This window comes from Nostoc sp. NMS9, from assembly GCF_017114995.1.
Taxonomy (GTDB): domain Bacteria; phylum Cyanobacteriota; class Cyanobacteriia; order Cyanobacteriales; family Nostocaceae; genus Nostoc.
This window is the reverse complement of record NZ_JABXKL010000091.1, coordinates 115,343-173,013: the sequence shown is the minus strand read 5'-3', so window position 1 is coordinate 173,013 and position 57,671 is coordinate 115,343. Positions and strand designations below refer to the sequence as shown.

Annotated in this window: 54 protein-coding genes (2 of these 54 running past the window's edge); 31 read left to right on the top strand and 23 right to left on the bottom strand. The window is 41.8% G+C overall.

The genetic code is table 11. The annotated features are described in order from the left end of the window. The 4 genes from HWQ40_RS29965 to fabI form a co-directional block, all read right to left on the bottom strand. Window positions 1-1,151, bottom strand: the 5' portion of a protein-coding gene (locus tag HWQ40_RS29965) for an SLBB domain-containing protein (protein ID WP_292785361.1). The gene continues 319 nt to the left of window position 1, outside the view; only the first 1,151 of its 1,470 coding nucleotides appear in the window; the start codon lies at window positions 1,149-1,151; the stop codon falls past the left edge of the window. Between the two features lie 499 nt (window positions 1,152-1,650). Further along, entirely contained in the window at window positions 1,651-2,634 is a 984-nt protein-coding gene (locus HWQ40_RS29960) for an ABC transporter ATP-binding protein (protein ID WP_292785359.1), read from the bottom strand. A gap of 171 nt (window positions 2,635-2,805) precedes the next feature. Continuing rightward, complete coding sequence (hisB, locus tag HWQ40_RS29955; RefSeq protein ID WP_292785527.1) at window positions 2,806-3,441, bottom strand: imidazoleglycerol-phosphate dehydratase HisB; 636 nt, start codon at window positions 3,439-3,441, stop codon at window positions 2,806-2,808. 122 nt (window positions 3,442-3,563) lie between these two features. After that, window positions 3,564-4,340 (bottom strand): enoyl-ACP reductase FabI, encoded by a 777-nt coding sequence (gene fabI, locus HWQ40_RS29950; RefSeq protein ID WP_292785357.1) that lies wholly within the window; start codon window positions 4,338-4,340, stop codon window positions 3,564-3,566. A gap of 378 nt (window positions 4,341-4,718) precedes the next feature. On the opposite strand from fabI, the gene ntcA reads away from it, so the two are divergent. The 4 genes from ntcA to HWQ40_RS29930 all read left to right on the top strand — a co-directional run bounded on the left by ntcA (window position 4,719) and on the right by HWQ40_RS29930 (window position 8,162). After that, window positions 4,719-5,390, top strand: a complete 672-nt coding sequence (ntcA, locus tag HWQ40_RS29945; RefSeq protein WP_010998529.1) for a global nitrogen regulator NtcA — start codon at window positions 4,719-4,721, stop codon at window positions 5,388-5,390. A gap of 168 nt (window positions 5,391-5,558) precedes the next feature. Next, entirely contained in the window at window positions 5,559-7,049 is a 1,491-nt protein-coding gene (locus tag HWQ40_RS29940) for a DUF3084 domain-containing protein (protein WP_292785355.1), read from the top strand. Between the two features lie 150 nt (window positions 7,050-7,199). Continuing rightward, window positions 7,200-7,655 (top strand): Holliday junction resolvase RuvX, encoded by a 456-nt coding sequence (locus HWQ40_RS29935; RefSeq protein WP_292785353.1) that lies wholly within the window; start codon window positions 7,200-7,202, stop codon window positions 7,653-7,655. A 90-nt stretch (window positions 7,656-7,745) separates the two neighbouring features. Continuing rightward, a complete protein-coding gene (locus HWQ40_RS29930) occupies window positions 7,746-8,162 on the top strand; it encodes a VOC family protein (protein ID WP_292785351.1) in 417 nt (138 codons plus the stop codon). Between the two features lie 60 nt (window positions 8,163-8,222). Here HWQ40_RS29930 and HWQ40_RS29925 read toward each other — a convergent pair whose 3' ends face one another. Continuing rightward, window positions 8,223-8,486 carry a DUF3146 family protein gene (locus HWQ40_RS29925; RefSeq protein WP_069070640.1) on the bottom strand — a complete coding sequence of 88 codons (264 nt, stop codon included), beginning with the start codon at window positions 8,484-8,486 and terminating at the stop codon, window positions 8,223-8,225. A 911-nt stretch (window positions 8,487-9,397) separates the two neighbouring features. Between HWQ40_RS29925 and HWQ40_RS29920 the strand changes: the two genes are divergently transcribed. The 4 genes from HWQ40_RS29920 to HWQ40_RS29905 all read left to right on the top strand — a co-directional run bounded on the left by HWQ40_RS29920 (window position 9,398) and on the right by HWQ40_RS29905 (window position 11,815). After that, a complete protein-coding gene (locus HWQ40_RS29920) occupies window positions 9,398-9,598 on the top strand; it encodes a heavy-metal-associated domain-containing protein (protein ID WP_292785349.1) in 201 nt (66 codons plus the stop codon). Between the two features lie 439 nt (window positions 9,599-10,037). Then, window positions 10,038-10,904 (top strand): aldo/keto reductase, encoded by an 867-nt coding sequence (locus HWQ40_RS29915; protein ID WP_292785347.1) that lies wholly within the window; start codon window positions 10,038-10,040, stop codon window positions 10,902-10,904. A 144-nt stretch (window positions 10,905-11,048) separates the two neighbouring features. Beyond that, window positions 11,049-11,375, top strand: coding sequence for a DUF433 domain-containing protein (locus HWQ40_RS29910; RefSeq protein ID WP_292785345.1), 327 nt, complete (start codon window positions 11,049-11,051; stop codon window positions 11,373-11,375). Next, a complete protein-coding gene (locus HWQ40_RS29905) occupies window positions 11,375-11,815 on the top strand; it encodes a DUF5615 family PIN-like protein (protein ID WP_366934035.1) in 441 nt (146 codons plus the stop codon). Before HWQ40_RS29910 ends, HWQ40_RS29905 begins: the two co-directional genes overlap by 1 nt. A gap of 115 nt (window positions 11,816-11,930) precedes the next feature. Here the strand turns inward: HWQ40_RS29905 and HWQ40_RS29900 are convergent, their stop codons facing one another. Further along, a complete protein-coding gene (locus HWQ40_RS29900; RefSeq protein ID WP_292785343.1) occupies window positions 11,931-13,334 on the bottom strand; it encodes an amidase in 1,404 nt (467 codons plus the stop codon). 208 nt (window positions 13,335-13,542) lie between these two features. Here HWQ40_RS29900 and HWQ40_RS29895 point away from each other — a divergent pair, with 208 nt between their 5' ends. After that, the gene (locus HWQ40_RS29895; protein WP_292785341.1) at window positions 13,543-15,000 is read left to right on the top strand and encodes a hypothetical protein; all 1,458 of its coding nucleotides are present in this window, start codon (window positions 13,543-13,545) and stop codon (window positions 14,998-15,000) included. A gap of 270 nt (window positions 15,001-15,270) precedes the next feature. Here the strand turns inward: HWQ40_RS29895 and map are convergent, their stop codons facing one another. From map to HWQ40_RS29870, 5 genes are all read right to left on the bottom strand, one after another. Beyond that, window positions 15,271-16,098: a type I methionyl aminopeptidase gene (map, locus tag HWQ40_RS29890; protein WP_292785339.1), complete on the bottom strand. Its 828-nt coding sequence runs from the start codon at window positions 16,096-16,098 to the stop codon at window positions 15,271-15,273. Window positions 16,099-16,448: 350 nt separating this feature from the next. Continuing rightward, window positions 16,449-16,973 carry a plastocyanin/azurin family copper-binding protein gene (locus HWQ40_RS29885; RefSeq protein WP_292785525.1) on the bottom strand — a complete coding sequence of 175 codons (525 nt, stop codon included), beginning with the start codon at window positions 16,971-16,973 and terminating at the stop codon, window positions 16,449-16,451. A gap of 103 nt (window positions 16,974-17,076) precedes the next feature. Beyond that, window positions 17,077-19,989, bottom strand: a complete 2,913-nt coding sequence (locus tag HWQ40_RS29880; RefSeq protein WP_292785337.1) for a pitrilysin family protein — start codon at window positions 19,987-19,989, stop codon at window positions 17,077-17,079. A gap of 142 nt (window positions 19,990-20,131) precedes the next feature. After that, on the bottom strand, window positions 20,132-20,575 hold the full coding sequence (locus HWQ40_RS29875; RefSeq protein WP_292785335.1) for a VOC family protein: 444 nt from the start codon (window positions 20,573-20,575) through the stop codon (window positions 20,132-20,134). Window positions 20,576-20,653: 78 nt separating this feature from the next. After that, window positions 20,654-21,166 carry a TIGR02652 family protein gene (locus HWQ40_RS29870; protein WP_292785333.1) on the bottom strand — a complete coding sequence of 171 codons (513 nt, stop codon included), beginning with the start codon at window positions 21,164-21,166 and terminating at the stop codon, window positions 20,654-20,656. 239 nt (window positions 21,167-21,405) lie between these two features. On the opposite strand from HWQ40_RS29870, the gene HWQ40_RS29865 reads away from it, so the two are divergent. The 3 genes from HWQ40_RS29865 (at window position 21,406) to HWQ40_RS29855 (ending at window position 23,673) form a co-directional block, all read left to right on the top strand. Further along, window positions 21,406-21,933: a gamma carbonic anhydrase family protein gene (locus HWQ40_RS29865; RefSeq protein ID WP_292785331.1), complete on the top strand. Its 528-nt coding sequence runs from the start codon at window positions 21,406-21,408 to the stop codon at window positions 21,931-21,933. 211 nt (window positions 21,934-22,144) lie between these two features. Beyond that, on the top strand, window positions 22,145-22,270 hold the full coding sequence (locus HWQ40_RS29860) for a photosystem II protein Y (protein ID WP_099101230.1): 126 nt from the start codon (window positions 22,145-22,147) through the stop codon (window positions 22,268-22,270). Window positions 22,271-22,362: 92 nt separating this feature from the next. After that, a complete protein-coding gene (locus HWQ40_RS29855) occupies window positions 22,363-23,673 on the top strand; it encodes a folylpolyglutamate synthase/dihydrofolate synthase family protein (protein ID WP_292785329.1) in 1,311 nt (436 codons plus the stop codon). Window positions 23,674-23,815: 142 nt separating this feature from the next. Here HWQ40_RS29855 and HWQ40_RS29850 read toward each other — a convergent pair whose 3' ends face one another. Further along, a complete protein-coding gene (locus HWQ40_RS29850; protein WP_292785327.1) occupies window positions 23,816-25,114 on the bottom strand; it encodes a sugar ABC transporter substrate-binding protein in 1,299 nt (432 codons plus the stop codon). Window positions 25,115-25,266: 152 nt separating this feature from the next. Between HWQ40_RS29850 and HWQ40_RS29845 the strand changes: the two genes are divergently transcribed. The 6 genes from HWQ40_RS29845 to HWQ40_RS29820 all read left to right on the top strand — a co-directional run bounded on the left by HWQ40_RS29845 (window position 25,267) and on the right by HWQ40_RS29820 (window position 31,464). Next, window positions 25,267-26,373 (top strand): type IV pilus assembly protein PilM, encoded by a 1,107-nt coding sequence (locus HWQ40_RS29845; protein ID WP_292785325.1) that lies wholly within the window; start codon window positions 25,267-25,269, stop codon window positions 26,371-26,373. A gap of 4 nt (window positions 26,374-26,377) precedes the next feature. Then, complete coding sequence (locus HWQ40_RS29840; protein ID WP_292785323.1) at window positions 26,378-27,154, top strand: PilN domain-containing protein; 777 nt, start codon at window positions 26,378-26,380, stop codon at window positions 27,152-27,154. Beyond that, window positions 27,151-27,915, top strand: coding sequence for a pilus assembly protein PilO (locus HWQ40_RS29835; RefSeq protein WP_292785321.1), 765 nt, complete (start codon window positions 27,151-27,153; stop codon window positions 27,913-27,915). Before HWQ40_RS29840 ends, HWQ40_RS29835 begins: the two co-directional genes overlap by 4 nt. 278 nt (window positions 27,916-28,193) lie before the next feature. Continuing rightward, a complete protein-coding gene (locus HWQ40_RS29830) occupies window positions 28,194-30,365 on the top strand; it encodes a type IV pilus secretin family protein (protein ID WP_292785319.1) in 2,172 nt (723 codons plus the stop codon). A 162-nt stretch (window positions 30,366-30,527) separates the two neighbouring features. Further along, window positions 30,528-30,746 (top strand): hypothetical protein, encoded by a 219-nt coding sequence (locus HWQ40_RS29825; protein WP_292785317.1) that lies wholly within the window; start codon window positions 30,528-30,530, stop codon window positions 30,744-30,746. A gap of 142 nt (window positions 30,747-30,888) precedes the next feature. Continuing rightward, window positions 30,889-31,464, top strand: coding sequence for a Uma2 family endonuclease (locus HWQ40_RS29820; protein WP_292785315.1), 576 nt, complete (start codon window positions 30,889-30,891; stop codon window positions 31,462-31,464). An 88-nt stretch (window positions 31,465-31,552) separates the two neighbouring features. Here HWQ40_RS29820 and HWQ40_RS29815 read toward each other — a convergent pair whose 3' ends face one another. Next, window positions 31,553-31,843, bottom strand: a complete 291-nt coding sequence (locus HWQ40_RS29815) for a DUF2281 domain-containing protein (RefSeq protein WP_292785313.1) — start codon at window positions 31,841-31,843, stop codon at window positions 31,553-31,555. A 58-nt stretch (window positions 31,844-31,901) separates the two neighbouring features. Further along, window positions 31,902-32,522 carry a Uma2 family endonuclease gene (locus HWQ40_RS29810; protein WP_292785311.1) on the bottom strand — a complete coding sequence of 207 codons (621 nt, stop codon included), beginning with the start codon at window positions 32,520-32,522 and terminating at the stop codon, window positions 31,902-31,904. 126 nt (window positions 32,523-32,648) lie between these two features. Here HWQ40_RS29810 and HWQ40_RS29805 point away from each other — a divergent pair, with 126 nt between their 5' ends. From HWQ40_RS29805 to HWQ40_RS29785, 5 genes are all read left to right on the top strand, one after another. Next, the gene (locus tag HWQ40_RS29805) at window positions 32,649-33,290 is read left to right on the top strand and encodes a Uma2 family endonuclease (RefSeq protein ID WP_292785309.1); all 642 of its coding nucleotides are present in this window, start codon (window positions 32,649-32,651) and stop codon (window positions 33,288-33,290) included. 57 nt (window positions 33,291-33,347) lie between these two features. Next, window positions 33,348-33,596, top strand: a complete 249-nt coding sequence (locus HWQ40_RS29800) for a hypothetical protein (RefSeq protein WP_292785307.1) — start codon at window positions 33,348-33,350, stop codon at window positions 33,594-33,596. Between the two features lie 393 nt (window positions 33,597-33,989). After that, window positions 33,990-34,274, top strand: coding sequence for an HU family DNA-binding protein (locus HWQ40_RS29795; protein WP_010998076.1), 285 nt, complete (start codon window positions 33,990-33,992; stop codon window positions 34,272-34,274). Between the two features lie 26 nt (window positions 34,275-34,300). Beyond that, window positions 34,301-35,404, top strand: coding sequence for a threonine-phosphate decarboxylase CobD (gene cobD / locus HWQ40_RS29790; RefSeq protein ID WP_292785305.1), 1,104 nt, complete (start codon window positions 34,301-34,303; stop codon window positions 35,402-35,404). A gap of 121 nt (window positions 35,405-35,525) precedes the next feature. Beyond that, window positions 35,526-36,977 (top strand): NAD(P)/FAD-dependent oxidoreductase, encoded by a 1,452-nt coding sequence (locus tag HWQ40_RS29785; protein ID WP_292785304.1) that lies wholly within the window; start codon window positions 35,526-35,528, stop codon window positions 36,975-36,977. A gap of 305 nt (window positions 36,978-37,282) precedes the next feature. On the opposite strand, the gene HWQ40_RS29780 is transcribed toward HWQ40_RS29785, so the two are convergent. The 4 genes from HWQ40_RS29780 to HWQ40_RS29765 form a co-directional block, all read right to left on the bottom strand. Continuing rightward, on the bottom strand, window positions 37,283-37,804 hold the full coding sequence (locus HWQ40_RS29780; protein ID WP_292785302.1) for a hypothetical protein: 522 nt from the start codon (window positions 37,802-37,804) through the stop codon (window positions 37,283-37,285). A gap of 158 nt (window positions 37,805-37,962) precedes the next feature. Then, window positions 37,963-38,562, bottom strand: a complete 600-nt coding sequence (locus tag HWQ40_RS29775) for a DUF4360 domain-containing protein (RefSeq protein ID WP_292785301.1) — start codon at window positions 38,560-38,562, stop codon at window positions 37,963-37,965. 680 nt (window positions 38,563-39,242) lie between these two features. Next, window positions 39,243-39,950 carry a phosphatidate cytidylyltransferase gene (locus tag HWQ40_RS29770; RefSeq protein WP_292785300.1) on the bottom strand — a complete coding sequence of 236 codons (708 nt, stop codon included), beginning with the start codon at window positions 39,948-39,950 and terminating at the stop codon, window positions 39,243-39,245. 77 nt (window positions 39,951-40,027) lie between these two features. Further along, window positions 40,028-41,779 carry a DUF3685 domain-containing protein gene (locus tag HWQ40_RS29765; RefSeq protein ID WP_292785298.1) on the bottom strand — a complete coding sequence of 584 codons (1,752 nt, stop codon included), beginning with the start codon at window positions 41,777-41,779 and terminating at the stop codon, window positions 40,028-40,030. 143 nt (window positions 41,780-41,922) lie between these two features. On the opposite strand from HWQ40_RS29765, the gene HWQ40_RS29760 reads away from it, so the two are divergent. Further along, window positions 41,923-44,940: a pentapeptide repeat-containing protein gene (locus HWQ40_RS29760; protein WP_292785296.1), complete on the top strand. Its 3,018-nt coding sequence runs from the start codon at window positions 41,923-41,925 to the stop codon at window positions 44,938-44,940. A 126-nt stretch (window positions 44,941-45,066) separates the two neighbouring features. Here HWQ40_RS29760 and HWQ40_RS29755 read toward each other — a convergent pair whose 3' ends face one another. Then, the gene (locus HWQ40_RS29755; protein WP_292785294.1) at window positions 45,067-45,513 is read right to left on the bottom strand and encodes a Fur family transcriptional regulator; all 447 of its coding nucleotides are present in this window, start codon (window positions 45,511-45,513) and stop codon (window positions 45,067-45,069) included. A gap of 662 nt (window positions 45,514-46,175) precedes the next feature. On the opposite strand from HWQ40_RS29755, the gene HWQ40_RS29750 reads away from it, so the two are divergent. Both HWQ40_RS29750 and HWQ40_RS29745 read left to right on the top strand, forming a co-directional pair. Then, window positions 46,176-46,646: a CRR6 family NdhI maturation factor gene (locus HWQ40_RS29750; protein WP_292785523.1), complete on the top strand. Its 471-nt coding sequence runs from the start codon at window positions 46,176-46,178 to the stop codon at window positions 46,644-46,646. 438 nt (window positions 46,647-47,084) lie between these two features. Then, window positions 47,085-47,813, top strand: a complete 729-nt coding sequence (locus tag HWQ40_RS29745; RefSeq protein WP_292785292.1) for a bifunctional 2-polyprenyl-6-hydroxyphenol methylase/3-demethylubiquinol 3-O-methyltransferase UbiG — start codon at window positions 47,085-47,087, stop codon at window positions 47,811-47,813. 867 nt (window positions 47,814-48,680) lie between these two features. Here HWQ40_RS29745 and HWQ40_RS29740 read toward each other — a convergent pair. Beyond that, a complete protein-coding gene (locus HWQ40_RS29740; RefSeq protein ID WP_292785290.1) occupies window positions 48,681-49,640 on the bottom strand; it encodes a glycosyltransferase family 9 protein in 960 nt (319 codons plus the stop codon). 69 nt (window positions 49,641-49,709) lie between these two features. Here HWQ40_RS29740 and ispD point away from each other — a divergent pair, with 69 nt between their 5' ends. From ispD to HWQ40_RS29725, 3 genes are all read left to right on the top strand, one after another. Further along, window positions 49,710-50,393: a 2-C-methyl-D-erythritol 4-phosphate cytidylyltransferase gene (ispD, locus tag HWQ40_RS29735; RefSeq protein WP_292785288.1), complete on the top strand. Its 684-nt coding sequence runs from the start codon at window positions 49,710-49,712 to the stop codon at window positions 50,391-50,393. Between the two features lie 266 nt (window positions 50,394-50,659). Beyond that, on the top strand, window positions 50,660-51,289 hold the full coding sequence (gene scpB, locus HWQ40_RS29730; RefSeq protein ID WP_292785286.1) for an SMC-Scp complex subunit ScpB: 630 nt from the start codon (window positions 50,660-50,662) through the stop codon (window positions 51,287-51,289). 177 nt (window positions 51,290-51,466) lie between these two features. Beyond that, a complete protein-coding gene (locus HWQ40_RS29725; protein ID WP_094347414.1) occupies window positions 51,467-51,814 on the top strand; it encodes a DUF760 domain-containing protein in 348 nt (115 codons plus the stop codon). A gap of 338 nt (window positions 51,815-52,152) precedes the next feature. Here the strand turns inward: HWQ40_RS29725 and HWQ40_RS29720 are convergent, their stop codons facing one another. Further along, window positions 52,153-53,361, bottom strand: coding sequence for an HhoA/HhoB/HtrA family serine endopeptidase (locus HWQ40_RS29720; protein ID WP_292785284.1), 1,209 nt, complete (start codon window positions 53,359-53,361; stop codon window positions 52,153-52,155). Between the two features lie 231 nt (window positions 53,362-53,592). Here HWQ40_RS29720 and HWQ40_RS29715 point away from each other — a divergent pair, with 231 nt between their 5' ends. Then, complete coding sequence (locus HWQ40_RS29715; protein ID WP_292785282.1) at window positions 53,593-54,486, top strand: M23 family metallopeptidase; 894 nt, start codon at window positions 53,593-53,595, stop codon at window positions 54,484-54,486. 135 nt (window positions 54,487-54,621) lie between these two features. Here the strand turns inward: HWQ40_RS29715 and HWQ40_RS29710 are convergent, their stop codons facing one another. Together HWQ40_RS29710 and HWQ40_RS29705 are read right to left on the bottom strand one after the other, a co-directional pair. Next, window positions 54,622-55,656, bottom strand: coding sequence for an isochorismatase (locus HWQ40_RS29710; RefSeq protein ID WP_292785281.1), 1,035 nt, complete (start codon window positions 55,654-55,656; stop codon window positions 54,622-54,624). Window positions 55,657-55,998: 342 nt separating this feature from the next. Beyond that, complete coding sequence (locus HWQ40_RS29705; RefSeq protein ID WP_292785280.1) at window positions 55,999-56,217, bottom strand: hypothetical protein; 219 nt, start codon at window positions 56,215-56,217, stop codon at window positions 55,999-56,001. Between the two features lie 611 nt (window positions 56,218-56,828). Here HWQ40_RS29705 and ispG point away from each other — a divergent pair. Further along, window positions 56,829-57,671, top strand: the 5' portion of a protein-coding gene (gene ispG / locus HWQ40_RS29700; protein WP_292785278.1) for a (E)-4-hydroxy-3-methylbut-2-enyl-diphosphate synthase. It continues 384 nt past the right edge of the window; 843 of the gene's 1,227 nt are visible here — the first part of the coding sequence; its start codon is at window positions 56,829-56,831; its stop codon lies beyond the right edge, outside the window.

Sequence of the window (57,671 nt, the reverse complement as noted above, 5' to 3'; positions counted from 1 at the left end):
ACTTCGCCTACCACACCAACCTGAATCCGTGTAGGAGACAAAGTAGTGGTAGCTAATTGAGTCGCTTCTGCGGGGTTAATTTCAGTTGCCGTCGGAATAACAATTGTATCTCCGTCTTGCACAATGATGTCTTGATTAGCATCACCACTCTGTAACAGTTGCCAAAGATTAATATCTATAGATTGTTCTGAGCCAGTTCTTGTAGGTCGGCGTAGCTTGAGATTACGCACATCAGCTTGTGCTGTAATTCCACCAGCTAATTGAATTACCCGTGTCACATTTGGTAAACCAGTGGGACTGGCAGTGCCACTGTTAGGGGTTGCGCCCACTTGGCTATCTGTATTACCTGGGGTGACAAGATACGAACCAGGACGGTTAACTTCACCAATAATTGTTACTGTGCGGGGTGTGGTTTGACTGGCGGCAAAGTTAGCTGCAAATATATTGCGAGATTCTGCGACGCTGAAGTTGGTTGCTGTTGGCACAACTATAGTGTCTCCATCCCGCAAGGTAATATCCTGCGATAACTTGCCTGTTTGAATGAGTTCTTTCAAATTGAGGGTGACAGCTTGCTCTGAAGAACGTCCTATTCTACGCCGTAATTGAACTTGAGTCACATCCGCAGCTAAAGTCACCCCCTGTGCTGTTGTTAATGCGGCTAATACAGTAGGGTATTGTACGCCTGGATTGTTCCCGGCGCCTCCGCTCAAGCTTAGAGTGTAAGCTCCAGGACGTGTCACCTCTCCAGCAACGAAAATATTGATGGGACGGGGAGACAACAGATTGACTGAAATCAAGGGACGTTTGAGGAAGCGAGCATATCTTCTAGCTATTTCGTCAGAAGCTTGTTCAGTTGTTAGCCCTAGTACTGACACACTGCCAATTAAAGGTAGGTTGATTGCTCCACCTGGGGGAATTTGGTATTCACCTGTATATTCAGGTACTTCAAATACATTTACACGGATGAGATCGCCGCCTCCTAATGAATAATTAGTATCTAATTGTGTTTGTGTGATTGGTGGTTGTGTAGTTGGTGGTAATGGTTGTCCCTGAGCTAGACTGGCAGATGACACAGCGGCATTGACAGCAGTTAACAAAGCCATACCTACAGCTGGCTGAATTAGGAATTTAGACAAACTTTTGTTAAGCATATTTACCTGAGACTCTGAAACTACAATCAATAAAGTACTGTCTAAACATTTTTATTTTGACTATACCTAAATATTCAAGTTCCCCGACACTCTTATTTTCCTAGAAAAGTGTGATTTTCCGGAGGAAATTTGTTTATTGAACTTAAATTTTTAGTGAAGTTAGCTTAAAGTTAATGTTGCTTGAATAGAGCAATATCAAAAAATATAGGATTTACGCAACTAAACCCAGTTTCTACAAGAAATTATCTGTTAGCCAACAATCAAGTAGTCACGAATAAAGTTTTCTTGTCAAAGTTAATTTGATAACATTTAAAATCTGCGATGAGTAGTAAGGGACTACTAAAATTAGGAACAAGTTCATTAAATAAATACAAATAACCTTGAAAAGATGTCGGAATTTTATTTTTTGTGGATTGTGTTGGGCAAAGAGAACTCAAAAAGACAGAATTTTGGGTTTTGTTCTTCAAGCCAGTTGAAAATTTACTATTTGGCAACAAGACTAATTCAATGAGTTGTTTTTTCTTTGGATTTGTTGAATAAAAAATTCTTCTAGAGAGTGACGTGACAAGTTAATGGCGATAATTTTACCTTCCATGAGACGAAGACTGGCAAGAAAATCATAGTAATCATCTTGTAGTGTACCGTGCCAGGAACCATCAGGCTCAAATATGAGAGTGGGTATCCATTTTTTGAGAATTTCCCAGTCACCACCTTGACCTTTGACGTGATATGTGTTGCCTACGCCTAAGAGTTCATTGAGGGAACCAGAGCAAATTAGTTCACCTTGAGCGAGGATGGCAATGCGATCGCAAATCTGTTCTACTTCACTCAGAACGTGGCTATTAAAAAAAATTGTCTTACCAGCAGCTTTGAGCGCCAGGATAATTTCCCGCATTTGGTAGCGTCCCACTGGATCTAGACCAGACATAGGTTCATCTAGAAAAACTAAATCTGGCTCATTAATTAATGCCTGTGCCATACCAACACGCTGTAGCATTCCTTTGGAATAGCGACGCAGCAGCTTTTTACGAGCATCGGCTTGCGATAAACCCACTAATTCCAGCAGTTGGGGAATGCGTTGACGTTGGACACTTTGGGGAATTTGGAATAGCCCAGCGGCTAGCTGCAAAAATTCCCAGCCAGTGAGATAGTCATACAAATAGGGATTTTCTGGTAGATAACCGATATGTTGCTTAACACTGCGATCACCTATTGGTTTACCCAACAACGATCCCCGTCCAGAGGTGGGATGAATAATTCCCAGCAACAATTTTAAAAGGGTGGTTTTTCCAGCACCATTAGGCCCCAGCAACCCAAAGGTTTCGCCTTTGTAAACCGTTAAAGAACAGTTTTTGAGAGATACGACTTTTTGATTTAGCCAAAAACCAGTGCGATAGACTTTTCGCAACTCAGAAGTTAGGACTACTGGCGGAGTGTCTGTCGTATTAAGTTGAGAATTAGGGTCATCTGCAACAGACTTCATCTCGGTTAAATCACTATTTATCAGCTTGGTATTAATTAAAAATTACCCGGTAGGCTGATAATAACCATCACCAAGCTGTGTGTCAATTATCGTGAACTGAGGACTGGGGATTGGGGACTAGGAAGACAAGGGTAGAGTTTTCCCGATGCCCGATGCCCAATTTGACTCCTTTCATAGAACTCCCTTAGAACTGGGAATTATGCCAGCACGTCGGGGGTCAATTTCCACCGCCAGCCGTGTTGCTCTTGCAAAAGCTTTAAATGTCGCTTCAATTATGTGATGGGAATTAATGCCATCCAGTTGCCGAATGTGCAGTGTCATCTGGCTATGATTTACCAAAGCCACAAAAAATTCTCGTACTAACTGGGTGTCATAGGTTCCTACACGCTGAGTAGGAATTTGCAAGCCGTAGCTAAGGTGAGGTCGTCCAGAAAAGTCTAGCGCTACCTGAACTAAGGCTTCGTCCAGTGGTGCAAGAAAATTACCAAAGCGGACAATCCCTTTTCTGTCGCCTAGTGCTTGGTTAAAAGCTTGCCCTAAAGTAATGCCTACATCTTCGTTGGTGTGATGATCATCAATTTCCCAGTCTCCCTTGGCTTGGACATCGATATCAATCAGACCGTGGGAGGCAATTTGATGCAACATGTGATCCAAAAACGGAATACCTGTTACTGCTGTACAAGTTCCTCTACCATCCAGGTTGATGGTAACTTGTACATTAGTTTCACCAGTGGTGCGGTGAACAGTGGCAATCCGAGGGGTTTGGGTTAAGCGATCGTAGTTTGAATTAATTTTGCTGATTTGCATAGGGCATGGGGCATGGGGCATGGGGCATGGGGCATGGGGCATGGGGCATGGGGCATGGGCAAGAATTTTACTAATACACAATGCTCAATGCCCAATCCCCAATGCCCCATGCCCAAATTATCTTACATTCCCATAATTTCATATCCTGCATCTACATAGAGAATTTGTCCGGTAATGCCGCTGGACAAATCACTACACAAGAAAGCCGCCGCGTTGCCTACTTCTAACTGAGTGACGGTGCGTCGTAGGGGTGCTACTTCTTCTACATGATGAATCATATCCAAAATCCCACCCACTGCTGAAGATGCCAAAGTACGGATGGGGCCTGCGGAGATGGCATTCACGCGAATATTTTGTGGCCCTAGTTCCGCAGCTAGGTAACGCACACTCATTTCTAACCCCGCCTTGGCAATTCCCATAACGTTGTAGTTGGGGATTGCCCTAACACCACCTAAATATGTCAGAGTGACGATGCTACCTCCCTCTGTCATCAAAGGTTTGGCTACACCACTTAACTGCACCAGCGAGTAAGTACTAATTTCTAAGGCGGTGTTGAAGCCAGAACGAGAAGTTTGGCTAAAATCTCCACTCAAATCGTCTTTGCTAGCAAAGGCCAGACAATGGATCAGAATATCTAGCTTTCCCCACTGTTCGCGGATTGTCTCAAAGGTAGATTTAATTTGATCTTCATCTTGGACATTACAGGGAAGAAATAAGCTGGGGTTGAGGGGTTCTACTAATTCCGCGACTTTTTTCTCCATCTTGCCGCGTTCATCCGGCAGGTAGGTAATACCCAGGTTTGCTCCAGCTTTGTGCAACTGTTGGGCGATGCCCCAGGCGATCGAGCGGTTATTGGCAATACCTGTAACAAGAGCATTTTTTCCAGTCAGATTTAGCATAGAAATTGTTAATGCGATCGATCATTAGGAGCATACTAGAATCTGAGGCTAGTTTGTCTTTGTTTTATACAGGATTGGCAAAAATGAATATTGCTAAGGATGTTTTCTATGAAAAAAATCTTGATTTTTTATAAAGATATTCTCAAGATATCTTTATTTGTTCTTCAAAAAACCTTTTGAATACAGCTATTGGAACTACTTATCAACAATTAGTAGCTGAAAGGATCAACAATTATGTATCATTATAAACAAAGAGTTATGAAGAGATTAGTTTGAGTATAGGAAAGTACAGAAAGGTTGACGGTGCTTTATTCATTTTTCGGGTGTATTCTTAGGTAATCAGTTTTTGTTTTTCCGGCATTGGGTAGGGGAAGGGAGATGATCGTGACACAAGATAAAGCCCTAGCAAATGTTTTTCGTCAGATGGCGACCGGGGCGTTTCCGCCAGTTGTGGAAACGTTTGAACGCAATAAAACGATCTTTTTTCCTGGCGATCCTGCCGAACGAGTTTATTTTCTTTTGAAAGGTGCTGTTAAACTTTCCAGGGTGTACGAGGCAGGAGAGGAAATAACGGTAGCGTTGCTGCGGGAAAATAGTGTTTTTGGTGTATTGTCATTGCTGACAGGAAATAAGTCGGATCGGTTTTACCATGCGGTTGCATTTACTCCTGTGGAATTACTGTCGGCACCAATTGAACAGGTCGAGCAAGCACTCAAGGAAAATCCAGAATTATCAATGTTAATGCTGCGAGGTCTGTCTTCACGAATTCTACAAACGGAGATGATGATTGAAACTCTTGCCCACCGAGATATGGGTTCTAGGTTGGTGAGTTTTTTGTTAATTCTTTGTCGGGATTTTGGCGTTCCTTGTGCAGATGGGATCACAATTGATCTGAAGTTATCTCATCAAGCGATCGCAGAGGCAATTGGTTCAACTCGTGTTACTGTTACTAGGCTACTGGGAGATTTGCGTGAGAAAAAGATGATTTCTATCCACAAAAAGAAGATTACTGTGCATAAACCTGTTACCTTAAGTAGACAGTTCACATAAAAACAATTGGAGAAAGGGGAATTGGCGCGTGTTGTATTTTGAAAAATGACACTAATAGCTAGAGGTAAATCTAAAATTGAATAATTTCAGCTATTGCCAATTTCCATTTCTTTCCAGACAATGCTTAAAAGTAGTAGGCTGTATCTGGAAGGATTTCGGTAGCTAAAGATGACCACCGGATACATCCTCATCGCAGCAATTTTGATTCTGGGAGGCGTAATTGCCACCGTTGGCGATCGCATCGGCACACGAGTTGGCAAAGCCCGCCTCTCACTTTTTAAGCTTCGTCCGAAAAATACTGCCGTACTAGTAACAATTTTTACTGGTGGTTTGATTTCAGCATCAACTTTAGGGATTTTATTCGCTGCCGACGAAGGCTTGCGAAAAGGAGTCTTTGAGTTAGAGGATATTCAAACAGACCTCAGACAGAAGCGAGAACAGCTAAAAACCGCAGAAACTCAGAAAAGTCAGGTAGAGGGTGAGCTAAACCAAGCAAGAATTGCTCAAGCAAAGGCACAACAAGACTTGCAGGCAATTAATCAATCGTTGCAGGCGGCAAATGCCAAACAGAGGGAAACGCAAGCCCAGTTAAACCGCACCATTAGTCAACAAGCCCAAACCCAAACTCAACTCCAACGCACTCAAGGTCAGCTAGATCGAGTTGTAACTCAATATCAAAAAGCCATAGCTGAATTGCAAAGTGTTTACAACCAGAGAAAGGAACTACAGGCGGCAGTTGAACTACTGAAGACAGAACGTCAAAGACTGTATGCGGAAGCTAAAAAAGCCATTGACGAAGCCAAAACAGCAATTGAAAAACGCGATCGCGAACTTGCCAACCGTCAAGAAGCTATAGAACAGCGCGATCAAAAAATTTCCCAACTGGATCAACTAATTCAAAAGCGTAATGTAGAAGTTGCAGCGCGAGAGCAAGTGATTGCCAAACGGGAATCGCGCCTTAAAGAATTGGAAGCACAACAGGAGGAACTAGAACAGGAAGTTGCTAGGCTGGAAAAATATTATCAGTCCTACCGCGACTTGCGTTTAGGTAAGCTGGCCTTAGTTCGTGGTCAAGTTCTGTCCGCTGCTGTAATTCGCGTTACTCAACCTGCTGCTGCTCGTCAGGCAGTGGTACAACTTTTACAAGAAGCCAATCGCAACGCCAACCTCGAATTAAGTGAGCCTGGTGCAAATCCGGCAAATTTAGAGCTGCTGCGCGTGACCCAGGATAGGGTCGATCAATTAAGCAAGCAGATTGGCGATGGTAAAGAATACGTCGTGCGAATTTTCTCTGCTGGTAATTACGTCAGGGGAGAAAAGCAGATAGAATTTTTCGCGGATACAGCCCAGAATCAACTGGTTTTTTCCGGAGGCGCAGTGCTAGCCACGACTACTGCTGATTCCAAAACCATGACATCTTATCAGTTACAGCAGCGGCTAGAAATACTGATTTCTGCTTCCCAATTTCGTGCCCGTAATGCCGGAATTGTTGAAAATGTGCAAGTAGAGGGGACTTTTCTGCGTTTTGTCAGCCAATTAAGACAGTATAATCAACCCTTGGAGATCAAAGCGATCGCAGCAGAGGATACTTATACAGCCGGGCCATTGAGAGTAAAATTAGTGGCAATAGTTAACGGAAAAATTATTTTTAGTACTTAAAAAATTATTTGTACGCTGTTATTAGTAAGATTTAAACATATTGAACAGCAGCCAAAATAGTTGCTGTAGCTGCATTTTTTATTTAGCAGACACTACGCGTAGCAAGATCCCTGTAAGGGTACATTTCTAATTTTTAATTTTTAATTTATTATGAATTTCCGTGAATTTTCACCAACGCAACCAGTCATCTTGGGGTTTGATCCAGGTCGAGATAAGTGTGGTTTAGCGGTGATGGGACTGGATCGGCAACTGCATTATCATCAGGTCGTGCTAGCAAAAGAAGCGATCTCTACCATTGAGACACTGCGTCAAAGGTTTCCGATTTCTTTGATGGTCATGGGCGACCAAACTACAGCCAAACAGTGGAGACAGAAATTATATCAAGAATTGACAGAACCATTGAGTATTATTTTAGTGGATGAGCGCTACACAACCTTAGAAGCACGCGATCGCTATTGGCAAATGTTCCCGCCCAAAGGGCTAATCAAGCTATTACCACAGGGTCTACGACAGCCTCCAAGACCCATAGATGACATTGTTGCCATCCTCTTAATCGAAAGATACTTAAATCGCCTCACCGAATCAGAAGTGAGGAGTTATGAGTGAGGAGTCAAGTCAATAAGTTAGGAGTTACTAAGCTGCTCCACATCTTGTCTCCTTTGTGTCTGTTGTTCTGTCGTTCAATGAAAAGGTAATATGAACACAAATAATACACATTTTCCCGCTGTTCAGTTTAGAATTGCTAGACCAACCGACAAACTGGCAAAAGTGGTTGAATTTTACGAGGATGGCTTGGGATTGAGAAAGCTGTACTCGTTTGCAGAGCATGATGGATACGATGGAGTCATGTTTGGATTGCCCAACGCTCAATACCACCTAGAATTTACAACTCATAAAACTGGAAGTACCTGTCTTGCTCCAACAAAAGACAACTTACTGGTACTGTATATCCCCGATCTAGAAAAAATAGCACAAATCAAAAACCGTCTTGCCAGTTTGGGATATCCCGAAGTTGAGCCAGAAAACCCTTATTGGAAAAGCAAAAGCGTAACGATTGAAGACCCTGATGGTTGGCGTGTAGTGCTTTTCAATGGAAAGTTTAAAATGGAGTGAACAGCAGCACAACTCAATTTCTCAAGATGTGTTTTAACTGATCTTCACAACTTATAACTCCTAAAGTTCTGCTCGAATCGTAAAAGCATAGTCTCCTCCAGGCTCTAGCTGGTAATCTTGTTGCTCCAAGAATCGACCAAGAGGTTCTTTGATTAAGGCGCGACCTTGGGAAGGCTTGACGGCAAGTTCTCCCCGGCGAAAATGCCACTGGAAATGCCACTCAAACTCACCCGCACTCACTTCACCCTCAAGGAAGCCGTGTTGCCAGGATTGGCGGGTAATTCTGACATGGGCAATGGTTTCTGGCAGACGTTTTGCACTCACAATGCTTTATGTCAAGTGTGGAATAACAGCCGATGATGTAGGCTACTTATTTTATTTACCAAACATATCTTAATTAGACAAACTGACAAAGTGGGTATTTGTAGTTGACTAGGTTGTGTTTATAAGCAGGATGACTTCAGTATACTGAAGTTGCGCGTCACCGATAGCTTACCCCTATGGGAAAGCAAACTACGCATAGCGTCTTGTACAGAAGCATTAGGAAGTTTTAGAGCATCACAGTTCATTGTAGAGATGAGAAAATAAATCAAACGAAAAATGCTAATTTTTTCATTGCTTCTAGCGATCGCATTTCAACTACTGGTACATTTCAGGAATTGTTTCCATTCGCAATGTGAAGCAGTCTCTAGCGTAAATATCCAAATTAGCAGTGTCCAACACTCCTATCATAATTGTGTCAGTGAAAGTCTTTGTTGCGAAACCCATAGTATATCTATGCCGCAAGATAGCTGTTTTTTGAATCTATATGTACTCTAAATATTGGGCAAAAGTACCTGAAGCATACAATAAATTAAAAACTACAGATAAAAAAGTTTCGTGAATTACGCATAGACGCTTGTACGATCGGGCAGTGCTACTAAAACAACTATGTCGAACAAGAATGCCAATAAAAGCAGGGTGAATGTCTCGTGGAGTCTTCATAACAAACTAAAAAACAGCTTTTCATAAGTTAGTAGTTTCTAAGTGTATTTTCATAAATAACTTTATATATTTTGGACTTTCATTTAGTTTTACTGCTTCAATAATTTGTCAATAATGATTTAAGTATAACTATTAGTTATTACTATTTATATGATGCTCAATTCCCTAACTCAAGTAAGATGTGCGCTTATTCTTCAAATCGATATTATATTTATTAAAGGTAAATTTCAGTTTAGGTAACGAGGTAAGTAATGGCAATTAAATTGAAAGTTCCCAATATTAAAGGTAATGAGTGTGCCCAGAAAATAACTAAATCTATTCAGACTATGGAATCTGATGCCAAAGTAGATGTGAACGTTGAGACCAAAACTGTCACTGTAGATGCTGCGGCTTCTGAAGAGTCAATTAAACAGATAGTTCAATCTGCTGGTTATACTATAGAGGGCTATTAACTAAATCTCTAAATTTTCTAATAAATTTAGAGGAAATCATTTAGCCAGCACAATTGTTTAATGATATTTACGTCCGTTTGACGGGCGTAAATGTTAATAAATTATTCTACTCGATCGCAACTATTCCTTCTCTGACAGCATGACAAACGGATATAAATATTGGTAAGCATCAATAATAATTAAATTCACCAAGACCACAATCAAACATGACTTTCATAAAATTAAATGCTAAATTTCATATTAGTAATCATTATTAGGTAGAAGTTTCAATTACCCTGAAGTTAGAGGCAACGACAGTTGTCTGTCAAATAACGTGGTATTCTCACACCTAGCAGAAGGAAGAATTACATTCACTTATCCTCAAGTCTAAGCACTAGGGAGGATTTATGATGAATAACTAACTGATAGATAATTAGGGCAGAAAGCTATAGCTAAAAGCATGGAAACCAAACAACTAGGAAAAACTGGTATCTTTGTAAGTGCAATTGGTTTGGGTGGTATGCCTATGTCAATTGCTAATCGCCCTCCTGAATCGCAATCAATCCAAGTTATTCATCGTGCCTTGGATTTGGGTATTACATTTATTGACACTGCCGATGCTTACTGTAAAGATGAGTCAGATAAGCACCACAATGAGCAGCTAATTCACAAGGCACTTAGTAGTTACAAAGGCGATGTTAGCCAAGTGATTGTAGCAACTAAGGGCGGGTTGATGCGTCCCGATGGCAACTGGACAAGCAACGGCAACCCAGAACATTTGCGCCAAACAATTCGAGTCAGCTTTGAGGCGTTGGGTGGTACTAAACCCATCGATGTTTGGCAGTATCATTCTCCCGATACTAATTATACGATTGAAGAATCCCTGGCGCCAGTTAAAGAAGCAGTAGAGGCTGGTTTGATTCGGTTTGTAGGAGTTTCTAACTTTTCCGTTGAACAAATTAAGGAGGCGCGGGATGTGGTGGATATTGTTTCGGTGCAGAATCAATACAGCCCTTGGCAACGACAGCCAGAAAATGACGGCGTATTAAAATATTGTGAACAGCAAGGATTGACCTTTTTACCTTGGAGTCCCTTTGGTGGTAGGCGTCGCCATCAGGATTTGCAGGATATTTCTGCGATCGCTAAGTTAGCTAAAGAAAAAGGCGTGTCGGTGTACAATATCGTTCTAGCGTGGTTGCGTTCCAAATCGCCTGCTATTTTGCCTATTCCTGGTGCTAGCAAGCTTTCCAGCATTGAAGACTCAATACAAGCCATCAATGTAAAACTATCTGATGAAGAAGTGCAAAAAATTGATCGGGCAACTTAATTTCATAAGTTCGTAGTCTGTACTGTCTTCGCTAAAGCACAAACTACGAACAATCCCTACCCATCAGTTATTCATTGATCTACCAATAGTTGTGTGAGTTAAAATACTAAATAAAGTCTTTTATCATGGGTTGGTAGTAATGCTATGACGCTTCAAAGGTTAGAACCAGAACTACTTGCCTTAACGCCAAACGAAAAAGCACAAGCGATTCAGATACTAGCTCAAAGCTTAGGCAATCCTTGGCGTGGAATTGAGAAAATTCCAGGGGTATGTGGTGGGGATGCTTGTATTACAGCAACACGTATTCCTGTTTGGGTATTAGTTAATGCTCGGAATTTGGGTATTAGCGAAGCTCAACTTTTGAAAGACTATCCAACTCTATCTGCAACTGACTTAACCAACGCTTGGGTTTATGCCACTGTATACCCAGAGGAAATCGCAACAGCCATTAAGGAGAATGAACAAGACTAATGGCTCGTTTGTATGCAGATGAACAGTTTCCTTATCAGGTTGTGGAGCATTTACGTGATTTGGGGCATGATGTTCTTACTGTCCAAGAAGCCGGAAATGCTAATTTAAAAATTCCTGATGACGAAGTTCTTGCATTTGCAAATAGCAATGAGCAAGTTGTTTTAACCTTAAATCGCAGAGACTTCAAACGCTTGCATCGTTTGCAGCCTACTCATGCTGGTATTATTATTTGCACAGATGATGTAGATAGAAGTGGATTAGCACAAAGGATTCATGCAGCAATTTTGGCGGCACAACTTTTGACAAGTATATTAGACCTCTTGCATAAATCCAAAATAAGAACCCCACCCCGCCAAAGCTACGCTTTGTCTCCCCTCCCCGCAAGCGGGGAGGGGTTGGGGTGGGGTGTTAGGGACTTTTGCAAGAGGTCGATTGATTAGTGTAGTCCGTCCTGTGAGATGAAAAAATTTTGCAGGTTGAGAAACATTTTATAAAATGTTTCTCAACCAACAAAGACAATAATTTTTGCAAGTTGTTCCAGGGATGCCTGCATGATTAGCCCAATATTGCAAAGGCTGGACGATGATGAATCCAAGGGTTAGCCGCTTCTAATTGTGCTGCTAAGCTGATGATTGTGGCTTCAGCAGCAGGTTTACCAATTAGCTGCACACTCATGGGTAAACCCTTACTGTCAAAGCCTACAGGAATTACGATCGCAGGTTGTCCAGTTGCATTCGCAGGCGGACAAGGGGCAACCCACTCAATAATATTTTGGAATGTCTCTTCTGGACTCAGCGAAGCCCATTCCCCAACGCGGATAGGTGAATGTAGATAAACTGGCAATACCAGCACATCCACAGTATCGAAAAACGCCACAATCTGCCGTGCCACTATCTGCATTTGAGAAACTGCTTGCAGGTATTCTCCAACAGAACCTGTGCGTGCAAATAGCCAGCGATTCAATGGCTGTAAAGCTTCAACAGGAAGTCCTGATCCAGCTACCCCAGCTTGCCAGACAATCTGAAATGGTTCAACTAAACCGCTAAAATCTGGGGATTTTTGTTCAACGTGATGGCCGAGGTGTTCTAATAACTGGACTGTTTGCCGGACACCTTGCTGACAGTTCGCGTCAGCTTCTCCCAAAGGAGAAATGCTAGTGTCAAAGGCAATTCGCAAAGCACCAAGTTTTGTCTGAGTAGCAGCGATAAATGATGGTTCAGGATCGGGCAACCAGTAAGGATCGCCTGTCATGTAGCCAGATATGGCATCCAAAAGGGCAGCAGCATCAGCAACAGTCCGGGCAATTGGCCCGTTGACGGCAATTCCAGCGAGGCGTTCGCCTACGGGTGCTTTACTCACCCTGCCCCTAGATGGTTTAATTCCCACCAAACTACAACAAGCCGCAGGACCCCGAATTGAACCACCGCCATCAGAACCTTGAGCGATCGCGCACAATCCCGCTGCTACTGCCGCTGCTGCGCCACCACTGGAACCGCCAGGGGTGTATTCTAAATTCCACGGATTTCGTGCTGGGGGAAAACCCGCAGGTTCGCTGTATGGGAATGAACCTAATTCGGAAGTGGCTGTTTTACCGAGAATAGTAAATCCAGCTTGCTTAATCCGCGTGACAACGCCATCATCATAGTTAGGGATATTGTTCAGTAATGCCGGATTTCCATAAGTACAGGTAACACCTGCTACAGCATTGAGGTCTTTAATGGAAATCGGCACGCCAAAAAATGGCGGTAGTTCTGAGGTAGTTGTCAATAATTCTGTTTTGGCTTTGGCATCTGCGATCGCTAATTCTGCCGTCACCGTAAAGTAACTTCCCAATTGAGGATTTAATTGCCCAATCCGTTCTAAATATATTTCCACTAACTCTAGCGGTGATACTTCCCGGCGACGGATTAATTGCGCCAACTCTAATGCTGGGGTAAATGCTAAATCAACTTCATTCATACGTTAGTGAATGGATAATTTTGTCTTTCTCTGGGATTTTAAAACTGAAATTGTTACTTTAGCAGGATTTCCGGGAACTATACATTTTATAGCTCCTGAGATTTGTCACTCAACTAGGATGCTTAGATACAACAGGCGTGGTTATATTCTTACTCAAGCCATTTTAATTGTTTTGCATAAACTTTCGACAAATCCCTAAGGGGTATTTATGGCTAACCTAGAAATACTTGTTAGTGAATTGCCAACACTAATTCAGAATCTAAAACTGACTATTGGCGATTCTAATGAAATCATGGAACAAATTATCCTGATCAATAATGCTCAGGAACAGCTACGGAATATTAAAAAATTAATCGCTCAAGAATTGAGATTTGATCGTATCAATAATTCTGCGATCGCTACACTTCCTCGATTAATCACAGCAGCTACTTTATTTATACCTAGTCTGGGATTAGTAGATCCAGCGATCGCAGAAAAATTTGGGAATTCAGAAACTAAAATTTCCTTAACTGATTTACAATCAAAAATTGATGCTTGGATTGAATGGGGTTATTTTTTACAAGCAATAGCGACTGATATTCTCAGTGATATTAAATTAGGAAATCAACTAAATTCCGATATTATTAATTTAAGTATATCCAATGAATTTAAAACATTGAATGAGAGCTTACAAATTGACTTAGACTTGGGTAAAGCTAATATTTTGCAATATCAAATTGAAAAAATTAGCGATTATCAAAAACAACTATTACAGTTAAAGCAAAAATTAAATTATATTTTTGATACTATTAAAAATAGTCGCAGCTTATTAAATATTTTATTAGGTGTATCAGCTTTTTATGGTAAATCTGGTTTCGCTTTAGAGTGGTTAGATGATGACCACGAATTAATTATATCGAGTGAAGATAAATTTAAAGAATTGACCGATATTCTCAATGATTGTGATTCTTTCCAAGAACAAATTGCTGCTTTAATTATTCAGGGTGACACTTTAAATGTACAGGCAGAACAAGCCTTGAAAAAGATTAAAGAGGAAAGTAATAAAGAAGCAATTAGTAGCCAGGAAGTAGAAATATTACTAAAATTTTCAACACCAAAAATAGTACGTTCAGCTTTGATTCTCGCCTCAAGTTTATTAATCTTAACTTTTGGTGGTTTGAAAATTAGAGAGCAAAATCTAAGTTTAACTCAAGAAGGAAGTGCCATCGGCAACTTTAAATCTGCTCAAAAACTTGGTATGGAAGCTGCTTATCTGGTTCAAAAGCCACCGCATCCTCTAAAAGTCTGGCAACAAGCAGAAACTAAATGGTATCAGGCAATAATTTTATTAGATAAAATTCCTGCTAAAACATCAGTTTATGACCGGGCAAAGAAGAAATTAGCTTACTATCAAATTAACTATAAATCTATCAGTCAAAGAGTGCTAATTGAAAAGGAAGCTGTAGCAAACTTAGAATCAGCCCACAAGCTAGCAACAGAAGCTAATTTATTTGTTCAAAATTCACCTCATTCACAAGTAAGTCGGCAGCAAGCACAAGATAAATGGCAGCAAGCAATTAATTTATTAGAAGCTATTCCAGAAAGTACGTCTGTCTCTGTACAAGTTAAAGAGATGCTTTCTATTTATAAAACTAATTATGCGGCTATAAGTCAAATATCGTGGTAAGGTACATCCTCAAAATTGAAAGGCTTTATATCTGAGGTTAGACCTCACTAGCATAGGAAGCAGGGCAAATGCATCTAAATTAGCTATTAATGTGACTATTTTTAGATATAAAAATAACCCCCTTGACCTTAAGCTTTGTTCTAGTAGGATTATAGAAAATACTAATATTTTCAAATTAATCTGTGGAATGTGGGTTAAAAAAAGTAAAGAGGTAAATCGTCCTCTTTCGACGCTTCACCTCTCTTAAAAACAGATAATTACAACTAAAAATTACACTTTAGAACGGTCAGTCAAAATCTCATAACCAGTCTCCGTTACCAAAACTGTATGCTCAAATTGAGCCGACAAAGAATTATCCATAGTAACTGCTGTCCAACGGTCAGATAATGTCCGTGTGTGTCTGGAACCTGCATTTAAAATTGGCTCAATTGCTAGCGTCATCCCCGCCCGGAGTTTAACATTTGGCATCTCACGAGTACGATAGTTAAATACTGAAGGTTCTTCATGCAGGTTACGACCAACACCGTGTCCAGTGAATTCTTCGACTATACTAAAGCCGTTAGATTTCACATGATCTTCAATTGCTCCAGCTAAGTCAAGCAGATATACACCAGCCTTAACTTGCTCAATACCCTTATATAAAGCTTCTTCTGCTACGCGAATTAATTTAGCAGCTTCTTGCGTCACTTCACCGACAGCAATTGAAATGCAAGAATCACCATGAAAGCCTTGGTAATAAGCGCCCGTATCTACTTTTAATACATCTCCGACACGAATCACTTTCTTGGGGCTAGGAATGCCATGTACTGCTTCATTGTTAATGCTGGAGCAAATAGAACCTGGAAAACCGTGATATCCTTTAAAACTCGGTGTTGCACCCATTTCGCGGATGCGTTTTTCTGCATAAGCATCCAAATCAGCCGTTGTCATTCCTGGCTTTACTAGCTCGGAAATTTCTTTTAGGACAGTTGCTACAATTGCCGATGATTGCCGCATGATTTCAATTTCACGCGGCGATTTAATTTCAATTCCTCGGCGCTGTTTTTTCGCAGGTGCAGGCTGAGTCGCTTGGGAAAGTAAGTTACTGAAAATGTTCATAGGAAATTAATAATTACTGGTGGCTCTGACGCTGAAGTATCAATGCTTTCTCTAGATTAATTGAGAAATAATATCTATAATTTAAGTTATTTTAATCCCTGATAGGGATTCTTCTATTTTGGGCGCTAATGTATATAGAATAACATATTTAGATACTCCTAATGTGTTGGACTTGAATCAAAAACGCCCTAAGTTATTTTTCACAACGTACTATGGGAGTTGGTACAGTTTTGTCTAAAATTGTGATGAATTGAGGGTTGGAATTTAAACGCAGAGGGGCACAAAGGTAAGCGCAAGGGTACGCAAAGAATTTCATGAAATGTTGTATTTAGCTCAGTTATATTTAATTTTTAATTCTTGATGGCAATTTCTCCAGTCATACCTGCTTCTGTATGTCCTGGTATTGTACAACGTAAGCCATAAGTATCAGATTTCAGAGGGACAAATACCCATTCGGCTTCAGCACTGGGCTTGAGTTCTAGTTCGTGAATGGCTCCTTTGATTTCTACTTTGCCTGCTTCAACTTTTTGTGTCCAGATGCCATCGGCAAAATCTTTAGCGGTAAAATAGTGCTTCAGTTGGCTGGGATTAGTAAGCCGTAGTTGATAGCGTTTGCCAACCTCAAATTCCAAATGATTTGGCTCAAACTTGAGTTCGTTAGCTGAATTACCCAAGCTAACTGTAATTTCTGTAGCTGGTTGCTTGAGCAAATCGCCAGACAAATTCGCCGCCATTGCTGGAGTAGCAGCGATGAAATTTAGAGCTAGGAGCAACGTTAATATCACGTAGTTCCGCTGTAATATTTGTACCCAAGCAGAAATTGTGAAAGTAAGGGATTTAATTACAATTTCGTAAAAATAGTTATAAATTTTCATCATTAATTCTCAAAAGGCAATGCTGATGAGCAAGAACAATTAATAGGTAGCGGCAAAAATCACTTTACCTATTTTTTATATTATCCATGCCCAGTGCCTATCTCTACCTAATACTTTTCTCTGCTAACACAGATGGCCCAGCAGTAACGACTACGATTTGATCTGGGTGGAGTAACTCACGAGCCGCTTGGTTAACTTGGGTAAGGGTAACTTTCTGGATTTTATCAGTGAAGGAGTGCAATTCTACTTTATCTAGTCCGTATACCTCATTCATCAGAATTCTATCTGTTAATTCCTCTGGATTTGCCAGCGAAACGTTGTAGTTGCTGATGAGGGTGCGTTTAGCTGTTTCTACTTCTAGTGCAGTTACACCTTGTTGATGGATTTGCTGTAGCATCTGGCGGGTACTAGCGATCGCTTTACTGCTATCTTCAGGACTAGTTTGCATTTCTATCAAAAATGTGCCTGCATTTTTTCCAGCTTGAAAGGAGCTATAAATTCCATAGCTCAAACCTTGGCGATCGCGCACTTCTGCACCTAGTCTACTAGATAAGGTATCGCCTCCTAAAATCTGGTTCAACACTAAGGCTGCATGGAATTGAGGATCGTAACGGTTAATGCCTGTGTAACCCATGTAAGTTACAGCTTGGGCTTTATCTGGTAAAACTGGGTTAACACTTACTATTTTCTCCGGCATTGCCACCGGGGGATATTTTAATGTGGGTGCTTGACCGCTAACTTCCCAGTCTCCAAACTTATTGTGAATGAGCGATCGCACTTTGTCTAGATCAAAATCTCCCACCAGCGCTAGCACTGTTGTATCTGGACGATAATGTTTAGTTTTGAAATTAATCACATCCTGGCGCTGAATCTGTTGTAAACTCTCCTCTGTGGGAAAAGTATGTAAGGGATGTTTTTTCGGATAAATTGACTGAACAAATACTCTTCTGGCTACTTCTGATGGCTCATCTAATTCCTGTTGCAAATCAGTTAAGGTTTGTTGGCGATGCAGTTCCAACTCTTTGGTTGGAAAGGTACTATTTTTAACAACATCTGCCAACATCTCTAGGAGTATTGGCAAATCATCTGCTAAACTATCACCTTCGATATGCACACCTTCGCGGTAGGTTTGAAAGTCTAGACTTGCCCCTCGTTCTCCTAAGACTTTAGCAATAGTAAAAACATCCTTGCTCTTAGTGCCATTTAGCAAATTATCTGCCACAAAAGCAGCCAATCCAGCTTTATTCTCTGGATCAAATTCCGTCCCAGCTTGAATATAACCGCTCAAGGTAACGGTGGGAGTACTCCGATCTGATAACAGTAATATCCGCAATCCGTTAGTCAATTTAAATTCCTGTGGTAAGACTTGGGGAATCGCATCTGTAGCCAAATCCACAGGCGGTAAGTACTTCATCACCTCAGAAAAAAGCACAGGTGCGCCAGGAGAGAAATTTTCTGTAGTTTGGGCTGAGTCTGGTTTGTCAGCAACTTCTGTTATCCGCTTCTGGGTTGGTTCAAAAAAGCCTACTGTCCGCGATTCTTTTGTCAAGTATTTGTTAATCACAGCAACAACATCCGTCTGCTTCACCAGACGAACAGCTGCCAAATAGCGGTCTGTATAGCGATAATCACCAACAGTTGTCTCATCAGTGCCCAATCGCATTGCTTGAGAAGTGATATCACGATTACTCAAAATTACATCTGCTGTTAGTTGAGTTTTAGCTCGTTCTACTTCCTCAGATGTCACACCTTTTTGTGCTACATTGGCGATCGCACTACTCAACATTGAGTCAATTTTTTTCAAATCTTGTTTAGTTCCAGCCGTTACCAACAACTCATACCAGCCAGATTCTCGCAAACTGGTGACGGATGCCGTAACTTCACTAGCTAAACCTGATTCCACCAATGCCTGATAAAGTCTAGAATTCCGTCCCTCTGTCAAGATGTAATCCATCACATCCAGCGCCGGGACATCCGGTTGATTTGCATCCGGTAACGGATACACAACTTGTAATAGCCGCCCTGCTCCCGGTTCTCGCAATACTATGGGAGTGCTGAGTACTGTTAGCGGTAGCGGGGCGTTTAGCCCGTGCTGAGTGCTGAGTGATACAGAATTAACTCCAGTCTCCTGCCCCCTGCCCCCTGCCCCCTGCTCCCTGCCTCCTGCCTCCTGCCCCCTGCTCCCTGCCTCCTGCCTCGCTACTTTACCAAACACTTTTTTAATTGTTTCGAGGGTGTTTGCAGTTTGAAAATCTCCAACAATCACTAAGACAGCATTATCAGGACTGTAAAAATTGCGGTAATATTTTTCTACCTGCTCAACTTCAAATTTCTCAACATCAGCTTTAGTGCCACCTACAGGCAACCCATAAGCATGATTGGGAAAAACCGCTTGCATGACAGCACGGTTGAGACGATATTCTGGACTATTTTCGTAACCCTGCAACTCCGAAATTACTACCCGCTTTTCACTCGCTAATTGCTCCGGCTCAATCTGAGAATTTCGCATTCTGTCTGCTTCCAGCACCAAGAGCGCTTTTAGCTTGTTTCGTTCCACAGTACCGTAATATGCAGTTTGGTCGTAGCTGGTGAAAGCATTGGAATCACTACCTAAAGCACTAAACAAACGTCCAAATTGAATTGGACGGTTTTTTGTACCTTTAAACATCATGTGTTCCAACTGGTGGGCAATGCCATTCACACCCGGTTCTTCGTTACGTGAGCCAACCTTGTACCACACCTGCACCGTCACCACTGGCGCAGTATGCACTTCCTTTGTCAGGACAGTTAGACCATTTTCCAGCACTGTCTTGCGGACATTTTCTGTCAGTGTTGAGGGCATTATTCTTTTTGCTAGCAAGGTTGACTGATATTTTTCTTTGTTAGATATAACTGGATGTTGGCTATGAGCAGGTCGATCGCTCAACAAAAAAACAGCTACTAGCCATAAACTTAAAAGTAATAACGGCAAGGGATATTTATAAAATTTGGAATAAAATTTGGAAAATCCATACATGTATTTAGCAGATATATCTGTAAATTAAGTTACATAATTATTTTTGTGAGTGACTACACTTTAATCTGGCAAAAAAATCTGTGACTTCAGTAACAATACAGAAAAACAATATATTAGCAACAAAGGTAATAAAAAAGCTAAATTATGGGAGTTTTGCTAAAACCCGAATGAATTCCAGAGGTAAGCCATCAGTATCAGCAATGAAAGCTACTTCGTAAATGCGATCGCCTATTTGCTGTTGTGTCGGTTCTAAAAGTACCTTCAACGGTTCTGATCCTTCGGTTTGACTCTCAGCAGTTAGTAGTACACGTTCTTGTAAACTTGTCAACCAGCTAGGTAAATCTGGTGTAATCTCAGTTAAATCGAACGAGAGATGATAATACCCTACATAATGCTCATCAGCAAAGGCATCTGGGGCTGGTTTTGGTTCGGGAATTTGGATCAGTTCAATTCTGCCGCCCAATCCTTCCATCCAGCAAGCTAGGGTGTAGCCTGTGGTAAAGCGTTCTGAAATTGTAAACCCTAAAAGTTCGTAGAAAGCGATCGCTTGATGAATATTCGCAGTCCGAATAGAGGCGTGGTGCATATTAGTCCTTAGTCCTTAGTCCTTAGTCATTTGTCCTTTGTTATTCACTAATGACAAATGACTAATGACAAATGACCATTACTCAAACAACCTGAAATAAGGGTAGCGTACAGGGACACCAGGCTCTTTTTCCAAGTCAAAATTAATCACTTCCCAACAGGCATCATCTGAGGTATCGGGGCTAAACTCCACGGGTAAGCCGTACAAACGCGCAGCAGTAACTTCTGGTTGTCCAGAACGCCAAGGCGTGCTGCGTTCTAAGTAGCCACTCATCAATTCCTGATAGCGTCGAGCAATAATCACTCGTGTTGCTCGAAAGCCTTGGGTATAGAGCTTATCTAATGCTTCGTGAATTTCAAAGCGAATACCATCAGGATGAGTATGTTGTCTATACCATTCATTATTCCACCTCCGCCAATGACGCCCCGATTGCAAATGGATTAACTCTCCATTTTTAGGATTAGCTTCAAACGCGCCATGACGAGGGCACAAATAGGTATCTGTTAGTGTCAGCGCCGGAATAGTCTGGCGACAATGGGGACACTGTATTTCCGGCCCAAACATCGGGTACTGCAAACCTGGATTCATCATGAAGTGCGTACAAACATAATTTTGTCTTCACCAGCACTAGTGGGTTGGATTATACACTTCGGCTCAACCACTTTGAGTTACTTGCTCACTGCTGCATAGACACAGTGTTGCGGCAGGAACATTGTTCACTAGTGTTTTCCTCAGCGTAGAGGCTTGACGCTGTGATATCCTGGTTGTGCAACCAGCCTCAAAGGTTGGAGTTTCTCCAGTGTTCCTGGGTACCATATTCATATTCTATCGTGTCTACCGCTTCTTACTGGACATCTCCTGATTTTTCTCAAGCTGCCTTCATTGCATCCAATGCTGTTGTTATGGGTTCGGTAAATATAGCAACAGGAGTGAGCATTTGGTATGGAGCAGTGGTGAGGGGAGATGTAGAACGGATTGAAATTGGCGAATGCACAAATATTCAGGATGGTGCAATTCTACATGGTGATGCTGGTTTTCCAACAATTTTAGAAGATCATGTTACCGTAGGGCATCGCGCTGTGGTACATTCTGCTTACATTGAGCGTGGAAGTTTGATTGGCATAGGCGCAGTGATTTTAGATGGGGTACGAGTGGGTGCTGGTAGCATTATTGGTGCTGGCGCAGTGGTAACTAAAAATGTACCGCCTTTGTCTCTAGTTGTCGGTATTCCAGGTAAAGTGTTACGCCAAGTAACAAATGTTGAAGCCGCAGAACTGATTGAACACGCTAAACGTTACCAAAAGTTAGCTTTAATTCATGCTGGTAAGGGTACTGATATTGGGTTTAGCAAGGCTTAGGGAGTGCGGAGAAGAAGGGGATGAGGGAGATGAGGGAGATAAGGAAGCACGGGGAGAAAGAATAACTAATGCCCAATGCCCAATGCCCAATCCCCCATAATTTAAACATTCTTTACATATCTAGTTGGAAAAATTGCCCACTTCAGCTAAGAATAAAAATGAGAGCTGTTGACAAAACTTTAATTTCTACTTAAAAGAGGGGTTCTTAGATATGGATATCGATTTTCGTATAGCGATCGTTTTAGCACCAGTTGTTATTGCCGCTAGCTGGGCAGTGTTTAATATTGGCGCTGCCGCTTTAAGACAAATTCAAGGCTTTTTGGATAGAGAAGCTTAAATTCATTAATTGGGTATTGGACATGGGGCATTGGGTATTGATTATTCCCCTTGTGCCCTTGTCTCCACTCTGTACTCCCCACTCCCCATTCCTTGGATATCGATTCTGTAATACAACCGCTGCAACGCTTTGGCGTCCACCTGGGACTCGATCGCATTGTCAATCTATTGGCAAATCTTGGCAATCCCCATCAGCAAGTCCCAGTAATTCATGTTGCTGGCACTAATGGCAAAGGTTCAGTCTGTGCCTATCTTTCCTCGGTACTAACTGAGGCTGGTTATCGTACAGGACGCTATACTTCCCCCCATTTAGTTGATTGGACGGAACGTATTTGTCTGAATGAACAGCCAATTTCCTCAGAGGAATTGAGTCAATTATTAGAAAAAGTCCAAGCGGTTATTCGTCATCAGGACGAATCGGCAACTCAGTTTGAAGTCATTACGGCGGCTGCTTGGTTATATTTTGCCCAGCAACAAGTTGATGTGGCTGTGGTAGAAGTCGGACTAGGAGGGCGCTTAGATGCTACCAATGTCTGCTTGGAACCCTTGGTTACACTCATTACTTCCATTAGCCGCGAACACTGGCAGCAACTTGGCCCTACCGTCGCTGATATTGCTAGAGAAAAAGCAGGTATTCTCAAACCTGGATGTCCTGTTGTTGTTGGGCCATTACCACCAGAGGCAGACAAAGTGGTGCGATCGCGTGCCTTAGAATTACAATGCCCAATTTTTACACCTCAAAGCGCCCATGAAATCGCTACAGGCTGGGCAGAATATGAAACAATTCAAAATTCAAAATTCAAAATTCAAAATTTAAAATTAATTAAATACCCTTTGCCGTTAGCGGGACAAATTCAGTTAACTAATTCAGCTTTGGCTTTAGCTGCTTTAGAAATTCTCCAACAACAGGGTTGGCAGATTTTAGAAGAAGCCATAATTAACGGCATGGCCAAAACTAAATGGCCAGGGCGGATGCAATGGACTACTTGGAAAAACCATAAATTATTACTTGATGGCGCTCATAATACCGCCGCCGCCCAAGTTCTCCGCCAGTATGTTGACAGCTTAGATACACTTAACCACAAGCCAGTGAATTGGGTTATGGGAATGTTTGCCGATAAGGATCATACTGATATTTTTACCGCTTTACTGCGACCAGGCGATCGCCTTTATATAGTACCAATACCAGTAGAACCTTGGCCCGGTAAAACTTCCGCTGACCTAGACTACTTATCAAACCTAGCTTACAACCTCTGTCCCGAATTAAGCGATCGCCAAATCCATCCAGATTTATTCACAGCACTAGCAGCCGCAATTTCAACCGCTACCACAGACGATTTAATCGTTTTGTGTGGTTCCCTTTATTTAGTCGGCGATTTTTTACAAATGGGAAATAGGGAATAGGGAGATGGGGGAGAAATCAATTCAAAATTCAAAATTCAAAATTAAAGAACTTCTGCCTTCTGCCTTCTGCCTCCTCTTTCCCAATGCCCAATGCCCCATGCCCAATGCCCAATGCCCAATGCCCAATGCCCAATGCCCAAATTTATCTTTGATCCCACTGTTGCGCCGCATCTTCTACAGCTTTATCTACAGTCTTCTCGCCTAACATTGCTGCTTGCAAGTTCTCATAAACTGCCTTTTGCAGTTTATTAAAATCCTTCAAGGTAGGGGTCAATATTTCTGCCTTTGGCAGTTCTTTAGCACTCATCACTCGCGCTTTTTCTATTGTTGAAGCATTAGCTGGAACATCTTTAAAGTAGGTATCAGACAATGCTTTGATTGTAGAAGGTAGAACATTTGCAGCTTTAGCAAAGGCTAACTGATTTTCGTCATTGGTAACAAACAAAGCAAACTTCACTGCGCCATCTGATTGTTTGCTATCGCGGGGAATAACTATATTCATCACGGCGACATTTTTCTTACCTGTATCCCCGGTGAGTTGAGGTGCTATTTCTGAAGCTTGAGCAATTTTTGGGGCATTATTAGCGATCGTTTTCAGGAACTCTGGCCCAGAAGCTAGAAACACAGTCTCTCCAGATTGGTATAAATCGATCGCGTGGCGATGTCCTTGGGTTAAAGCCTCTTTAGGAAGCAAACCTTTTTTATACAAATCTACCCAATACTGAAACGCGGCTTTCCCTGGTGCTGAATTAAACGCCGCTTTACCCTCAGCATCTATTAGGGTGACTCCCATTTGCACGAAAGATTCTAGCACTTCACCGGAATCTTGCGGTACGAAAGTCACAAAAAAAGCATATTTACCCGTCTTGTCTTTAATTTGTTGCGCTGCTTGTGCTAATTCTGCGTAGGTTACAGGGACTTTATTGATACCTGCCTGTTTTAATAAATCAGTGTTATAAATGGTTAACCGTGTGGTGAGATACCAGGGAATTCCAAAACTCTTACCATTAAGCGTACTTGCTTTCCAGATATTCGGCAGATAGGAGGAACGTACATCATTTGGGACTTTTGCATCTAAATCTAACCAGGCATTTCGTCCGGCAAGTTGGGAAGCAAAACCCGGATTCAAGTTAACTACATCAGGTGGCGTTTTTGCGGAGACAGCTGTTAATATTTTGTTCTCCATTGCCGCCCAAGGTACATCAACCCAGTTAATCTTTATACCTGGATTTTGCGATTCAAAATCCGCAATTAGGCTTTTGAAGTAGTCGGTAAATTGAGGTTGGAGTTGCATTGTCCAAAACTCAACAGTTCCCACTCCTGAAGTAGCTTGTTTTGTACTTGTATTAACATTACCTGTGCTGCAACTTACAATCCAACTGGTTAATAAGCCAAGCAGTACCAAAGCAACAAGTTGTTTAAATTTTCGCAATTGAATCATTTTCCCAGTATTTTTACGCTTGATCAGTGTGAAAAGCTTAGACAGAATTGTTGAGATTATAGGCTAAATAAATTACCCGTAAAGACGTAATATATAACGCCTTTACCGCAACAAATTTAAATTTTCAATTTAGCAGTCCAGCGGGCACAACTGTGGTAAAAAGCTTCAATAGTCTGTTTGGCAAATCGAAAAAAGGGGTAGGCATTGAACTTGCTCCCGAACGGGTGAATGTAGTTCAGCTACGCAAGCAGGGTCAAGGCTTGAAACTAGAAATCTATACATCGGTAGCAGTTCCAGAAGGGATAGTTACTGATGGTCAAATCAACGACCCTCCAGCAATGGCGCAATTAATCCAGCAGGCGCTAGCTGAGAGCAAAATCAAAACTTCTCGCGTTGCTACTGGTGTACCAGGACGAGATTCTATCGTTCGGATTATACCAGTGCCAGCAGAGTTAGATGATAAAGAACTGCGAGAAATGGTGCTGAACCATGAAGCAGGTTTGTATTTACCCTATCCTCGTGAAGAGGCTGATGTAGATTATCAGAAACTTGGGTATTTTGTAGATGAAGATGGCATTGAAAAAGTACACGTCCTCCTAGTTGCCACCCGCAAGGAGATAACGGATACCTATATAAGTACATTTGAGCAGGCAGGATTACAAATTGATGTTTTAGAAATTAACAGTTTTGCTCTAATTCGGACTATTCGCGAACAACTACGACAATTTGGCCCGCAAGAAGCAGCAGTACTAGTTGATATCGAGTTTGACAGTACAGAAATCGCCATCATCGTTAACGGAGTGCCGCAATTTTCACGCACAGTCCCCATCGGGACTTATCAAATGCAAACTGCCTTAGCAAGGGCAATGAGCTTACCTACATCACGAGATATGGAACTGTTACACGGAATGGTTATTCCTGCAACTCCCATAGACGGCGGTAAAACTGGCGTTACCGAACTCAATCCTGGCATGGCTGCCATATTGAGAGTCTTGGGAGAACTAACGGATGAACTGCGCCGTTCCATCGATTTTTACCTGAATCAAAGTGAAAATTTGGAGGTAGCGCAGATTTTATTAGCTGGGCCAGGAGGTGGACTTCAACAGCTAGATGAATTTTTTACCCAACGATTGAGCTTGCCAACTACCCAAATAGATCCAATCGGGTCTTTGTCTTTGGAAGTGGACACTGATAAATATCCACAGGTACAACGCTCTGGCTTGGCGATTGTACTCGGTCTAGGAATGCGGGAGGTGTAATAAAATGTACAGCCTAGATGTTAACTTTCTTAAAGACCGCCCAGCATACCAGAAAAAGCCAGAGAGAAAAGGAGGAATAGCCCTAAAGTTTCCTACGGGGGATTTGACACTAGTGTATGTGGGAGTTGCAGTCGGTGTAGGTCTTCCAGCTTTATTGGGAGTTAGTTGGTGGTTGTTACAAGGGAAGATTGTTGAATTGGATGGTCAGATTGCACAACTAGACCAAGAAAGCAAGAGATTAGATACAGAAATAGGAAATCTGAACAAAATCAAAGCCGAGACAAACGCAATTAAAGGGGAAACCCAAGCTTTAGTAACTGTATTTGACCAGATTCGTCCTTGGTCAGCCATGCTGCAAGATTTGCGCGATCGCATCCCAACGGCAGTGCAAATCGAGAATATCAAACAAATCCCACCTATTGCGGTAGCGGCAGGTCAGCCACCAAATAATCCCGCAGGAGGATTAGAAATTAACGGATTGGCTCGTTCCTTTAATGATGTCAATGATTTCTTATTGAGTTTACAACAGTCTCAGTTTTTGAAGCCCACAGAAACCAGAATTCTGACAGCAACGTTAGTAGATGCTCCCTTAACATCAAGTGCGAGTCAATCTTCTACTAATGTAGTAATTAAGCCGCCTCAAGTAGTTAAATACACTATTCAATCGAGCATGAACGACGTTCCAGCGTCAGAATTAATTCGAGAGTTAGAAAAAAAAGGCACAGTGGGGTTAGTGACTCGAATTCGTAATATGCAACAAACAGGAGTCATTTCAAAATGACGCTGAGTGATGATTTAAATTTTGCCGAACAAGGTGGGGAATTCGATCCGGCAACGCCAGCCGCACCTGTGGTATTTGGTATTGCCTTCACACCAAAAATTATTGGGATCTTGGTGGGGGTGATTGGTTTAGCAGGAGCAGGTTATATATTGTTAAACCTGCTGATGCCAGCTTGGGAAAGTTATCAGCAGCAGCAAGCCAAAAGCTCTGAACTGCAAGCGCAAATTGAGCAAAAAAAAGCCAATATCAAACAGATTGACAAAGTTAAAGACGAACTAGCACAGGCAAAGCAGCAAAAAGTTCAGGTTTTAAGTTTATTTGCTAACGAAAAAACCTTAGATACATTGCTGTTGGATTTGAACCGCTTAATTGAGTCTGGCAATACTCCAACTTCTATTAACGCAGTAAGAGCCAAACTGAAGAAATATGTGCCGATTTCCCAAAAACCAGAACCGATTGTCGATGGAAGTCTAGGACTAGGGGTTGACGGCAAGCTGCAACGCAGTACTATCAGCGCTGAGATTACAGCAACTTATGAACAAACACAATCGATAATTCGTAACATTGAGCGGTTACAGCCTTTGTTAATAGTTAAAGATTATCAAGCAACTTTGGCTCCAGCAGAGACAAGATCCCCATTAGATAAAACGCCGATGCAGGTAGGTCCAGCAGCGATTAATACATCATTCCAGTTACAGGTATTGATGCCACTTAGTCCAGAAGAAATAGCCGCAGCAGCTAAAGCTGCCCCGAAAAAGTAGTCAAATTAGAGCCAGGACGAATAGAATTCGCGGCTATACAAGCGTAGACAAAGCCTTCCCGCAGACTAAGGAAAAATTGAGGGTTTTGAAACTCACGTTCGCCCTTGGCGTTCCCATAGGGTAGGTGGGTAAAGTCTCGTGTAGTCAAGCCAGCACGGTCTTCTCCAAAAAGGAGAGGCTACCGCCAATGGGGTTTCCCATAAGCAATTGGCGTATGGTTTCTAACCGCCTACTCAAAATTGTTTGTAAACAAGGTTTTATAAGGTGAGGAATGAACTGTGAAACAGCTTCACGGTAATAGTTTTATTTTAGGTACTGCCGCTTTTGTATTTTTAGCAGCTCAACCAGTTTGGGCACAAATTAGTCAAGTTACTGATGTCCAGTTAAATCCAGTTAATGGTGGAATTAGCGTCGCTTTGAAAACTTCTTCCGGGTCGCGTCCCCAAGTTTTCACTACAAAAAGAGGCAAGGCTTTAGTAGCAGATGTTATCAACACTCAATTACGATTACCACAAGGTAATAGTTTTCGTCAAGATAACCCCGCACCAGGAATTGCCTCTGTTGAGGTTAGTCAGCTTGATGCTAATAGCATTCGGGTGACGGTAACTGGCAGCAATGATGCACCTGGCAGTCAACCTGTGATGCGATCGCCAAATGGAATTACACTCAGCTTTAGCCCTTCAACAGGCACTACAGCATCAGCACCAACGCCAACAGCCCCAACACCCACTGCACCACCTGCTACTACTCCAGCCCAACCGGGTCAAAATCCAGGTGTTCTCGTTCCTAACCCGCAAGTCACCATTGACGGACAACCTGCACAAACAGCTGGGCCAGGTCAACCTCTGAGTCAGGCTCCACCGTTCTTACCTCGAGCCGTCGCCCCACCAGTGGGAGATATTGCCATTTCGGCTACTGATGCTTCTCCTAGCACACTTGACTTAGGAACTCAGGAACGTGTACCTCGTTTAGTACTGCGAGATGCTCCAGTGCGTGAGGTTTTGTCACTACTTGCGCGTGCTGCTGGTATGAACCTGGCTTATGCAGGAGGAGAAGATAAGGGATCTAGCGTAACTCTGTCTCAGGGTGCTGGTGATACTGAAAAGCAAGTATATCAAACAATATCTCTAGATATAGAAAACGAGCCAGTGCAAGATGTATTTAACTACGTTTTGCGCCTTAGTGGTTTAGAAGCTAGCCGCAGTGGGCGCACAATTTTTGTAGCGCCTAAACTGCCTAATTCAACTCGTGATGTAGTGATACGGAACCTGAGAATTAACCAAGCAAAAGTGAAAGAAATCTTAAGGGTTTTAGTTAACCTGGGAGCAGAGAGTGCTGTCAATGCTGAACCAAAGATAACTAGGGTGACTACACAAGTAGCGGGTACAGCAGACGGAAAGCAAACAAATACAGCTGAAGACTCGGATTTAACGGCTCAACGCATTAAATTTACTGACTCAATTCCACTACTTAGAGGTTTACAAGTATTAGGAGACGAGCGAACCAGTACTATTACTTTGATAGGTGTCCCCAGGTTAGTTGACATTGCAGTGGCTCAAATTACTCCCCTTGATATCCGCCGCCGTCAAGTGGCAGTTAACGTCAGGATTATCGACGTTAACCTCTTGGCAGCTAATGATTTCAACACTAGCTTTTCCTTTGGGGTTGGTAATAACTTCTTTACTAATGAAGGCGGTGTCGCATCTCTGAATTTTGGCGGTTCTAGACCAGCTACCACGGCTGAAGCGGCAAACAGCTTGACTAATACACCGATTATCAATAATCTCGCTAGCACTCTTGCATCGCCATACCAGTTCCCCAAGCGTCTTCTCGCTAGCTTGCAGGCTCAGGTTACAAATGGCAATGCTAAGATTTTGACCGATCCAACCTTAATTGTGCAAGAAGGCCAGACGGCTGATGTCCAACTAACTCAGCAAGTTGTAGGAGATATAACAGTAACCATAACTGACACGGCTGGTGGCTCTAGAGAAGTGCGAAATACAGCAAAAGAGACTGTAGGGTTAATTCTTGCTGTCCAAGTAGAAAAAATTGATGACAACGGTTTTGTTTCTCTACAAGTTGCTCCCCAAGTCAAATCTCCAGCAGGTACAGCAAATACAGGTAATGGGCAAATCATTTTAATTTCTCAACGCTCCCTAACTTCTGGCACAATTCGCTTACGAGATGGTCAGACACTTATCTTGAGTGGCATCATTCAAGACCAAGACCGGACAGCTATTTCCAAGATTCCTATCTTAGGCGATCTTCCACTGATTGGTTCGTTATTTAGAAGTACAAACCGACAGAACCAGCGTCAAGAGGTGATTGTATTGCTCACACCTCAGATTATCGATGACTCTGAAAACTCTTCCTACGGCTATAACTACACCCCCAGCCCAGAAGTGCGGCAAATCCTTGAGCGTCGGGGGTTGAAGGTTCCTGGTAGGTAATAAAGATAATGAACAGGTAAGTTACCTCTGGCAAATGCTCAGATCCCCGACATCTTCAAGAAGTCGGGGATCTTCTTGTTCACAAGTAGGATTAAATTTAAACGTTATTTTACAATAAAACTACCCAATTACAATAGAAGTAACAGTAGTGGGTGAATACTAATGATTTCAGAACAAGAGTTATTAACAAAGTGGCGCTCTCTTCCACAAGACAAACAAGAGGAAGTTTTAGATTTTGTTGAATTTATTGGTTTGAAAAACTCTGCAAATAAAATTCCATTGGGCGAACGTTTGCAGCAAATTCGCACTAAGATTGTTGCTTATGGTAAATTTGCAAAATTGGGATGCTCCCGTATTAATGTAGTTTCTATTTTTGATTGAGTTACTATGATAAATGTGAGAAATAATCTAGATTTAATATGAATACGACGATTTATCGTGTTTTTGTGATTGTTAATTTTCATTAAAAATTTTTAACTTAAGGTTTGTAGCCCACTCATCTAACAAAAAGGGAAATACTTTTATGACAGCACTTACATTAAATCTCAATTCTGTAATTAAATTGACAAGAGAGCAGTTTTATCAATTGTGTGAAGAAAACCCCGATTTAAAATTAGAACGCAATGCCGAAGGAGAGTTGATTATCATGCCACCTACGGGAGGAGAAACAGGAAAAAGTAATTCTACTATTAACGCTCAAATATGGTTCTGGAACGACCAAAATCAATTGGGCGAAGTTTTTGATTCATCAACTGGATTTACTTTACCTTCAGGGGCTGACCGTTCTCCAGATGTTTCTTGGGTGGAAAAATCTCGTTGGAATGCTTTGACTAAAGAACAAAAAGAAAAATTTATTCCCCTATGTCCTGATTTTGTTATCGAGATACTTTCGCCTAATGACAGCTTGAAAAAAACTCAGAATAAGATGCAAGAGTATATCGAAAATGGTTGTCGTCTAGGTTGGTTGATCAACCGAAAAAAACAGGAAGTAGAAATTTATCGTCCAGGACAAGATGTGGAAGTTTTAAAATTTCCTCAAACTATTTCTGGGGAAAATGTTTTACTTGGTTTTGTACTCAATATACAACGAATTTGGTAAAAAGTTCGATGTGTGGACTTCAATTTTCACATACTTGTAAAATTACCTAAAATAGCTAGACTACAGTGATTTGTATCGATTAGGTACATTATTCAAAAGGATTATCTTCATTAAACTCTGCTTGACCACGGCTAGCAATTACTAGCTTCAGACACTCCTCTAAGTCGTCACCTTCCCAAGTACCTATAGTTTTCAGATGTTCTAGAAGTGAGCTTCCTGTGGAATGAACAGTAGTATGACTAGCAGATTCTACTAGATGTTGTGTTGGTTGCACTTGGGTTTCCTTTGTTTTCAAAAAACGTAAAAAATTAAATGTTTCAGTCAAAAGTGCATCTGGTGCTGATTCAATTTCTTCGATAAGTTGTTCTTTAATTTTCATATTCACGCCTCTTTAACTGACATTTTTTAGTAGTGTAAAACAGCAAGTGTGGTTGTGGCTATGTTGGTAGACTTCCAGCTTGAAAAATCTGTTCGGCAGTTAAATTCAATTCTGGGAAAGTAGGCGAGACTATGTTAGCGCTGCCTCTAAATTGAGTAACTTGGTATTCACCATCGATTAATTGATAAATAGATATAGTCGGCTGTTTGGGGTTGCCAGTGAACTTTTTAGCGCCTAGACCGAGATAATCTACAACCCAGTATTCAGGAATTCCAATACCCTCATACTTACCCTGTTTTGTGTAGTAGTCATCATCCCAGTTGGTACTAACTACCTCAACTACTAAAGGAATTGATGCTGCAAGGCTTACAGTTGATTCTTTTTTCCATAGCGGCTCATTTATCAAATTAGGGCGATTGAGTAATAGCACATCTGGGGAGTAGCCAGATTCCGACTTAGTTGGTTTTACCAGCGCAGTTTTGGGGATTGTATAAGGTAAATTTAATCGGTCAAATTCTACTATTAGTTTTCTTGCTACAAAACCTACAACATCTTCATGGTCTCCGACTGGTTGTGCCATTTCAACAATCACGCCATCATGTAATTCGTATCTTCCGCCTTCGGGCCGCCATGCTGCAAAATCTTCAAAGGTTACTAGTTTGGGTATGGCTTGAGTCATAATTTATCGCCCTTAGTAGTCGTTTCGGTCATACCGCTTCTTTGCCTTGGCTCGATTCACATTCAACCTTAACAGTAATATTAATGGGTACAGTACTGGAAAAGGTTTGTTGCAAAGAACTGAACTATGGTGGCAATAACAACATCCGCAGAAAATAGGGTTTTACTCCACAACATCAGCTGGCAAACTTTTAAAACCATGCTGGCTGAAATGGGTTCAGATCGTAACTCCCGACTGGCTTATGACAATGGAACCGTAGAAATTATAATCCCACTGATGCCGCACGAGAACTCAAACCGTGTAATTGAAGGTTTTGTTGGCGTGCTGTGCGAAGAGTTGGGCTGGGAAATTAGACGCGCTGGTTCATTAACTTTAACGCGGGATGATTTGCAGCGGGGAGCCGAGCCAGATAGTAGCTACTACATCCAAAATGAAGCATTAGTTCGAGATAAAGAAAATATTGACCTCGCTACTGACCCGCCCCCTGACCTGGTGCTGGAAGTGGAATATTCCAGGTCTGCAATAGACAAGCTGAGGCTTTATGCTGCAATGGGAGTCCCTGAATTTTGGCGTTATAACGGCAGTGTGTTGCGAGTTTACACGCTTGCAAGTGGGCAATACTCAGAAGTCGAAACCAGTCTTACTTTTGCGCCTGTGTCAGTGAAGGAGATTCCTCAATTTATCCAAGAAGCGAGGAAGAATGGGGAAATTGCTACTACTCGTGCTTTTCGGGCTTGGGTGCAACAAAAAACTTCTACTAAGGATTGACTCACTCCAGCATTTTTTTTATAAGGGACTTGCAAAAAATAAATAATCCTAAAGTACATGGAGACAGTTAGAGGTGTAACGGATGCACCAGAAAAAGTTGTTGCAGCGATCGCTACCACAAATGTTAAGAAAGATGTGACTAATGGATCGCCTTGTAGGGGAGAAGCTTTAATTTTTACCCCTTCCCAACTAAAGAAGCTTGCTAGGGGGTTAAATTTTGCATTGGATTTTCCACATCACATGAAAAGTGAGCAAAATCCCCGAATTTTTAGAGAAATCGGGAACCTGAGCCTTCAATTTCCATGAAAATTGCTTAATCTCAGCAATAACTCTTCAACATCGGTAATGAATGCCAACAAACGTTGACCATTTCCCACCTCCCCACTCCCCTGTTTTCTTTGCAATTGCAGGATTTACTAGGTATTTTTTCCTATTTTTAGAGTGGTTTTTAGGGAAACAAGTACCCTAAAATTACAAAAAATCCTGAAATCTATATAAATTAATGGTTTCATCTATCCACATCAGGCTACAACACCTTAGAATGATTCATTGAAAAGTCGAGCCGATGGGATGTACAGCCGTTTTGAGAAAAAATACTCCCAAAGGATGATTTTTGTATTTCCGCGAACAAAGATTTCAGTAAGAATGTATTAATGTGCATCCGTACTGAAATCTCAAGTAAACCTTCAGGAGTTTGACATGAACAAAGGTGAATTAGTTGATGCCGTAGCTGAAAAGGCTAGTGTTACCAAAAAACAAGCGGATGCAGTCTTAACTGCCGCTTTGGAAACGATTATTGAAGCGGTTTCCTCTGGTGATAAGGTGACATTGGTGGGATTTGGCTCATTTGAATCACGGGAACGTAAAGCCCGTGAAGGTCGTAACCCGAAAACAAATGAAAAAATGGAAATTCCAGCGACGAGGGTTCCTGCCTTCTCCGCAGGAAAACTGTTTAGAGAAAAGGTAGCACCCCCAAAAGCATAGGTTCTGTCTTCGGGAACCCTTTTTTAATGCGGCAACCTGCACACGGGGGAAATTTAGCCTGGGCAGCAGCACTGGCTGGCTGTCCCCCTGATGCTATTCTGGATTTTTCTGCTAGCATCAGCCCGTTGGGACCTCCAAATAGCGTGATCGCTGCTATACTGTCCCAAATCGGTAATCTTAAGCACTATCCAGACCCAAACTATAGTGAACTGAGACTAGCTCTCAGTCACTTCCATCAATTGCCGCCTGAGTGGATTCTGCCGGGTAACGGCTCCGCAGAATTACTCACTCTCATAGGTAGGGAATTAGCTCAATTAGCCGCGACAATTTTAATCACTCCAGCCTTTGGCGACTACTACCGAACCTTGGCAGCGTACAACGCTAATGTGCTGGAGTATCCTTTGTCATTGGTCATTGGTCATTGGTCACTTGTACTGAGCTTTGCTGTTGGCGCAGCCTCTCGTAGAGAAGTATTGGTCATTGACAAAGGACAAAGGACAAAGGACAAAGGACTATTGCTGAATAACCCCCACAACCCAACCGGAAAGCTATTTTCACGGGAGTCTATTTTGCCCTACCTGGAGCAATTTGCTTTGGTTGTGGTGGATGAAGCATTTATGGATTTTGTGCTGCCCAATGAGGAACAAAGCCTGATTCCAGTGGTGCAGGAATATAGGAATTTAGTAGTATTGCGATCGCTGACCAAATTTTACAGTCTCCCAGGACTGCGATTAGGATATGCGATCGCACATCCTGACTGCCTAGCTAAATGGCAGCTATGGCGCGATCCTTGGCCCGTAAACACGCTAGCGGCAGCGGCGGCAATTGCGGCACTCCAGGATACGGAGTTTCAGCAGCAAACTTGGGCATGGCTACCACCTGCACGAAACCAACTGTTTCAGGGTTTAAATGAAATCCCAGGATTGCAACCCCAAGCAAGTGCTGCTAACTTTTTACTGGTTGAGTCCCAAGAATCTACTTCCCACTTACAGCAACAATTACTCAAGTATCACCAGATTTTAATCCGCGATTGCCTTAGCTTTAAAGAACTAGGCGATCGCTTTTTCCGGGTTGCTGTACGTGAAGAGTCCGATAACCAACGCTTACTAACAGCGCTAAAAGAGAGTTAGGGGTTATAAGTTATAAGTTAGGAGTTAATAAGTTAAAAAAGGTTTTAATTCTTAACTGCTAATTCCTAACTCTTAATTCCTAACTCCTAACTCTTAACTCCTAACTCTAATCTAAATTCACGTGACCGTTGACTACGATGTTGTAATTATTGGCGGCAGTCTTGCTGGATACTATGCTGCCCTTGCTGCAACCCAACTACATGCTACAGTTGCCCTGGTACAACCCAAAGTAGACTACGGGTTTACTCATCACCATGCTCTTACCGAAATTGGTAAACTAGCGCAGAAGTTGAAGGATGCAGCTGGTTTTGGTATTCATACCACACACACTGATACCTCAGAAGAATGCCACATATCTATAGCATGGCAAGAAGCGATGCTGTATGCTCAATGCGTCGCCTCAAATCTAGAAGAACAGCATTCCCCTGCCATCCTAGCCGCGCAGGGAGTCGATGTGATCGTTGGCAGTGGTCAATTTCAATCTTTACCCCAATTGGCTTTTGCCGTTAACAATCGCCTACTACACGCCCGTACTTATTTGCTGGCCAGTGGTTCAAATCCAGAAATTCCTGAGATTGAAGGATTGCAAACCACTGGCTATCTAACCCTTTCTAATATTTGGCAATCCTTACAGGGAGCTACATTACCCAAAAATTGGGTAATTATCGGTGGAATTCCCCAAAGCATTGAAATTGCTCAAACTTTAGCAAGGTTTGGTTGTAGTGTGACGCTGGTAGTCAAGCATCCTTATGTTCTTCCATATCTAGACCCTGAGATAGCCATATTGCTTCAGGCGCAGTTGGAAGTCGAAGGTGTGCGCGTCCTCACCGAAAAACCAGTAACTCAGGTGAGGCTAATTGAGAATAAAAAGTGGATTCAAGCAGGAGATAAGGCCATTGAAACTGATGAAATTTTAGTAGCTACTGGACAACAGCCGAATCTTGAATCTCTAAATTTAGCAGCAGTAGGTGTGAAATGGCATCGGCGTAGCTTAGTGGTGAATGATAAACTGCAAACCACTAACCACCGCATTTATGCTTGTGGTGATGTAATTGGTGGTTACGACTTTGCCAATATCGCTAATTATGAAGCAAAAATTGCCCTGAACAATGCACTATTTTTCCCCAGGTTACGAGTAAATTATCCCTCCATTCCTTGGGGGATATTTTCTGTGCCGATACTGGCGCAAGTTGGTTTAACAGAGGCACAGGCAAAACGCCAATTTCGTCGAGATGAAGTTTTAGTTTTGCGACATTATTTTAAAACAGTGGCAGCAGCCCAACTTCGGAACGAAACCACTGGTATGTGTAAATTAATAGTGCTACGCAACGGCGAAATTTTGGGAGCTTCAATATTGGGGGCAGAAGCAGGCGAATTAATTAATTTGATTGCCTTAGCAATATCACAAAAAATTAAAGTCAAACATCTAGCAAATTTATCTCCTGCCTATCCCAGTTTTTCAGAAATTCTGGAACGAACTGCAAGAGAGTGGAGTAAGCAAAAGTTAAATACCAACATTCCTTTGCAAGAGTTTTTAGAAGGCTTCTTCCATTTTTGCCGCAATTGGAATTAGCACTTATGCATGGAGTTGTCACTCACTATAATAACTTAAAGAAGGTGCTGATATTATTACTGACTTTGCAGTTCTCGCTGCCTTTGCCAATATTGACAGCACCTTGATTGCAAACACAACGTCATCAGAATTGGGGAGCATCGCTCAAAATTGAGCTTAGAGGATGTTTTAAAAGGGTCTTTTGCTCTCATAGTTAGCACAGACAAGCATTTCAGTACATGGTTAAAATCTTAATTTTTCGTCGCACTTAATCCCGTGCTGAATAGCAAAATTATACCTTTCGGGACTTTTAAAACATCCTCTTATTATTTTTGTTGAAGTGCAAACTTTAGCTGTGTCAACTCTAATTCTCCTCCGGTTGTTGTTAATACTAAATTAATGCCTAAAACACTTTTTCCTGTAGTTGTATAGTTAGTTGGAAGTATTTTATTGGTCAAATCAAAATTTGTAGCACTTCCATATGTTATTTGATATGGTGTTGGTTTATCGCCAAGTAAAAATGATGTGATAGCTACTCGTGCTGGTGCTTTCTTTACTACACCTTTTAAAGCTAAAGGCACGAGCCTAAATTGCTTTTGAGTATTAGATGTATCAATTCTAATAATACATCTAGCCCTTGACGGTTGTGCCTTTACAGTTATAGGAGCGCGAAGGGTAAACTGATTTATTTGCGGATCGAAACTTATATTACATCCCTTATTAACCGAAAATCGCGGCTGGTTGTTTATTGGAGCAGCAGTGCTAGATGAATTGGCATCATAACAATAGAAAAAAAACAAGCACATTAATATGAAAAAATTACGTGTATCACTTAATCTCAACATCATCTTATTCTCCATCAACAGAAATTTGTAATCTTAAAGAAGAATAAATTCGGTAGATTCAATGAGTGGGGGATTTAGACCCATCACTCATTGAAGACCACTAAATTTATAATTTGGTGCGGTGTATCACCAGCTATCCGCAGAATCGCTAAAAGCAACGACTAGCAACGCTTTAGGTCAAAAGAAATTAACACATCCCCAGCATTTATATCGGCTGTATCAACGAAAATAGAACTTCCTGATGAGGATTGTGCAATCAGATTAATACCTAATAGTCCTTGCCCACCACCACTACATAAACCTGTAGCAGCTATAACAGTAATCTCATCTTGCTCTGCAAATGCCTTATCAGATGTAAATTTGGTAGTTTTAGGGCGAGCTACGGCTTGACCAAGAGCACCACCACTAAAGCTATAAGTTCTGCTTAAGCTGGTACCTTTACTCCCTCTCTCAACCTCAGTAGTTCCTTGGTACAGTACTTGTACATTTTGGACGATGAAACCACTTGGAATAAAAGTTTGAACACGTAAAATACACTTTTTACGGTCACCACTGAATGCACTAAAGTTATCCAAGACGATCGATAAGCTTCTACCATCCTCTCCAGCAAGCTGATCCTCAACATTACAATTAGATCCAGATCCGACGAGTGCCTCTCCAAAAGTAATACTAGGCTCTGCAGCCAAAACCTTGGTCGCAATCACGTTGATTCCAAGAATTGTAGATACAGACAGTAATACACCAAATTGTTTAAAGTTCATATTGATTTTAGTTATGTTGCTAGAGTTGTTTTTTGATGAAAAATGCATTTAGAAGGCAGAAGGTACGAGGTATGAAGGCATCTTTGCTTTAATCCCACGCTTAAAAGCATGAGATTGAAGCAGGGATGCTTTGTGTCTGGTGTTACATATCTCGACACAACTTTGTTCTAGTTGTGGGCAATGACCCACAACTAAAGTTTTGATTGATACTTACAGGCTTCTGCCTTCTTCAATTGTGGGAAATCCTTTCAGGTATGCTTTGACAATTTCTGCTCAATCAGAAAATGAAGCATAACTGTGTATCGCTGGAGTTAACAGAAAGAAGACGGACATCAAGTTGTAAGATGTATTCTTGCTGTAGTCCATGTGGGGAAGATCATATAGTTGTCTCAATCAACAAATATGTGTTCTTGATCACAGACATATTGTGTTTCCGAACACTGCTAACTTCAAAATAGTAGTATTGTAGTATTGAGGAGTACTACTCCAAAGTTAGGTGCTAAAAATTAGGGGTATAAATCACCGATTTAATAGTGCGATACTGATAGCGCATTAGTGAGCCGTCGAGCGTCACAACCAGCCGCAGACATCGCAGTTAAATAGCCGTTTTGATTGAGAATCTACATTCGGAGTGGCTGAAATTATAGTCGTAGACTGGGAACGAGGTAATTGGGAATGCCTTAAAAACCGCGCATGAAAATCCAAACTACTCCCGCCGCTGTTAGAGGTACGCTGAGGTTATCTGTGCCGTGGGGCGAGACTGCTTCTGCTAAGGTTGCAAAAGTAGCAGTTACCACCGCCGTCAACAAGGCCCATCCTAAACTTAAAGGCGTTGCTAAGGGACTCAGCGATGAACCAGGGAGCAGTAATAACACCAAGAAAATCACTACTGTACTCGCTACAAACATTGCTCCTGAACCTTCCCAGGAACGTACAGAACTTCCCACTTGGTATTTATGCTGCCCAAAACGTTTACCGATTAATGCTGCTAGTGCATCACCCCAGGTCATGACCATTATCCCTGCTACAGCAATTGGAGCGCTATCTACTGGCCCCTCTGGTCGCCACAGTAGCCCGAACAGCAGCGTTACTGAGATAGCGAAATAAACCGTGCCGGGTGAGCTATCTTGGGTATCCATTGCGCCGATGATTCGGTAGCGGTAAAACAGATAGTTCAGTCCGATAAAGGTAGCAAAGGGTATGATTCCGATTTCCCAGTGGCTAAACAGTAGCAGGACACCGAAAGCCCACATCCCTGCACCAATATGGATTACTTTGCGAGTCAAATCTGCCTTCACAGCAAACAGCTTACGCAATCCCTCGCCAATCACAAGCAGACTGGTAGCGTAAACATAAGAAATTGCTAGCCCGATAAAATCATTTGTCATTTGTCATTTGTTATTTGTTATTTGTCATTTGTCATTGGAGAAAGACTTATAGAAAGCTGCTCCTCTGCTGCGTTGGTTCACTTAGGTCGATCGCTATTTCGTCTAAAGTTCTTTTCTACTGACGAAACACTACCAATACCTTGAAGGATACCACGACCGATTAAACCTAAACCTTGACCAACTATTTGAGTAAGTATGAAGACTATACCGCTACCTAAAAAAGCTAATAGCGATTTTAAACGCGGTGCGATCGCATCACTAAATTCTAGGAGCAATGTCACTACTAAAGGAATATTAGAAAGTTTTACTAACTCTTGATTTCGAGGAGCATAAACTGAAGTATTGGCAATGCCACGAGGTACTATGACAAATAGTTCATAGCGACTTTCAAAAACTGCTTTTGGCTCATTTATATAATTTTTTAATCTATATTTCCACGACAAATCATTTCTAAACCGTTCAATCTCTCTTGTAGAAATAAATTGGCGTCCATAAAAGTTTTGCTTAATCTCTTCTACATCTGCTAAATAATTTAACAGTGGTTGCACTACTCCATTCGCTACCTGAATCAACAAGTTCTCTAAAATCATCAATGCTTGGGACTTGGCTTCAGCGCTAACTACTGGATAGGAGCTATTATCAATGTTCAATTCTGTTTGAAATAAGAGATAAGAATACAACTCGCAAACTAGCGGAATTTTATTAAGAATATCTTTTTGCACAATCTCTGTGTTTTGCAGCAATAAATTAACAATTTCTATGTTTTGATTAACTATTTTTATTCGAGAAAATTTACCAAAAAAATATATAATTGCTGCTTGCCATAAATCACGTATCAAGGTATTTTTTAATTCATCTAATTGATTTATTTCTATTTGAGATGCACGCAGTTCATCTAACTGTTCAGCTAGCTTTTGTAGGATCAGATAAAGTAATTCCCGTTTTTTATCTTCACGAAAGATGTCAATTTCTAAAGGTATATCTGTGACATTTCTTAAAGGAAATTGAAGCTTATTAACGCAAGATGTAAACAAGGCAGATTGTATGGTTCCCGGACTAAGTAAAGGTGATACGGTTTGCCTTTGTTGAATGGTACTGCTTAATGAAGGAGTCAAAAACGGCTCATCAGCAACTAGAATCTGTTCCTCTTGCCTTTCTTGTGGTGAAACCAACAACCGATTTAGCAACCAACGAGCCGCTAGCAGTTCTCGCCGCTGTCCAGCTAGAATTGCTCGATCTAGTACTGGTAGTCCGGGAACTTGTAATTGTGCTGTTACTGCGGCTAGGGTAGCGTCAATATTAGCGATTCCTGACAAACGTAAATTATTTCGTAGTTTAGAGAAAGGGAATGCGGAGTTAGGAGTTAGGAGTGAGGAGTTAGGAGTTATTATTGCTTCTGTGTCCTGGAACCAATAGGAACCACCATCTGCAACTTCTTGCATGGCGGCGACTAACTCAGGAAGTGGTGTACCTTTGAGGCAGTAGCCATTTACACCAATAGATTTCGCCGCCAATAGCAGTCCTTGTTCTTGAATAGAACTGAGGAGCAGGATTGGTAGGTTGGGATATAAGGCTCTGAGTTGCCGACAAAATTGTAAGCCTAGCTGTTGACTGGTGGTAGAGCGACCATTACCGAATTCTAAAACTACCAAATTTACCTGGTTAGGGTCTTTTTCAGCAATTTCTGCTAAAATCTGCAAGGCAACGGTGTCAGTTTCTACAACTGCGATCGCTTCTAGGTTAGGAATCGCTTCTAGAGCTACCCGTAATCCCAAACGAAAAATCGGGTCTTGGTCGATTAACAATAATTTTAGAGGGCGATCGCTCATAATCCACTCAATTAGATCAGCACTGTTTTTTACCAATCAGAAAACAACTTTGATACAAAACTTTGTCTTCCCCATTGTCACCTGTTTTCGCAAACTGATAAATCGATCATAATTGCCATAAACAGCCTTCACTGTGTGATTAAATGAACCTGAGTATTCGGCACTGGTTGGCAGAACGCCATATCACAATCAATCAAATCAGAGGCTTTTCTGGAGGGCAATTGGCAGGTATTGCCTACCGTATTGTTCAGGATATGGACCTCAAAAGCCTTATACCTTTTGATATCTGTACCTTGGTAGAGGTTTTAGAACTGCCCTTAAGTATTGTTTGGGAAGAAATCAGTGTCATTTCCCAGTTGACAGAAAAACTGTTGCGTAGCCTCAGCCAAAAAAAACCGTTAAAACGTAACGAAGGCACATGGCTAGCATTTCAAATTGCCTATCTCCAGGCTTTGCAAGCAATTCTAGAGCAGGAAGCAAACTTACAAAAACCGTGGTTAGACCGGGCAATTATACCCATACAACCACACTTACTTAAAGAGGACGTTGGTAAACTCATCCTCGAAGATTCGCAACTACAAGGATTGCTGAAAACTCTCAGCCCAGGTAAATTGACTGATACTCAAGCTGAACAAGCACTGTCTTCGGTTGCAGATTCATTACTGGTGCAACAAATAAATAACGCTGCTATCGCTTGGTTAGTTGCCAATGGTGCAGAGGAAGCGGAAGCGAAACTTCTAACACAGCGTTTAGTCAACTCACTTCCTGGTGACATATTGGTAGTCGTCACCGAGAATGCTGCACCTTTAGCCCAACTGCAAAAATTTTTCCGTTTGGGGATTTCATTATCTCCCAGTTTCATCACCCCAGAAGTTGGTTCTACAGTCAGTGAAAAAATTGATTTGCACCGAGAACATTACCGTGCAAGTTTGATTAAAAACCTCAGTATCCCTTTGCTAATGGAATCCTTTGCTCTTAAGGATATCTATGTGCCACAAAAAGGCTTACCAATAGAGGAAAATATTTCTGAGCCGGATAAAAAAACTATTAAACCAGTTGATTTAAAAACATGGGCGCAGCAACAGCTAACTGATTTAGAAACGATCACTGTCATTGAGTCAGAACCTGGTTATGGAAAAACTAGTTTTTGCCAACTTTGGGCAGCACAGGTAGCACAGGAATTATACCCTACTTGGATGCCGATAGTAATTAGGTTGCGAGATGTAAAATACGGTAAAACTTTAATCGAAACTCTAAATTCTGCCTTTGGTGTTAATCTTTCAACTTGGCTAGAGCAAGAAAATCTCCCTTGTCTGTTGCTGCTAGATGGTTTGGATGAATTGCCCCATTCTGCTCATGGTATCAGGGCACAAGCAATTTTTATTCAGCAATTACTGAACTTTCAATCTCAGCACCGCCACAAAATTGTGTTGACAAGTCGCTCAACGACGTTACCAGAAATCGTCTCAGAACTACCGCTATTGTTGAGGCGAATTATTATTCAGCCGTTGGATGGGGACGAACTCAAACAATGGTTTCAACAGTGGGCAAAAGTGCAATCGTTACCCATTGCTCAAAATTTCTTTACATTGTTAAAACAGGCAGGGTTATTTGCTAACCAATCAAAGTTAAGAGAATTATCTACCCTTATCCGTCAACCCCTAATGCTGCATTTATTGGGCATTTTGCACCGAGAGGGATTGCTAGATGATGAACTATTGCAGTTAGCTGCTGATACCCAAAAGTCTTTTCTGTTATGGGAAATTCATCATCGTTTGAGTCGATGGTTGTTGGGTTATCCGCTAATTGGTGGGATTAAAACGATGTTAGTGCGTTCAGGATCGGCTCATATTCACCGGACTCCAGAAGCGATCGCTAATTTACTCGCCGATCGTCATCCCCAAGATTTACTCGAGCAGATGCAAGCGATCGCTCTCAAAATTTTACACTCGCAACGTCATCAAATTAATCTAGCTGGTGAATTTAATAGTTTACCAGCGTTTTATTTTAAAATTTGGGATGTAGAAAGCTCAGGCGAAAGCACAGCGAAAAGTAGTTTAATTGAGTTTTCGCATCTCAAGTTAGGAGAAGCTCTTTGTGCAGATGCTATTGCTGCTCAACTTAAATTTCTGACTCAGTATCAAGATGAGGCTTATGCTACGCCCACTTTTGTTCTTGATTCTCCCAGTAGCGTAGCCCAGAATATTTATAATTTACTAGGTTACGGGATAATTAGCCAAGAAATTGAAGAACTAGCGATCGCTGGATTACGCCGCCAGCAAAAGCACAAATTTTCGTTTGAAGTTTTATTTCAACGTCTTTTATCTTTCTGGCGTGCTTACTGTCAAGGACATTGGTTAGATGAGGGGATAGCCCACAAAGCTTTGACTAATTTTCACGCACTGCAAAACCTTGTGAATGTTGAACAGGTAAATGCTGCGGTGGGACTGAATGTGTTTTTATTGCTTTGTGCTTGCTACCGAGAAACAAAAGTTCCTTTTTGGCCTTGTGGGAATCCAGTCAATTTGACAGAATTCAATCCAGAAGTGCTGAGTGTGCTAATTGCTAGGACAACGGTTTTACATAAAAGTGCTTTTGCAACCCGAATTAAGTCTCTGTCTGGACTCAATTTATCGGGAGCCTCTTTATCGCAAGTGATGTTAACTGGGGTGAATCTTGAGCAAATAAACTTATCTAATGCGGAGTTAACAGGGGCGAATTTGGCTGGAGCCAATTTGCAACAGGCGAACCTCGCAGGCGCGAACTTACAACACGCAAACCTCGCAGGTGCGAATCTACAACAGGCAATTCTCACAGGCGCAAACCTGCAACAGGCAAACCTGATGGGGACAAATCTTAATTCTGCCGATCTCACCAACGCCTGCTTATTTGACGCCATCCTTACTGCGACTCACAAAAAATTGGCTGCTGATAATGGTGCCTTGTTCTCCAAAGAGTCGTTTCAAAAACTGAAACATTTGCGATCGCAACAATCCTTCTTAAACACCGTGAAAATCACGCCAAACACAAACGTTAATTGGAACAAAACCCCTGCGATCGGACTAATTGAAAGCTGTGAAGGCGCAATTTTGTCAGTAGATTTAGATGATGATGATGCCGATGATGAGACAGTTTTTGGCAATAATTCGATTGGGGAATAGGGCATTGGGCATTAAGCATTGGGCATGGAGAAGAGACAAAGGAGACAAGAAAGGGGAGACAAGGGAGAGATTTTCAATAATTTCTCCTTGGCTCCCCTGCTCCCCTGCTCCCCTACTCCCCAATCCCTAGCCCTCCTGCGGATTGCGGTAGCCGAAAAAGTTAATACTGTAGTCAGTAATCCGCACTCCTGTTTCTTCTTCAATTTTGCGGATCAAATCTTCTGGGAGTTCCACGTGAACATCAAGAATTTGATTTGTATCCACACAGTTTATATGACTGTGAGAGTCACTGATGTTGCCGTACAAACGCCCATCACAGCGTTCAATACACTCAATGATACCTTGACTGGATAATGCTTCTAAATTTTGATAAACAGAGGTATGACCGATCTCTTTGCCTTGTTGGTTCAAGCGATCGTAAATCTCTCTTGCAGCAAGATGTTCATTTGCTTGCCAAAGTAATTCCAAAATAAAGCGGCGCTGACGACTGACGCGCATACCCAGGATTTGACAGCGCTCAAGTGCATCTTCTAAGGAACGAATTGGTCTTGTAGTAACTGTTTGTTTTTGCATATTACAGCTTGTTAACTGTTGAGGGAGTTTTCCCATCTAAATGTTTATTGGTTATTTAATATATGCAATGATATTGCACATCGCTGTCTCACCTGTACTTATGTTTTGGCTTTTGATGCTGTGAAAGTGACAGGTGGCGATAATGATTTTTTTTGCTTGTTGACGGCTACTTTGTCAGACCTTAATCTAAAACAAACTCATTACAACTTTAACTTAAAATTGCTGTAAATGTCCACCTTGGGGCAGGCATTGCCTTACCCAAGTAGGCTAATTCTAATGACGTACTATATTAATCCTGTAGTAATTCTTTAATTAGATGCGAGTAATTATAGCAATCATAAAAGTAACATTTAATTTTAGGAAAAATCGGTGAAGTGAGTGGCGATAGCCAGTGGCTCATATCAGGGCTATTAACTGGATGTATATTTGTTATAACCAGCGGAAATTAAGCAAAAGTATCAAATAAATTTAAGCAGTTCAGACTTGTGTATAAACCTTGTATAGGTTGACGAAATTATCAACAAAAAAGTATCAGTAAATACTAATTGATTTGTGAAGAAGACTTGGTGCTATCAAAAGTCAATGTAGCGTCAATCCCTGAAAGCTGCTACTGTATATTCTCGATCCTACAGTTGAGCATCAAGAAAGTGGCTGCTAAATCAATGACAATTGCGATCGCACTCAATAATGACTTTGTTAACAATCTGGATCTGTCGCCTGCGTCAACCGTGATTGAAAAACTGCTGCAAGATGGGGTTATATCCCATGAACAGCAGCTACGCTTTGATATCAATTACAATCTCGAACCTGGCGATCCACGGGAACTCTCAGAAATTCCAGAGGTGCGGCTGTGGTTTGTGCGCCTAGATGCCAAATACCCCTGGTTGCCATTTTTACTAGATTGGAAAGCTGGAGAATTTGCTCGTTATGCCGCCATGCTTGTACCACACCAGTTTAGTTCCCAAGAAGGTATTCAGTACAATCCTGAAGCCTTAGAGATATTTTTGATGCATAAAATCTTTACTTTAGGTGACTGGCTTAAACAACAGGACATACCCAGCCTCTCGCGCCTAAAGTCTATGGCGCAAATTCTAGGTTATGAATTAGATGATGCTTTTTTTGAAATATTTTAAATAGCTAATAGGTGATGAAAGAGTTTTGAGAAAATTTTCTTCGTTTTAGTGGACTGTGTGAGGTTATTCTTCTTATATTGCAATATCGTTCAGTTAAGCCCTAAATCATCTGTAGAGAAGCGTTAGCCCATCGACACGAAGTATAATTTCGCGCCTCTATTTGCCAAAATCAATACCAAAAACTTAACTGAATCGTATTGATCTATAGTATAGTTTGCGATATTTCAAACATCCTCTAAGGATGAAATTTTTATCTATCTAAAAAGATATTTTTTAAATTAACTATAGCAAATATGCTGAGAATAGAAACCTGTTTCTTATACAGCAAAGAAGTAAGTTATATTTTATACTTCTTTGTTGAAGTGCTTTCAGTAGTTCGCAAGATCCTGAAAGAGCAATTTTGTAATCAAACAAGCTTGAAAAAATGAGGGTTTTGGAATGAAAAATTTAGTACCTGAGCGTGCAACATCTGAAGAAGAACGTTTCCAAGATGACTATTATTCTTACTTTGAAGCTCCGGAAAATCTCACCCGATATACGCCTACAGGTGGTTTTTTAAGTAACGCTTTTCCAGAAAACTCATTCTCTTTATTAGATTTAGGATGCGGTAACGGGGCTTTAAGCAAATATCTTCCGGATCGATGTGACTATCTAGGAGTCGATCACAGTGAATTAGCTATTGAACAATGTTTAAAACTCTACCCAAATAGAAAGTTTGTTACCAAAGATTTATCGCTTTTCCTGTCTGAACTTGTTGAAGAGAATAAAAAATTTGATGCAGTCGTGCTAGCGGGTTTGTTATTTCACAGCATTAACAAAGAGACCCAAGAAAAAAAAGACGATCAAGAAATTATTCAATTTTGCCTGAATAAAATACTAAACGACAAAGGATATCTTGTTCTCATTGTACCTTTTTGCTACGGCGATCATCCATCTCACAGTTTGTTTGTTCGAGCAGAGTGGCTACAAAAGTCAATAGAAAAAATGCTAGAAATTGCTAATGCAAAAATTGTTCACGAGAATATATCTCTACAAATTGGTTTGGAAAAGAGGGTTCGACAGCAGAAAGCGACTCCTGACTGGTTTGTTTCCGATAGTAGTGCTGATTATCCCAGTATATTTGTTGGAACATATATGGCAAGCTGGACATTTATTGCTTGCCTCTAATTAATACCATTTTGGATTTTAGATAGGGAATTTGACCTTGATCTGTAGAGATGCGAAATTGTACTTGATCTTGCTGGGCTAACGCATCTCTAAGGATTTTGGGTTTAACTGAACGGTATTGGGCTAGGTGGGAAAGGTTCGTTGAACCCATGTTAAATTAAGAGATTCCTAATTAAAAAATCCAATTTTTTAGGGTGTATTAGCCCTCTTCTATCACTTTCCGAGGTAAGTAAGTAGTAAATAAACTAAACTATCCAGAAGCATAAGAGGGTTATCATTTCACGAAATATCTGATACAGATAAATAGGTATGGGCGTACAGATGTCATTGGTGTAAACTTAAACCAAAACCCTTTTAAAATCTCGTTTTCAGCAAGAGGCTGGAAATGCTACTCCTGGCGGCTCTGCCGCGAGTTCGGGAGGCGGCAGCCCCAATGAGGGGCATTCCCAGTCGGAGACTGGAACGAGATAATCTGCTAAAAGCTTTTTCTAGACTGGCTTTAACCTTAAGTTGACACTAATGTACAGATGTACACCCCTACAACCAATTAATATTAAGACTTACGCACACTCTACGAATTATTGGCGTTCTTGGCGTTCTTGGCGGTTCGACAAATTAAGCTTTTGGGCGATTTTTGCGTAAGTCCTAAATATGTTGCAAAGATTTTTGGAAATGGTAAATGGACTAGAATAGATCGATTTGTCTAAATAAAAACTGAAAGCCGTTCCCAATTTGTGACAACGGCTGAGTGATAAATTATAGAGCTTTTCATTTGTATGCAATATACATTCACCTCTCTCCTGTAAAGAGAGAGGTTTTGAGGCTTACTGTCTGTTCTAGGTATCTAAGTTTGGGAAAACTACTGGTTTAGCCACCCCAAATTTTCTCTAAAACTGCGTTTGGTGAAATATCCGCTGTTTTTCCTGTAAGGGATTCAATAGCCAGGAATTTATCGTTTTTCGGCAACAACTTAGTTGGATCGCTGGGGCCAAATATGGCAATGGTATAGGTTTGAACTGCAACACTTAGTTGTAATGCCGCACTATCAGTCGATAACATCAAATTTGCCCCAGCAATTATGGCAGTTAACTTACCAATATCATCTGGGGCAGTCACCTTGATATCTGGAGAAGACTCCAGAAGCGATCGCACAAACTGCTCATCATCAACTCCCTTAATAAGCACCACAGGTAGATCCGGCTGCTTTTGTTGAAAGGCTTGAATAATTTGCTGCCAATTCTCGACAGGGTAGATTTTATCCAGTTCTTTAGCCTGGGATAACTGGCCAGAACCGCCATGAATCAAGATATAGCCTGTTTCATGAACCCCTAAACGTTTTTGTTCCTTTTGTGCCCACTCAATATCTGGTTTTGGCACATTTACTGCTAACTCTGGGACAGGGCTATTTATTTCCAACGGTTGCAGCAAGTCGTGGTAAACTGCTGCCGCATATTGGGATACTTTGAACGGCACAGCATGGGTAAGAAAACCCGATCCTTTGCCTTGATAGCCAATGCGTATAGGAATTCCCGTCAACCAGAGTAAAAGACCAAGCAACCAATTTTGCTTAACAGTAATGACAACATCGTATTCGCGATCGCGAATTGTCCCCACTAAATTACCCCAATCTGCCAGACTGTTACGGTCATTAAAATCAAAGTTCAGCACCTCGTGAACTGACTTGCTCACTCGGTAGGCAGCCTTTGACCGGGGTTCAACAACGACATCTATCTGAGCGTTAGGGTAATGGCGCTTCAGGTCATCTAGAGTCGGAAAGAAGAGAATTTGGTCGCCAATTCCGCCAGGTACAAGGGCTACTACTCGCATAATATTTATTGACGCTTACTCGCTCCCTATTTTAGGGGAAAATATATAGCTTAAAGATTGAGGAATTCTGTGTATTTACTAATTCCAGCTGCGGGAATCGGAAAAAGAATGGGGAGTAACCGCAATAAACTCCTGCTACTCGTGCGATCGCAACCAATTATTGCTTGGACTTTATTAGCCGCAGAAGCCGCCAGTACAATCAGTTGGATCGGGATTATTTCTCAGTCTATCGATTGGCCAGAGTTCAAAGCAATTATCGCCGATCTAAAGCTGACTAAACCAGTGGAATTGATTCAAGGTGGCTCCACCCGCCAAGAATCTGTTTACAATGGCTTGCAATCTCTGCCAATAGCCGCAGAACAAGTGTTGATTCATGATGGCGCCAGATGCCTAGCCACACCAGATTTATTTAACTCTTGTGCAGAGGCTATTCGCCACTGTCCTGGTTTAATTGTTGGTGTACCCGTCAAAGACACCATCAAAGTTGTCAATGAACAAGGCATAATTCAAGAAACACCCGACAGACGGCAACTATGGGCGGCACAAACTCCCCAAGGATTTGATGTCAAGTTGTTGAAACAGTGCCATGCTGAAGGAGTCCGTCAAGGTTGGGAAGTAACTGACGACGCCGCCTTATTTGAAAAGTGCGGCATCGAAGTCCGAATTGTCGAGGGAGAGGAGACAAATTTAAAAGTGACCACTCCACAAGATTTAGCGATCGCAGAATTTATTCTCACAAGTAGAGGATTTTGAAGAGGCAGAGGGGCAGAGGGGCAGGGGAGCAAGGGAGATGGGGGAGATGGGGGAGATGGGGGGAATAAAATAAGGAGACAAGGAAAATAATTCCTCACTTCTAACTCAGCACTCAGAACTGTTTTGCCCAATGCCCAATTTGAAATTGTCAACAAATATTTTGACAATTTAGGATATAATGCCACACACTTGTTGATTGTTAGTTGTCATCTGCTAATGACTAGTAACTAATGACTAGTAACTAATCACCAATGACTAATGACTAAATGATTACAGCCACAGCGACGAAGATAGAAGCAATTCTCTATTTAAAGGGTAAACCCTTGTCGCTCGGCGAAATCGCCGAGTATGCCGCGTGCGATCGCGCCACTGTCAAAGAAGGCATAATCGAACTTATGGACAACTATGCCCACCGAGATAGTGCCCTAGAGGTAATAGAAACCCCAGATGGTTATAGTTTGCAACTCCGGTCTGACTTTCATGATTTGGTGCAAACGATGATACCAGTAGAATTGGGTGTAGGTGCATTGCGGACTTTGGCAGCGATCGCCCTTAATAGTCCCATACTCCAAAGCGACTTGATTAACCTACGCGGTTCAGGAGTATATCAGCACGTTCCAGAACTCGTTGAACTTGGTTTCATCCGCAAACGCCGAGACAGCGATTCTCGCTCCTACTCGCTCCAAGTAACATCGAAATTTCATCAGTATTTCCAAATCGAACAACTTCCGCAAATACTTTCTACCAGTCAGAAGGAAGAACAACTAGAACTAGAACTAGAACTAAAAGGAGTGGGGAATTGGGAATTGGGCATGGGGCATGGGGAAAATGAGAGGAATGAGAAGACAAGGAAGCAGGGAAGCAGAGAAGCAGGGGAGCAGGGGGTACAAGGGTGAATTATTGAACAAGTCTCTCCCTTATCTCCCCCCTCTTCCTTGTCTACCTTATCTGTTCTCAATGCCCAATGCCCAATTCCCAATTCCCCCTCCTCTAGACTTATACCCGTGGTGAATGCGCTACCCTTGTACTATGGTTTAGAGTAGAGTTAGCAATTAAGCTAAATAAAACTGCCAATGGTGTTTAATCCTGACTTTTTGAATGACAACTCCGAGGAACACCCTAATCAACTTCTTTCCGACCACTCTGAGGAATACCCTAATCAGTTACTCAAATATCTACAGCATCAGTCTCCTGATGTTTTAGCTAGGGTTGCTCAGTCCGCCAGCCCCGAAATTAAACAAATCATCTCGCAAAATGTCCAAGGGCTAGTGGGAATGCTCCCGGCAGAAAATTTCAACGTGCAAATCACAACAGATCGGGAGAATTTAGCTGGACTTCTAGCGTCGGCCATGATGACGGGGTATTTTCTGCGCCAGATGGAACAAAGAATGCAGTTAGAGCATTTGTCTAATGGTCAATAATTAATAGTTAGTAGCTAAACATTCTGGGGCTATTGACCAAATAATTACTAATTCGTAATTCGTAATTAAAAAAAGGTATAGCAGCCGACACTGAATTAAAATTTAGTGGTCAACAGACATTTATGGAAAGTTCAATCTTCCACTGATAGCACAGCGTAAAGCCTTCTCTTCTCTTTGAGAGAGGTTAACGCGAACGAGAGGCTTGTCTGCGACACGCTGCGCGAACGCCAACGGCATGGCTTCGCTTAGAGCGAGTGAGTCCGCGTTCGCTTTTAGCTTTTAGCGTCTCGTAGAGAGCATCTTGTTAAGTACGAATTACGAATTACGAATTATTTTGATTACTTTCTTTCAGGATAAGCTCCTGATTGAACTTTAAAGGTCTGAATTTTACCGCTGCGGTTGACTTCGATAGCTATTATGTCTCCAACTTTGCTCGACTCTACCAGCCTCTGAACTTGGGCTGAAGTTTTGACCGGTTTACCGTTAAATTTTTGAATCACGTCTCCAGGAAGCAGTCCTCCACGCTTGGCTGGGGAGTCATCTGTGACTCCTTTAATCACAATTCCAGCATCCTGCTGAATGTTCAGTTGATTTTCTTGATTAATCTGCTGTCTTCTGATGGGAGAAAGGTCTGCCATTTCAATACCTAAGAAGGGATGTTCCACACGCCCTTTAGTAAAAAGTTCATTGGCGATGCGGGCGGCGGTTTCAATGGGGATGGCGAAACCGAGTCCTTGAGCATCAGCGCGGATGGCTGTGTTAATACCAATCACTTCGCCTTGGGCGTTTAATAAGGGACCACCAGAATTACCAGGGTTAATTGCAGCATCAGTTTGGATAAAGCTGACTCGCTTATCTGGGACACCAACTTGAGTGCTAGTGCGATCGGTAGCGCTGATGATGCCGATAGTAACAGTATTATCTAAACCCAGAGGATTGCCAATAGCGATCGCCCATTGTCCTGGGATCAAGTTTTGCGAATTGCCCAGTTTTACCGTCGGCAAATCATTCGCTTTTATTTTCACCACCGCCACATCCGTTACAGGATCAACTCCTACCACCTTCCCCTCTAGACTCCGACCATCCTTGAGGGTAACTTGTACTGTATCTGTATCTGCCACTACATGAGCGTTGGTGAGTAATTCTCCATCTTCGCTCAAAATAAATCCCGATCCTGTACCGCGCTCAATGCGTTCTTGAGGAATTGGTTGGTCATCCTCTCCAAAGAATCGCCGCAATATGGGATTTTTCAAAGCGTCAGAGATGGGATTGGCTACTTTGCGAGTGGCATTAATTCTTACCACTGCTGGGCCAACTTTTTGGACTGCCGTCGCAATAAAATTCACGTTATCGCCACCAGTAGCCGCAATAGCTCCGTTAGGAGAATTTGGAACTACGGATTCTGGAGGCGAAGCCATTGTTACATTTTTTAACTGTTGGAACGAGCGATTTTGTGGAATGAGATAGCGACTGCCAAACAAACCTGCACCACCGCCAATTACCAGTAAAAACACATAAACCGCCAGTTGCTTTAAGGATAACTTCATAATTGTTTTGCTCAAGAACAGCAATGCAGTTGCTAACTTCTAAGTGTAGTCAAGCTAACGGCAAGTGGACAGATCAATTTACGAAGAATTGGGCATGGGGCATTGGGCACAAGAGAAGAGGCGGAGGGGAAGACTTACTGCAACTTCCTCTCTGCTCCCCTGCTTCTCATCTCCCCACTCCCCACTTTTCCCATCTAAAATCTAAAGTTAATGCGCTCTTGACCTGTGTCCATGACTTTACCCTTTCGTCAACTGTTTCTCTGTAGCTTAGTTAGCGCCTTGGGCCTAGTAAGCATACTGCCATACTCAAGCAGTGCTAACGCTGCTGTGGGTGGTTGCTCAACTCCAGCCCTATCTCGCTTCCAACGCCATAAAGTTGTTCGTGGCGAAACTTTGGAGAGCATAGCGCAGCGCTACAATCTTATTCCGACAACTATTATCGGCATGAATCCAGCTTTGCAGAATAGTGCAGCTGCCGCCGTTGGTAGTGTGCTTCAGATTCCTCCCTACAATGGGATTGTAGTCGAAGTGCCTCGCGGTCAGACTTGGCGACAAGTGGCGGCACAATACAAAGTTCGTGCTGATAGCCTTTTTGAGGTGAATGGCTGTCAACAAAACCCCAGAATCGTGTTTGTTCCGGGGGTAAATTGGTCGCCCAATGGCGTTGTAACTAAGTCACCTTTACCTACTGATGCAGGTACACCAAACCGTGCATCTTTGTCTGGATATCCCTTAGCACAAGTGGCAACTGTGGGATTAGCTTATGGCTGGCAAATTAATCCTGCGACAGGTGAAGTTTTCTTCCACAGTGGTGTTGACTTATTATCACCAGTTGGTACTAATGTGCTAGCGATCGCACCTGGAACTGTAGCCTTTGCCAGCGATCAAGGTTCTTATGGCAAGTTGGTCATTATTAACCACAGTGGCGGACTTCAAAGCCGCTACGCCCAGCTTGACAGTATCAAGGTTACTGTCGGTCAGCAAGTGAAAAAAGGAGAGTTACTGGGAACAGTAGGCACTAGCGGACAACCAACCTCCACTCAACCGCATCTGCATTTTGAAGTGCGTTCTAGCTCATCTCTGGGTTGGGTAGCGCAAGATCCTAAGGGTTATTTGAAGAAATGAAGAAATGGGGAGTAGGGGAGCAGGGAGACAAGGGGGACAAGAGAGACAAGGGTGAATTATTGAACAAGTCTCTCTCTTATCTCCCCCCTCTTCCTTGTCTACCTTGTCTCTTCTGAATGCCCAATGCCCCATGCCCTATGCCCAATTCCCAAATTCGCTAGATTTTACGATATGCATTCCTGCCTCTGCAAACCTTGTAAATGCTGCATCTGCCTGTTCTGTATAGTCCACAACATTGGGGACAACAACGGGGGAAGTGCAATCTTCTAGTAGATAGATTTTTTTCGCCAGGGTAGCATCTATCTGTTTAATTTCTGTTAATAAATCGTCAATTGTCCAAGCGACGCAGTGACTTTTAGCTTGACCACCAATAATTACTACATCATATTCTAAAAGTTGTTTAATCAGCCGCGTGTTCTTTTGAGCAAGTGGACGTTGTTCAAAATCTTCCAACACCTCTGGACGTAAGATGGAATAGTTTTCTGTTAAAGGATTTTCACCTTTAATTTCAAATTGCGTTTGACTCTGACGCGTAATGCCGTGGAAAAATATCGCTTCTTCTACCGATGAAACTAGAGCATGACCAATACCACCCAACATAGAATGATAAGGCCAAACAGTCAGGGGATATTTACCGTCTTGGCTAAGTTTTTTAAGGTAATGGTAAGCGTGTTTTTCTAATAATTCATAATCCCCATTAGTAACACTTTTAGCAACTGCTGGGTTGACTTTCCAGATACCTTGTTGAATATCTGCTGGTGTAATGCTAGTTGCTGCTGGAGTGGGATGTTCTCCGGTAGCGTTCACCCAAAAGATTGGATGGAAAATTTGCGTTGCAGTGTGAGTATCTAGAGTTGGTACAATTTTCGTAATTATTCCCAAGTTTCGATAGATAAACTCACATAATCTGACGTTATCATCCACCGCCGCATTACCGGATTTTCCACCTACAAATAATTCAAATCCAGGGATGCAGAAGGTGTTTTGGACATCAATTAATAGTAAGCAAATGCTGGTTTTATCTAAAGATGCTGGTTTGATGTCGTGTTGTTTTGCCCAGATTTCAGCTTCGGCGGCACGTTCTTGGTAAGGTACACGCCAGACTTCGCCGACTTTATCGGGATTAAAATGCGGGGGAATGGGTAGTTGGGTTATTATTTGGGTGTTCATCTAAAATCTGCACTTATTTTCTAATTGTTAGGCTTGCCTTAGTTAAAAATAATGGTGAATTCAGTAAACGTCATCGTGAGAACCTAAAGTTAGCAACAAAGTTTCTTCTTCTCCTGAATCAGGATTTGTAACAAATTTAAATAAAATTCAATTTTGATAATTAATTGAACATGAATATCTACCCGATGAATCACCTTTTAGCTTGTGACTACGTAAACTGACTTGAAATGGGTCTTCGGCTTATTTGTTGTAATACTTGTTCAATTTGAGAACGTAACTCAGGATTTTTCTTGACTAGACGCTTAAAAGCACGAATAAAAGTAGGACTCCAAACTAAATTTTTCACTCGTCTAACTCCGCCATCAAATCTGCAACTGAACCACGCCGGACATTACCTTGAGCATAATCACTCTCTGCTTGCGCGACTTCTTTTAATAAGTCATCCCGTTGCTGTTGTTTGAGGCGCTTTTGGATAATATCTACAAGAATAGCCTGAGCTTCTGGATCTAATGCTTCTACTGCTTCTATGGCTTTCTGGAATGTAGATGTTTTTTCTAGCATAAGCGTCAAAGAATTTGGTGATAAGTCTAATTTAGCTGGTGGTAAGGGTGATCGCTCCTCATCTTACTGACTTAATAGTATATTTGTATTATAAAAACCTAAATTTAGCGATCGCTCTTATAAACCGAGATGAATTACTGAGACGCTATAACGCAGGTGAGAGAGACTTTTCAGGAGTATTTATTCACTCTTTGTATTAATTTCCATCACTTACACCTATGAGGCTTGGGAATTAATTGGATAGTCATAGAGTACAGTTGTCATTAAAGCTGCACCATGAGGAATTAAGTGAATTACAAGTATTGCAGGTTGGGTCATAGAATGACTAAATATTAGTAGTATTTTCAACTCAGTAATAAGGCGATCGCTTCGTTAAGCTTTCCTGTAAAACCTGCGCGATCGCACTAAAGCTACTCACTTAAAAAGATTTTTAGGTAATATATCTTTACAAATGAGCAAAACTCCTCAAATGCTCTTTATTTCTTTGCCTGTATTATTTTCCATTTTTTTCTATACTAATCGTCCAAAAGAGGCACTAGCTGTGGCAATCTGGGAAACAGAGATTTATCAAATCTGATATTTTAACGACAGCAAATTTACCGAATCAGGTTATGCAAACTCTGCCCATAGTAGACACATCAAATACTACATCCAGTCAACCTACCTTTGATACAACTATCAAGCGGCGTAAAACCCGCCCTGTAAAGGTGGGAAATGTCATCATTGGCGGTGGCTACCCCGTTGTAGTGCAGTCAATGATTAACGAAGACACTCTTGATATTGATGGTTCCGTAGCTGCTATTCGTCGTCTGCACGAAATTGGCTGCGAAATTGTCCGCGTCACAGTGCCGAGTATGGCTCATGCTAAAGCTTTAGGGGAAATTAAACAAAAATTAATTAAAACTTACCAAGACGTGCCAGTTGTGGCTGATGTCCATCACAATGGGCTGAAAATCGCCGTAGAAGTTGCCAAGCACATAGAGAAAGTACGGATTAATCCGGGCTTGTATGTGTTTGAAAAACCAAACATCAATCGAACTGAATATACTAAAACCGAATTTGACGAAATTGGCGAAAAAATCCGCGAAACCTTAGAACCTCTGGTAGTTTCTTTGCGCGATCAAGGAAAATCGATGCGAATTGGGGTAAATCACGGTTCTCTTGCTGAGAGAATGCTATTTACTTACGGTGACACCCCCGAAGGAATGGTAGAATCTGCCATAGAATTCATCCGCATTTGTGAATCTTTGGATTTCCGCAACTTGGTAATTTCCATGAAAGCCTCACGAGTCCCAGTGATGGTAGCCGCCTATCGCCTCATCGCCAAGCGCATGGATGAACTAGGTATGGACTACCCGCTACATTTAGGCGTTACGGAAGCCGGTGATGGCGAATACGGGCGAATTAAATCCACAGCTGGTATTGCTACCTTACTTGCTGATGGCATTGGCGAT

What these genes read in the sequence shown, in the direction of transcription:
- HWQ40_RS29905 (WP_366934035.1), top strand. Translation starts at nt 11,375, where the DNA reads ATGGCTCGTTTGTATGCAGATGAACAGTTTCCTTATCAGGTTGTGGAG.
- HWQ40_RS29840 (WP_292785323.1), top strand. Translation starts at nt 26,378, where the DNA reads ATGTACAGCCTAGATGTTAACTTTCTTAAAGACCGCCCAGCATACCAG.
- cobD (WP_292785305.1), top strand. Translation starts at nt 34,301, where the DNA reads ATGCGGCAACCTGCACACGGGGGAAATTTAGCCTGGGCAGCAGCACTG.
- HWQ40_RS29795 (WP_010998076.1), top strand. Translation starts at nt 33,990, where the DNA reads ATGAACAAAGGTGAATTAGTTGATGCCGTAGCTGAAAAGGCTAGTGTT.
- HWQ40_RS29875 (WP_292785335.1), bottom strand. Translation starts at nt 20,575, where the DNA reads ATGCACCACGCCTCTATTCGGACTGCGAATATTCATCAAGCGATCGCT.
- HWQ40_RS29870 (WP_292785333.1), bottom strand. Translation starts at nt 21,166, where the DNA reads ATGATGAATCCAGGTTTGCAGTACCCGATGTTTGGGCCGGAAATACAG.
- HWQ40_RS29815 (WP_292785313.1), bottom strand. Translation starts at nt 31,843, where the DNA reads ATGAAAATTAAAGAACAACTTATCGAAGAAATTGAATCAGCACCAGAT.
- HWQ40_RS29770 (WP_292785300.1), bottom strand. Translation starts at nt 39,950, where the DNA reads ATGACAAATGATTTTATCGGGCTAGCAATTTCTTATGTTTACGCTACC.
- HWQ40_RS29910 (WP_292785345.1), top strand. Translation starts at nt 11,049, where the DNA reads ATGACGCTTCAAAGGTTAGAACCAGAACTACTTGCCTTAACGCCAAAC.
- HWQ40_RS29805 (WP_292785309.1), top strand. Translation starts at nt 32,649, where the DNA reads ATGGTGGCAATAACAACATCCGCAGAAAATAGGGTTTTACTCCACAAC.
- HWQ40_RS29810 (WP_292785311.1), bottom strand. Translation starts at nt 32,522, where the DNA reads ATGACTCAAGCCATACCCAAACTAGTAACCTTTGAAGATTTTGCAGCA.
- HWQ40_RS29860 (WP_099101230.1), top strand. Translation starts at nt 22,145, where the DNA reads ATGGATATCGATTTTCGTATAGCGATCGTTTTAGCACCAGTTGTTATT.
- HWQ40_RS29850 (WP_292785327.1), bottom strand. Translation starts at nt 25,114, where the DNA reads ATGATTCAATTGCGAAAATTTAAACAACTTGTTGCTTTGGTACTGCTT.
- HWQ40_RS29895 (WP_292785341.1), top strand. Translation starts at nt 13,543, where the DNA reads ATGGCTAACCTAGAAATACTTGTTAGTGAATTGCCAACACTAATTCAG.
- HWQ40_RS29775 (WP_292785301.1), bottom strand. Translation starts at nt 38,562, where the DNA reads ATGAACTTTAAACAATTTGGTGTATTACTGTCTGTATCTACAATTCTT.
- HWQ40_RS29705 (WP_292785280.1), bottom strand. Translation starts at nt 56,217, where the DNA reads ATGCTAGAAAAAACATCTACATTCCAGAAAGCCATAGAAGCAGTAGAA.
- HWQ40_RS29725 (WP_094347414.1), top strand. Translation starts at nt 51,467, where the DNA reads ATGGTGTTTAATCCTGACTTTTTGAATGACAACTCCGAGGAACACCCT.
- hisB (WP_292785527.1), bottom strand. Translation starts at nt 3,441, where the DNA reads ATGCAAATCAGCAAAATTAATTCAAACTACGATCGCTTAACCCAAACC.
- fabI (WP_292785357.1), bottom strand. Translation starts at nt 4,340, where the DNA reads ATGCTAAATCTGACTGGAAAAAATGCTCTTGTTACAGGTATTGCCAAT.
- HWQ40_RS29820 (WP_292785315.1), top strand. Translation starts at nt 30,889, where the DNA reads ATGACAGCACTTACATTAAATCTCAATTCTGTAATTAAATTGACAAGA.
- HWQ40_RS29780 (WP_292785302.1), bottom strand. Translation starts at nt 37,804, where the DNA reads ATGATGTTGAGATTAAGTGATACACGTAATTTTTTCATATTAATGTGC.
- map (WP_292785339.1), bottom strand. Translation starts at nt 16,098, where the DNA reads ATGAACATTTTCAGTAACTTACTTTCCCAAGCGACTCAGCCTGCACCT.
- HWQ40_RS29915 (WP_292785347.1), top strand. Translation starts at nt 10,038, where the DNA reads ATGGAAACCAAACAACTAGGAAAAACTGGTATCTTTGTAAGTGCAATT.
- HWQ40_RS29720 (WP_292785284.1), bottom strand. Translation starts at nt 53,361, where the DNA reads ATGAAGTTATCCTTAAAGCAACTGGCGGTTTATGTGTTTTTACTGGTA.
- HWQ40_RS29940 (WP_292785355.1), top strand. Translation starts at nt 5,559, where the DNA reads ATGACCACCGGATACATCCTCATCGCAGCAATTTTGATTCTGGGAGGC.
- HWQ40_RS29740 (WP_292785290.1), bottom strand. Translation starts at nt 49,640, where the DNA reads ATGCGAGTAGTAGCCCTTGTACCTGGCGGAATTGGCGACCAAATTCTC.
- HWQ40_RS29960 (WP_292785359.1), bottom strand. Translation starts at nt 2,634, where the DNA reads ATGAAGTCTGTTGCAGATGACCCTAATTCTCAACTTAATACGACAGAC.
- HWQ40_RS29755 (WP_292785294.1), bottom strand. Translation starts at nt 45,513, where the DNA reads ATGCAAAAACAAACAGTTACTACAAGACCAATTCGTTCCTTAGAAGAT.
- HWQ40_RS29825 (WP_292785317.1), top strand. Translation starts at nt 30,528, where the DNA reads ATGATTTCAGAACAAGAGTTATTAACAAAGTGGCGCTCTCTTCCACAA.
- ntcA (WP_010998529.1), top strand. Translation starts at nt 4,719, where the DNA reads ATGATCGTGACACAAGATAAAGCCCTAGCAAATGTTTTTCGTCAGATG.
- HWQ40_RS29760 (WP_292785296.1), top strand. Translation starts at nt 41,923, where the DNA reads ATGAACCTGAGTATTCGGCACTGGTTGGCAGAACGCCATATCACAATC.
- scpB (WP_292785286.1), top strand. Translation starts at nt 50,660, where the DNA reads ATGATTACAGCCACAGCGACGAAGATAGAAGCAATTCTCTATTTAAAG.
- HWQ40_RS29750 (WP_292785523.1), top strand. Translation starts at nt 46,176, where the DNA reads ATGACAATTGCGATCGCACTCAATAATGACTTTGTTAACAATCTGGAT.
- HWQ40_RS29835 (WP_292785321.1), top strand. Translation starts at nt 27,151, where the DNA reads ATGACGCTGAGTGATGATTTAAATTTTGCCGAACAAGGTGGGGAATTC.
- HWQ40_RS29920 (WP_292785349.1), top strand. Translation starts at nt 9,398, where the DNA reads ATGGCAATTAAATTGAAAGTTCCCAATATTAAAGGTAATGAGTGTGCC.
- HWQ40_RS29900 (WP_292785343.1), bottom strand. Translation starts at nt 13,334, where the DNA reads ATGAATGAAGTTGATTTAGCATTTACCCCAGCATTAGAGTTGGCGCAA.
- HWQ40_RS29935 (WP_292785353.1), top strand. Translation starts at nt 7,200, where the DNA reads ATGAATTTCCGTGAATTTTCACCAACGCAACCAGTCATCTTGGGGTTT.
- HWQ40_RS29745 (WP_292785292.1), top strand. Translation starts at nt 47,085, where the DNA reads ATGAAAAATTTAGTACCTGAGCGTGCAACATCTGAAGAAGAACGTTTC.
- HWQ40_RS29880 (WP_292785337.1), bottom strand. Translation starts at nt 19,989, where the DNA reads ATGTATGGATTTTCCAAATTTTATTCCAAATTTTATAAATATCCCTTG.
- HWQ40_RS29885 (WP_292785525.1), bottom strand. Translation starts at nt 16,973, where the DNA reads ATGAAAATTTATAACTATTTTTACGAAATTGTAATTAAATCCCTTACT.
- HWQ40_RS29765 (WP_292785298.1), bottom strand. Translation starts at nt 41,779, where the DNA reads ATGAGCGATCGCCCTCTAAAATTATTGTTAATCGACCAAGACCCGATT.
- HWQ40_RS29715 (WP_292785282.1), top strand. Translation starts at nt 53,593, where the DNA reads ATGACTTTACCCTTTCGTCAACTGTTTCTCTGTAGCTTAGTTAGCGCC.
- HWQ40_RS29930 (WP_292785351.1), top strand. Translation starts at nt 7,746, where the DNA reads ATGAACACAAATAATACACATTTTCCCGCTGTTCAGTTTAGAATTGCT.
- HWQ40_RS29800 (WP_292785307.1), top strand. Translation starts at nt 33,348, where the DNA reads ATGGAGACAGTTAGAGGTGTAACGGATGCACCAGAAAAAGTTGTTGCA.
- HWQ40_RS29710 (WP_292785281.1), bottom strand. Translation starts at nt 55,656, where the DNA reads ATGAACACCCAAATAATAACCCAACTACCCATTCCCCCGCATTTTAAT.